This is a genomic window from Chryseobacterium sp. CS3K3.1, assembly GCF_059515165.1.
Genome location: NZ_JCAKRV010000026.1, coordinates 1 through 57,671, shown reverse-complemented (window position 1 = coordinate 57,671; position 57,671 = coordinate 1). Strand labels below are relative to the sequence as shown.

The window sequence follows — 57,671 nt, the reverse complement described above, 5'->3', positions numbered from 1 at the left end:
TCTTTGGTGGAATGTCCAGGATTATATGATTCTAACTTGGCATAAACGGTTGCTGGAATATCTTTTGTCACAGTATTTAGCTTCACCATCGGAGTGTGTCCTATCAGGCCAAGAATATTATCGTAAACATTACTCATTATTTGTTATTTTCAATAAAAATCTGACTGCAAAAATACAAAAAAATAAATAATTACTAAACTTTTGTTTGATTTCTGGGGCATAGTTTGTAAAAAAATATTTTCGTATTTTCAGTTTTGACACGAGTATAATCGCAAATACTACGCCAAAATTTTTAAATTTTGTTAAAACCCGCATAAAATAAGATAAAAGCCTTATTTTCGCATAATTGATTTAATACTATGAAAAATTGGACTTTTAGGCAATGGAACACCGTTTCAGGATGGGTGATTTTCGTTATTGCTTTCTTCACGTACTTGTCCACCATAGAACCCAATTTCAGTTTCTGGGATTGTGGCGAGTACATTTCTTCTGCAGTAAAACTTGAAGTAACGCACGCTCCCGGAGCTGCTTTATTCCAGATAGTGGGTGCCGTGGCAGCCATTTTTGCATTAGGGAAAGGCGAAAACTATTCTATCGTGATCAACGCGATGTCTGCATTGTTCAGTGCGCTGACTATTTTATTTTTGTTTTGGACGATTACCCACTTTGTGAGAAGACTTTTGAACAAAGATTTTGAAGAAATTACGAAACATCAGGAAATCTCTATTTTATTTGCCGGAGCTGTGGGAGCACTTTGCTTTACGTTCTCAGATACATTCTGGTTCTCAGCAGTAGAGGGAGAGGTTTATTCTATGGCTTCTATGTTTATTGCGCTTTTGGTCTGGTTGATCACCAAATGGGAGAATGAGTATAAAGCGGGAGACAGTGAAAGATGGATCATTCTTATTTTCTTCGTTTTAGGACTTTCTGTGGGAGTGCATATGATGTGTATGCTGGCGATCCCTGCAGTATGTCTGGTATATTATGCAAGAAATTATAAGTTTACCTGGAAAAACTTTATCTGGGCAAACCTTATCACATTGGGAATTTTGATTATTGTTTTCAAAATTATTTTCCCTCTGATTATGACGATGTTCGGAAGACTTGAGATTTTCTTCGTGAATGGTCTTGGACTTCCTTTCCACTCAGGAACCATTGCAGCGTTTATTTTAATGGTAGCGATCTGCTACTTCTTAATTAAATATGCAAGAAAGGCAAAAAGAAACATTTATCAGACGGCTGCATTATCTGTAGTTTTCATGATGATCGGATTCTCCTGCTGGATGGTTATTCCTATCAGAGCGAATGCTAATCCTCCGATGAACCTTAATGATCCGGATACAGCAATTGGTATGCTGGATTATTATAACAGAGAGCAGTATGGTGACTGGCCAACTATTTACGGACAAAACTACACGGCTTTCCTTGATGCTAACGGAATTGAGAAAAACGAAGACGGAAGCTTTAAGACACAGAAAACCGGAGAAATCTACGAAAAAGATGAAAAAACGGGAACCTACAGAAAAACCGGAGACCGTTTCAATTATGTATTCAACAAGTCTCAGGTGAGCTTAATGCCAAGAATGTTTAATGAGGATAAGGATGTAATGGCGAACTATATTTCTATGTATGGTGCTCCTGATTTTACATTCAACTATGCGAATGAAGATGTGGCAGACAATCCGCAGGCAAAACAGATCTTTGATGAACTGAGAGCTAAATATGAAGACAAATCCATTACTGCCTCAGATTATCTGAAAGTAAAACCTTATAACCTGATCAATGTTCAGAAGCCATCATTCCTTCAGAATATGGATTATTTTATCACTTTCCAGAACGGATATTACTTTGTAAGATACCTGATGTGGAACTTCGTAGGAAGACAAAATGATCTTGAAGGAAACATGGAAAGCACAAAAGGAAACTGGATTTCCGGAATTCCTTTCATTGATAATGCTACGGTAGGAAATCAGGATAAAATGCCTGCTAAATTCAAGAACGAAAGTACGGTAAAATTCTTCTTCCTTCCATTAATTTTAGGTTTGATCGGATTCTTCTTCCAATTGAACAGAGACTTCGGAAGATTCTATGCACTGTTATCTTTATTTATTTTAACAAGTGTAGGGATTGTTTTCTATACAGGAGTAAAACCTTTTGAACCGAGAGAAAGAGATTATGCGATGGTAGGTTCATTCTATGCATTTGCCATCTGGATCGGATTGGGGGCAGGAGCCATTCTTTGGTTCTTACAATCTAAAATAAAATCAAACGGGGCTAATGTTGCTCTGGGAGTGGTTTTATTAGGAGTACCATTCATGATGGGCTTCCAGAACTATAATGTTCATGACAGAAGCAACAGATATACTGCATACGACTATGCGTATTCAGTGTTAAAATCATTGCCGAAAAACGATATCCTTTTCGTTTACGGAGATAACGATACTTACCCGGTTTGGGCTATTCAGGAGACGGAACAGTTCAGGGATGATGTGAAGGTGGTTAACTTTACCCTTGCTTCAACTCCATGGAATCTGGATCAGATCAAAAGAAGAACATACAATGCGATGGGAATCCCTAGCCAATTGACGCATGATGATTACAGAGATGGTGTAAACGACCAGATCTATATGATGAAGAAGGAAGATTGGGAAGGTGTTTTCTCTATGTTGAAAGAACAGGGAGCTCCGGAAACAGAATTCCAGTCGTTCAGAAAATATCTTACTCAGGATTCTTTAACCTTGAAACAGGCAATTGAATTTATTAAATTCAAATCTCCTGAAAAAGACGAATTGTTGAAAATGTATTTCGGGGAAGAGAAATTTGAAAAATACAATATCCTTCCGGTAAACAAATTCATCCTTCCTGTTAACAAAGAAAATGCTTTAAAAGCAGGCATCATCAACAAAGAAGATCTTCCGAATGTTGCTAATCAGATCATGATTACTTACAAAGGAAATACATTGTATAAAAACAACCTGATCCTGATGGATCTTTTAGCGAACTTCGACTGGAAGCGTCCGATCAACTTCTCATCAGGAGGTATTTATGACAGTGAGAATATTTTCTATCTGAACGATTACCTTCAGTTTGACGGATTCAGTTACAGATTGATTCCTATCCAGACGCCTCCGAGCGCTGATGGAGATATGGGACGAGTAGATGCCAATTCTCTTTATAATGTAGTGAAAAACTTCAGATGGGGGAACTTTAAGAATTTAAATGCTCACTTTGATGAAACAGCTACTTCCAATATCATCAGCTACAGAATGTCAGCAAGCAGAGCGGCAGCAGCTTTAGCATTAAGCGGACAGAAAGCAAAAGCATTGGAAATTCTGGATCTTGCAGCCAAAGAAATTCCGGCAGAGAAATATAATGATCCCCGTTCATTAAGTTCAATTGTTTCAGGATACATTATTGCAGGACAGGAGCAGAAAGGTCTTCAGATTGCTGAAGTGCTTAAAAAAGGAATCTTTGAAGAGTATGATTATTATTTAAGTCTTTCCAAAGCAGATCAAAGCTATCTGAGAAGACAGATGAGAACAAAACCAATGGAATATTCTCTTGTGGTTTCTGCAGTAACAGATGCTTATACAAAGATCGGACAGAAAGAAAAAGCATATGCTTATCTGGTAAAATCCATAGAGCCGATTGACAAGAAGTTCAATGTATTTATCAAAGATCTTCAGGAAATGGGCAGAGATAAGGCGATGAAAGAGTCTGAAAATGTACAGGAAATTACACCTTTCTATCAGTACTTATTTGATGTGATGGAGCCTTATGATTCTACCTATTCAAAAGAAAAGGAAAATCAGATTACGACTGCAATTATCAAAGCAACAAAATAAAATACTTAAAACGGAACTTCGGTTCCGTTTTTTTTTATTATTGGGAATCCTGAATTTTAAGATTATATTTGTGAAAGTAAAAATACATAATGTCCGAAACACAAAATAGCAAATTCCCAATGTATGCCGTCATTGCTACGGTTCTTTTTAAACTTCTTTTTTTATTAACGCACTATATTCAGGAAGATGCGTTTATCACCTGGAGAGTTGCCCAGAATCTATTGGATTATGGGGTAATCGGCTTCAATGGAGATACTAAAATTTCTGCATCTACAACACATCTGTATGTTTTTGTATCCTATATTTTCAATCTTGTTTTTGGAAAGGAAAATTTTATTGAGCCTCTTTTGATTTTTAATTCCATACTGTTTACCATAGGAACTTTATGGCTGTCTCATTTGGTTTTAAAAAATCCATGGCATAAAGCAATCTTTATATTTCTGATCGGTATTTTACCGCCTGCCATTAAAATTTCAATCCTTGGTATGGAATATGGAATTCTGTTTTTTCTGGAAATGGCATTGCTGTACTATGGATTTAACAAAGGAAAAAAATGGGTTGTGACACTCTTTCCCGTTTTAATCATGTTTACCAGAATTGATACCGTCATATTCCTTGGAATTGTATTTCTTGTGGACCTGTTCTGGAACAGAAAAATACGATGGAATTATATTTTTGGAGGAGCTTTTGGAGTTTTATCAACAGTTGCTTTCAACTGGTTTTACTTTGGCGAACTGGTGAACAATACCATTACCGCAAAAAAATTACTTTACAGTGAAAATTTTACGATCCAGCAGCATATCGGGTATTTCTTTAAAAGCTTTGGGAATTTCTGGGGAATGTTGAAAGTTCCGGGAGATTTCAATCCTATGACAATTGTAGTGTTGATTTTTGAATTGCTTTGCTTTATTTATCTGATCAGACAAAGGGAAAAAAGAAACTACTTTTTGTGGATGATTTTCCTTTTCGGATGGGCAAAACAAATCATATTCATTTCTCAAAAAAGTTTATTCGACTGGTATTACTGGGTGCCGCAGCTTTTACTTTTTGTTCCTGTTCTTATTTTCGTACTGGAACAGAAAGAGAAGAAAAACCTATGGCTTTCATTATTAATTGTATTCTACATTTTCCCGATGTTTGTTTTCCAGACTGTTCACTGTATTGCCACCGGAAACGGAGAGTGGAACTACCGCAGAACGATTGGTACCTTTTTAAATCAATATGAAAAAGATAAAAACCAATGGATTTTATTGGAGCCGGCAGGTTATGTTCCTTATTTCTCAGGATTAAAAACGATTGATGAGGTTGGATTGGTTGATAAACAGATTCAGGAGGAAATTAAAAAAGATAAAACGAATTACTGGATCAACACGGTAAAAAACAGAAAACCGAAATATCTTCTTTCTTATCAGAATTTATATGAAGAAAAGAATGCCAATTCAGAATACTATAAAACTCATTATAAACTTTTGAAAGAATTCCGTGTGAAAGATCATCTGAATAGTGATCATAAGATTCTGGAAAAAATTTACCATCTGAAACCTTCCGGTACAGACTATAATTTGTACATTAGAATTGATTAAAAGATTAAAATATTTAAAAATTGAAAGTATTCAGAAAAAAAGTTTTATAATAACTCTTTCACTCTAATACTCTCAAACCCTCAAACTCAAAACAAACCTAATACCTGAAAAAAATGAAATACTGTGCTTTTCTCCGTGGCGTCAACGTAAAAGGAACCAATATGAAAATGGCGGAAGTCTGCCAGGTTTTTAAAGATACGGGGATGAAAGACGTAAGTTCAATATTGGCGTCCGGAAATATTGTGTTTTCTTCAGATAAAAATGTTGAGGAGTTAAAGACCATTCTTGAAAAAGCAATGTCAGACCATTTTTCTTACGAAGCTTTTTTGTTTGTGAAAACCCAGGAAGAGATAGAAGTGTTCTGGAACAGTATTCCTTTTGAAAAGAATGAGAGTCTCCATATTTATAGTTTTGTCGGTATTCCGGGCGTGGAAAAAGTTTTGATGGAGGAGTTTCAAAAAGCCGCTCAGGCAGAAAATGAAAAAGCGGAAATTATCAATGGTATATTTTACTGGCAGATTCCTAAGGGAAATACTTTAGATTCTACTTTCGGAAAAGTGCTGGGCAAAAAAAGCCTTAAAGATCAGTTTACCAGCAGGAATGTGAATACATTTGAAAAGATTCTGAAAAAGATGAATTAAAATACACGAATTATCCTTCGGATATAGCTTATCCAGTGATATTATAACATTTATTGGAAATTCAATAGGGAACGGGCTTTAGCCCGTTTATCCATAATAGTAGCAGCCATTGGCTTCAGCCAAAACCTATTTTATAAGTTATTGTAAAGTTTCCCACAGATTTCTCAGATCTACACAGATTCTACCTTTGGAAAGTACTGGGCAAAAAAAGTCTTAAAGATCAGTTTACCAGCAGGAAGGTGAACAGGCATGAGAAAATTTTAAAAAATTCTAAATAATTATCGCAATGCTTCGACAGGCTCAGCATGACACCGCTAAAAAATAACGTTAATATAATGTGGCTCGACGTAGGTGTTTGTACATTGATGGTTTATACTTTGTATTATAGTTTTCACATTAATAAAACAGCTAGTATTAGAGTTGTCATGCTGAGTCTGTCGAAGCATCCATCACTTATCACTTATCCAGTGCCGATTAACGGTTAGTATTAGAGCTGTCATGCTGAGCTTGTCGAAGCATCTATCACTTATCACTTATCACTTATCAAGTGCCCATTAACAGCTAGTATTAGAGCTGTCATGCTGAGCTTGTCGAAGCATCTATCAATAAATAATAAGAAATCCAAAAGCCAAAAACTATTGCAGCCATAGCCTGTTAAAGCAATCAAATAATTTCCATTTGTGAAACTTTCTCAGTATTTTTACTGAACTTTTTAATTACAACAAAATGATTCAGTATTTAGATAATATTTCGCACAAAGATTCAAAAAACTTTTTCCTTATTGCCGGACCTTGTATTATTGAAGGGGAAGATATGGCATTAAGAATTGCTGAAAAAGTAATCAGTATTACCGATAAATACAATATTCCTTATATTTTCAAAGGAAGTTTCAAAAAAGCAAACAGAAGCCGTGTAGATTCTTTCACGACGATTGGTGAAGAGAAATCTCTGGAAATTCTTAAAAAAGTAGGAGAGACGTTCAATATTCCTACCACAACAGATATTCATGAGAACGAACATGCAGCATTAGCAGCACAGTATGTGGATGTTTTACAGATTCCGGCATTCCTGGTGCGCCAGACAGATTTATTGGTGGCGGCAGCACAAACAGGAAAATGTGTGACTTTGAAAAAAGGACAGTTCCTTTCTCCGGAAGCGATGAAGTTTGCCGTTCAGAAAATTACAGATTCCAATAACGAGAAAGTAGCGATTATTGAAAGAGGAAATTCTTTCGGATATACAGATCTGATCGTAGATTACAGAGGAATTCCTACGATGAGAGAATACGCTCCAGTGATTTTGGATGTTACACACTCTCTGCAGCAGCCTAACCAAAGTTCAGGCGTTACAGGAGGAAGACCAGATCTTATTGAAACCGTTGCCAAAGCAGGAATTGCAGTGGGAGCAGACGGAATTTTCATCGAAACGCATCCTACACCGGAAACGGCATTATCTGATGGTGCCAACATGTTAAGATTAGATTTATTAGAAGATTTGTTACAAAAATTGACAAGAATTAGAGAATCGATTTTGTAATTGTTAAAAAAACATTAATTTTAGAAATTCTAAAACATTTCTTTTGAAAAAACTAGTTTTACCGCTAAGCCTTATGGTCCCTGTACTGTTTTTCTCCCAACAAAGGAAAAAAGATACAGCGACCACTAAAGTAACCGATATAGAGGAAGTTGTCTTCCAGAAAAAAGCAACAGGAAGAACCAATGACCTTACCAATGTAAGGATTTCAGCGAAAGAAGCGAAATCAGTAGCTTCAATTAATGGTGGGATTGAAGGATTGCTTAAAACACTTCCTTCCGTAAACTCCAATACCGAGCTGTCTTCACAATATATGGTTCGTGGTGGAAACTATGATGAAAACCTGATTTACATTAATGATATTGAGATCTACAGACCTTTCCTGATCAGAAACTCTCAACAGGAAGGGATGAGTATTATCAACCCGGATATGGTTTCTGCAGTGAATTTCTCTGCGGGAGGATTTGAAGCTAAGTATGGCGATAAAATGTCTTCTGCTTTGAATATCTATTACCGTGAGCCTGAAAAATTTGAAGTTTCAGGAGAGGCAAGCTTAATCGGAGGCAGGCTTACAACAGGTCTGGCTTCAAAAAATAAAAAATTTACTGCTTTATTTTCTGGCAGATACAGAAATACCAACCTTGTTCTTAATACCTTAAAAGAAGATACAGACTTTAATCCAACCTATTGGGATTTCCAGTCTTATCTCAATTATCATGTCAGTGACAAATTCTCCATGTCATTCATCGGATATTATTCCAAGAATGATTATGAGATGATCCCCAGAGCAAAAAGTGTTACTTTCGGAAGTCTTCAGCAGCCTATTACCGTAAATATCGGCTATGGAGGTCAGGAAAATGACCAATATAAAAATATGATGGGAACATTCTCCATGAACTATAAGCCGGCGGACAAGTGGAAGCTTACCCTGGATGCCTTTGCTTATCAGAACAGAGAAAGAGAATATTACACGATACAGTCAGCATACGAGCTGCAAACTTTTGATCCTGTGACGCAGCAGCCTGTAACGTCTTTTGATGTGGGAGGACAAATAGAACATGCCAGAAACGACTTGTTTGTAAGAACCTACGGAACACAATTCAGAGCTAAATTTTCACCCAATGTCAATACAGATTTTGAAGTAGGTTTCAAATATGAAAAAGAAAACCTGAAAGATCTTACCAATGAATGGAAATTGGTAGACTCTGCAGGATACAGCCTTCCAAGACCGGAAGTTATTGATCCGAGAACAGGAACCACAGGAGATCTTAAGCTTGCTTATTATATTGCTGGGCAAAATAATATTGAGCCTACAAGACTTTCAGCATATGCACAGTATTCACAGAAGTTCTACTGGGGAGCCAGTAAAGTGTTTGTGAATGCAGGAGTACGTGTTGCCAACTGGAGTTTCAATAAAGAAACGATATTCTCACCAAGAGCCCAGTTTGCGATCAAACCGGATTGGGACAGCGATATGTTGTTCAAAATTTCAGGGGGAATCTACTATCAGGCTCCTTTCTATAAAGAAATTAAAGATTTGGATGGTAATTTTAACTCTAATATAAAATCGCAGCGTTCTATCCAGGTTATTCTGGCCAATGATTATGAGTTCCAGATGTATGACAGACCATTCAAACTGACAACAGAACTTTATTACAAAAAAATGGATAACCTGATCCCATATTATATGGATAATGTAAGAATTCGTTATTCCGGGCAGAATAATTCAAAAGGATATGCGTATGGTATTGATACCAGGTTATTCGGAGAATTTGTTCCGGGTGTAGATTCCTGGTTGTCTGCAAGTTATGCCAGAGTGTATGAAAATATTGATGGAAGAGGAGATATTCCCAGACCTACAGATCAGAGGTTGAGGTTTGCGATGTTCTATCAGGACTATATGCCAAGCTTTCCGAGTATGCGTGTGAACCTTACCCTGGTGTACGCTATGGGATTACCGACAGGAGCTCCTGTAATGTTTAACAGTAACGGACAGCCGGATTTTGGCTCAGCTTATAATTATCAGCAGACCCTTCCTTCCTATAAAAGGGTAGACTTAGGGTTGACAAAGGTATTCATTGATCCAAAAGAAAAAAATAAGAGATCCGGTTTCTGGGGTAATTTTGAAGAGCTGACATTAGGCGTTCAGGTGTTCAATGCATTTAATATTAACAATACTGTTGCGAACCAATGGATCACAGATTATAACAGCAATTATATGTATCCTGTTCCGGTACGTCTTACAGGACGTTTCTTTAATGTAAAACTGGAATTCAAACTGTAAAATAATAGCTTTCAAATTTTTTTGGAAGCTTTTTTATTTACCCGAATTTTATAACAACATTACCAAATTTTATAACAACGGTATCACAGATATTTTTAACTTTGTCCTACCAATGAAAAAGATTCTTGCCATATTGTTTTCTATTTTCTACTTCGGATTCTCTTCCGGAGCGGCATTTAGCATTCATTATTGCATGAAAGAATTTGTTTCCGTAAGCCAGAAAGTAGATGACATCTGTGGAAAATGCGGCGTTAAAGATAAAAAGGGATGCTGCAAAACGGAGATCAAAATTGTAAAAGTAGACGATTCACAGAAATCAGATTATCTGAATGTGGATTTCTTAAGTGCAGTTTCAGAAATTCCGGTGAAACATCAGTTTCCAGTTGTTGACAAGTCTTTTTCAGCTACGAAATTTACACAGATCCAGATTAATGCGCCGCCTGAATACAGGCTGGTCCCTATCTACATTAATCATTGTAATTTTAGAATTTAGAATCCGTCAGTCGTTTCCGGTATAATGAATCATATACCGTTACAGACGACATGTTCTAACGCACTACCGATGCGTTATCCCTTATTCTTTATTAAAAAATTAATTCTAAAATTTAAAACAATGAAAAAATATATCATCACAGCAGCCTTATCTTTATTCTCAATCGTATCATTATCAGCACAATCTAAAAAGGATGCTCAGGTTACTAAGCTGTATCAGAACTATATCGCTATTAAATCAGCTTTAGCTTCAGATGATGCTGACACAACTTCAAAAGCAGCAACAGAATTCATTAAAACAGCTTCAGCCATCGACTATAAAGTTGTTTCTGAAGGAAACCTTAATATTCTCAGAAAAGATGCCTCTGCCATTTCTGAAGCAAGAACAGTTGCCGCACAAAGAGAAACGTTTTTCAATCTTTCCGACAATATGATTGCTTTGACCAAAGAGTTCAAACTTTCTGAAAAACCAATCTACGTTCAATATTGCCCAATGGCAGACGGAAGCTGGCTAAGCGATGAAAAACAGATCGCTAACCCATACTATGGGAAGTCTATGCTTTCTTGCGGAAGTGTAAAGTAAGAAATTAATTAATTGCTGTATTATTATTAAAAACAATGAGTTGCATGGCTTAAATTAGAATTAACTTTAATTCATGCAGCTTGTAAAAAGTTCGAAATATTATGAAAAAACTTATAATGTTTCTGATGCTTTTATTCTCTGTTTTTACTTTCGCACAAACTACAAAAACGTATTATACCTGTCCGATGCACCCTGAGGTGGTGTCATCAAAGCCTGGAGACTGCCCGAAATGCGGAATGACTCTCGTGAAAAAAACAGTGGTTATAAAACCCAAAGTAGCAGCAAAACCGGAAGTAAAACCTACCCCTAAAACAGAGACTAAAGCAAAACCTGCAGAAACAAAAATAAATAAGAGAAAGGTTGAGAAAAAAGCGGAGGCTAAAAAGATTAATGATGCTAAATCTGAAACAAAGACTGTATTGCCGGCTAAAACTCAGGATTTAAATCAATCGGAATCTAAAGCTCAGAAACAGGCTACGTATACCTGCCCGATGCATCCTGAAATAGTTTCAGACAAACCGGGAAAATGTCCGAAATGCGGCATGGAACTGGTAGAAAAAGAAGATCATTCCCATGCACAGACTGAAAATCCTAAAGAAGAAAAATCTGTTTTAAAACGTAATTCAGAAAATGGAAAGATTACTTTTGGAGGAAAAACAGTTCGTTACGATCTCTATGTAAAAGATACGATTGTCAATTTTACAGGAAAAAACAGAAGAGCCATTGCAATCAATGGTAAACTTCAGGCTCCAACCTTGTATTTTACTGAAGGAGATACTGCAGAGATCTACCTGCACAATATGCTTAAGGAAAATACAGGGCTGCACTGGCACGGCGTGATTCTTCCCAATGAACATGACGGTGTTCCATACCTTACCACAAAACCTGTAAAACCCGGGGAAACTCATTTATACAAATTCAGAATTTCTCAGAACGGAACCTATTGGTATCATTCGCACGAAGCCCTTCAGGAACAGATTGGGATGAACGGCATTCTGGTTTTCAAAAAAAGAGAGGGTGAGCCGAAAACAACATACAATGCTGAAATTCCGGTATTACTTGGAGATTGGAGTGATGATGATCCGATGCAGATTGCAAGAAGGCTTCATATGGCCAATACAGACTGGTATGCGGTAAAGAAAAATGCCGTACAGAGTTACTGGGAAGCCATCAAATCCGGAAATTTAGGGACAAAAGCCCTGAATGAATGGAAAAGAATGGAAGCCATGGATGTAAGTGATGTTTATTACGATAAATTCTTAATCAATGGCGCACCAAGTTCAGATTATTCTAATGTAAAAGCTGGTGATAAAGTAAGACTGAGAGTTGCCAATGGAGGTTCATCTACCTATTTCTGGCTGAACTATGGTGGAGGAAAGATAAAAGTAGTGGGAAATGACGGAAATGATGTGATGCCTGTAGAAGTTGACCGCCTGATTGTAGGAGTTTCTGAAACTTATGATATTGAAGTGACCATTCCTGAAAACAAAAGCTTTGAATTCAGAGCGACTTCTGAAGACAGAATAGGGCACGCATCTCTCTGGCTAGGTTCAGGAGAAAAGGTTGAAGCGCCCAACCTTCCAAGGCTGATGCTTTTTGAAGGCATGAAAATGATGAACGGTATGATGGAGATGAGCGGAAATATGAAACCGATGAATATGACGATGGGAAATCAGATGATGGATATGAACGAAGTGATGTACCCTGAATTATCCGAAAGCCAGAGAAAGACTACAGCGAAGCACATCAATGAAATGATGGGTGTGAAGACGAAGGAAGATCAGAAAGAGGATCATTCTCAACATGCCGGAATGGATATGAAGGAAGAGAAAACAATCAAAAGACTGTCTTACAATATTTTGAAATCTCCTGAGAAAACCATTCTTCCCACAGACAGTATTCGTGAAATGAAATTTACACTGGAAGGGAATATGAACCATTATCTGTGGACACTGGATAACAAAACGGTTACAGAAACAGATAAAATTCTGATCAAAAAAGGAGAGGTTCTGAGAATCAAGATGTATAATAATTCTATGATGCGTCACCCGATGCACCTTCACGGTCATGATTTCAGATTGATCAATTCAAAAGGAGAATATTCTCCATTGAAAAATGTTGTGGATATCATGCCAATGGAAACCGTAACGATAGAATTTGCTGCGAATCAGGATGGAGACTGGTTTTTCCACTGTCATATTCTATATCATATGATGGCAGGAATGGGAAGAATCTTCAGTTATGAAAACTCAAAGCCCAATCCGCAGCTTCCCAACAGGAAATTAGCCTGGAAAAATTTCATACAGGATAATAAAATGACAAGCTCTATGGCGATGCTGGATGTAGCAAGCAATAGAATCCATGCAGAAACGATGACGATGTTCGGGCCTAGATGGGCTAACCTGAATGAGTTTCATTCCAACTGGAACTTTGATCATTTCGAAGGAAGTGCGAAAGTGGGACGTTTTTTAGGTAAATTCCAGTGGGCGCTTCCTTATGCCGGAATCAGAGTTCAAAAGAATCATGAGATCATGGAAAGACAGATGGCAGAAGATATGGGAACGGATTTTCATGGTAAAAAGACCTGGTTCGGACAGCAGAAAGCCTCCAAAAATAAGTTTACATTCATGGTGGGTATGCAGTATGTGCTGCCAATGCTGATTACTGCTGATGCTAGTGTAGATCAGAACGGAAAAGTACTACTGGAATTGAGCCGCGAAGATATCCCACTTTCAAGAAGGCTGAGAGGAAATTTTTCTGTCAACTCAGACGGCGAGTTTTCAACCGGATTGAGATATATCGTTCAAAAATGGCTGTCTCTTTCAGGAAATTATGATAACGAACTGGGCTGGGGCGCAGGTGTCACTTTAACATATTAATTTTTTTAACCCTATTATTTAAGAAACAATGAAAAATATAATAACCGTATTGTTTGTGGGAGCTACATTATATTCTTGTAATAAACCCGATCATAAAATACCTGAAAGCAAAGCCGCTGAACCGGAGATTAAAACAATAGAAAGAACTGATGCTGGCGAAACTTCAAGTCAGGAGCTAAAAGAAAATCTGGAAAATAAAAAAGAAGCAGAGGAGCTTTCACCTTTTCCGATTCAGCAAGTTATCAAAGGTTACCTTCCCCTTAAAAATGCCCTGGCTCAGGATGATTCTAAAAAAGCTTCCGATGCGGCTAAAAACCTGTTTTCCATCTTAAAGAAAATAGACATCAGTACAACCGATGCAAAAAACAATTCTGAGTTGCGTGATATTATAGAAAGTGCAGCAGAGAACGCAGAACATATAGGCGAAAAACCTGATGATATAGCTCATCAGAGAGAACATCTGCTTTCCCTGAGTAATGATATCACCGATTTAATAAAAGAACAGGGAACAGGCGGTTTAAAATTATACCAGGATTTCTGTCCAATGTACAATAACGGAAAAGGTGGAACCTGGATCAGCGAATCAGAGGAGATTGTCAATCCATATGAGGGACAGAAAATGATTAACTGTGGCTCTGTAAAAAAAGTATTTTAAAATGTAAAAAGAAATGAACCGACACATTAAAAGCATATTTTTAGGGTTTGTTCTCATTTTTTTACTTATTCAGATCATTCAGCCTGCCCGTAATATTGATTACGGGCAGGTTCCTTCAACAGATATTTCAAAGGTTTATAAAGTTCCTGATAATGTACAGTTTGTTTTGAGGCAATCTTGTTATGACTGTCACAGCAATTCTACGCATTATCCGTTCTATTCTTATATACAGCCTTTAGGATATTATATTGAAAAGCATATAAAAAACGGAAAAGAAGAATTGAATTTTAATGAGTGGGGGAGCTACAGCCAACGTAAGCAGGCCAATAAATTAGAATCTGTTGCTAATCAGGTACAGCAGAAAAAAATGCCGCTTACGTCTTATACTTATCTACATCCGAAAGCTGTGCTTTCTGAAAGTCAGATAAAAGAAATGATTCGCTGGATAGAGCTGATGAAGGCTGAACATAATAAAGCCAATAAGAATTAAAAAAAATAAAAGCCATTCTGAATCGAATGGCTTTGTTTATGGATACAGAAACTTTATTCAGAAGCTCCTGCAGTTCAAATAGATGTTAGTTATTGGCAAACTGTATGTAAACGCAAAGAATAGATAATTGGTATGCTTAATTTTAGAGGGCAAAGAGTTGCGACTTTGTCGCTGATGAAGCTTTAAATAATACATTCGCTTAGAAAGAATCAATGAAATTGATTCCGGCTTTGCCCCCTTAAAATTTTGCTATTCAAAGTGAAGCCTTTGCGTTTAAATCTCTTCTGCAATGGGTCCTTATATCTTCTTAGCTATCACTTTTACATTTATCTATAAGTAATAATCAATAATTACTTTACAGGCTTTGGAAACCTCTTTGTCAAAATAAATTTTGCCATCTCCCAAATCACAATTTTGATATTGACATTTAGCTACAAACTCCTTTGCTAAAGTTACTTTCCTTAGGAAACTTACTGGATTCACCAATCTATTATTCTTTTTAGTAAGTCTTTTAAGAGTAATAAATTGAGCTAATTGCTTTTTAACTAGCTTTTCAATTTTTTCTTTTTCTTTTACATTCATAATAGTAATTTTATTATTAATATTCAAATGTAATGTGTTGGTTTTATGTAATTGATGAGTATAATTTTTTATAAGAAAAATGTTAATAATTTAGCTAAAAACAAAAACCACCTCATTTTCACGAGATGGCTTTATGTAATATATAAGATGCTTTTATTTAGAAGCTCCGACGGCTTTTTCAGTCTTTGCTGGCGTATAAGTAACTTTTGAAATATCAACCGTCATTTCCTTCAGACGCTTTGCCACATTTTCAGGCATTTCTTTCTGATATCTTCCTCCGATTACTTCTGCAAGGAATTTTTCGGTTTCAGCATACATCGCCATGCTGTTTACAGGTTTACGGAATCCGTGGCCTTCATCATCAGCAAGAATGTAGTTTACCTTTTTACCTTTATCACGAAGAGCGATGACAATCTGATCTGCTTCAGCCTGCTTTACTCTTGGATCATTAGCTCCCTGAACAATCAATAATGGTTTATTGATTTTATCTACACTGAATAGTGGGCTTGCATCATGCATGCGCTTTTTTCCTTCCTCCGTTTTTGGATCACCTACCATCCCATAAAGGAATGCACGGGCAGATTCCCAGTAAGCAGGAACAGAATCCAGCAAGGTAAATAGGTTACTTGGTCCTACGATATCTACTCCCGCAGCATATACATCCGGAGTGAAAGCCAGCCCGGCCAGCGTTGCATAGCCTCCATAGCTCCCTCCCATGATCACCACTTTGTTTTTATCTGCAATTCCCTGATCGATCAGATATTTTACGCCCCAGGTAATGTCATCCTGCATCAGTTTTCCCCACTGAAGATCTCCGCCATTCTGGAACTTTTTACCATAACCGCCACTTGCTCTGAAGTTAGGCTGAAGTACAGCATATCCTCTGTTGGCTAAAAACTGTACGGTTGAGTTATATCCCCAATAATCTCTCGGACCTTTCGGGCCTCCGTGTACTAAAACCACAACAGGAACATTCTTTCCAGAAGAACCTACAGGTAGAGTCAGGTAAGCCGGAATTTCAAGTCCGTCACTGCTTTTATAGCTGATAGGAGTCATGGCCGCCAGGTATTTTTCAACTTTTTTCAGTTCTGTTCTTGGGGTATACTGGAATATCAGCTGTTTTGTTTTTGCATCGAAGAAATAGGCTTCTGAAGCATATTTATCTCCTCCTACAGAAACCAGGAACTTAGAATAATCATTGGTAGAACTTGCAAAACCAACCTCTCTTCCAGGGAATTTACTTTGCAGGAATTTGTAGTTAGCTTCCCAGGCTTTATCTTTCCAGTAATATTCTGTTTTATCTCCGGTGTAAGAAGTGTAGATCATTTTTCTTGTATTTCTGTCCAGGAACAGTCCTCCGAAATCTACTTTATCTTTAGGATCACTTTCTATTTTTGTAATCTGTTTTGTTTTCGGATCCATCAGGAATAGTGCAGATTTATCAAGATCTCCTTTATTGGTTACCAGGTAAAACTTGGAGTTATCCTCGTTCCAGTTGGAAATATAAGCACTTTCCGTTACCAGGGTTTCGTAAATAGGAGTCAGTTTATCACCTTCTTTATAAAAAAACTGTGTCGTTCCTTTATCATCCGTTTTGGAAAGAACTCTCAATTTTTCATCCCAGTCAAATTCATAGCTGGTGATACGGTCTTTATTTTCGTAAATCTTTTTCAGTTCTCCTGTAGAAATTTTCACCGAATACAGATCATGCCATGCTTTATCGCGGTTATTCAGTCCAATCATCAGCAGATCGGGATCTTTTCTGCTTGCCATGTAGATGCTTGCAGTTACGTCTTTAAGCGGTGTAATATTCCTTGATTCCGGAACTCCTTTTGTTACTTTTGCCATAGGATCTACTGCAAAAATATTCATGTTTTCATCCCCGTTATTATCTTTTACATACAGAATATATTTTCCGTCTTCTGTCCAGAAATATCCATTCAACGGGCGTTTGCTGTTTGTTAAAGGACGTGCTTTTTCAAAAGGTTCATCAATTTTTTTTACCCAGATATTCATAATCCCTTCATATTCTTTTGTAAAGGAAATCCATTTCCCATCGGGACTTAGCTGTCCTCCGGCAATTTCCGGGTTACCAAAGAATAAAACTCTGTCCAGTACCGGGACTTCCTGTGCTCGTGCTGTATGTACTCCTATGAGCAGGAGCAATACATAAAAGATTTTTTTCATGTTTTTAAGTTTTAGTTGTTATTAATAAATTGTTGATGATTTTTAATTTTTATTGATTCTTACAATAATGGCCTACATTTCCAGTTCTATAATTCTTTTTGCCATTTTCTGATTTATACTTTCCGGAATTAAACCCAACAGAAAATTCCGGAGGGAATTTCCTTTTTTCCATTGAGAAACCTTTCCGATGGTACGGCTTGTACTGACAATATAATCTACCTTTTTCCTTCTGGTACTTTGAAACTTTTTGAAAATAGCATTGAAATCCTGATGATCTTCCAGCAATTTTCCAATGATGTAGGCATCTTCAATGGCCTGGCAGGCGCCTTGTCCCATATTAGGTGTTGTGGCATGGGCCGCATCACCAATCAGACAGAGGCTTTCAGAATACCACTGAGGAATAGGAGCGAGGTCGGAAATTGGGTTACAGATGATGTTCTCATGCCTGGTGGCTCCAATGATTTTTAACACCAACGGATCAAAATCATAGAAAATGTCTTCAATCTGCAAATATCTTCCGAAACTTTTCTCATTGATACAGGCATACCAGTAGACCTTTTTATCAGAAATTTTTACAAAACCGAAACGTTTTCCTTTTCCCCATAGCTCAACAGCTTCCTGATGATGTTTCTCCGGCAGATCAAAATCTACCAGGCCGCGCCAGCATTTCTGCCCTGAATCCCTTATTATGCCGGTTTTCATGATCTGATTTCTGACAGAAGACTTTATGCCATCAGCACCGAAAACAATCTGACTTTCAATCTCGGTTCCATTTTCAAAATTCAGAATATAGTTTTCTTCTTTCTTTATTTTTTGTAATGGATGGTTGAGCTGTATAGAATTTGGGTTTAAATTTTCTGCCAGAATTTTCTGAAGCTCTGCCCGGTGAATCGCAACGTTACAGGAATTGTACAGGGCTTCCAGTTTGTTAATCTCCGTTTTGGAAATAGTCTTTAAAGATTCATCAGTAATAACAATCCTGTGAATTTTATTACCTGCTTTTTCAATTTTTTCTTTTAAACCTAATTTATCGAATATCTGCATTGCATTGACGGCCATCATAATTCCTGCTCCTACAGGCTTTATTTCAGGCGCAGATTCATAGATCGTAAAATCATACTGATGCTGTTTCAGTACATTTCCGAGGGTAAGTCCTCCTATTCCGGCTCCGATAATTGAAATGGTGTTCATAAGTTAGAACCTGGATTTTAATTTATACACTTAAAATATAACTCTCCGACACTTTTTTGAAACCGTACTTACTGAAAAAGTTGTGAGCGCCATGATTATTGACTCCACTTTCCAGTAAAATAAAACTGATATTCCAGTTTTTAGATTCTTGAATAGCTTTCTCCAGCAGTTTGCTTCCAAGGGATTGCCCTCTCACAGATTGATCCAGGAGCATGTCCTCCAGAATGGCATATTTTTTAAATGGACTGTTGATGACGTTGAAAACCATCATACCGACAATTTCTCCGTTTTCATTTTCTGCAACCAGAATATTCAGTTTGGAACTGCCATCGGAATTAAAATCGGTGATCAGCTGTTCTGTCAGGATCAGTTCAAGATCAGGATTCCAGTGGTGAGAGTCTATCGCTCTGCCGGACATCATTTCGCCATGAGAAATATAAGCATCTGTTTTATGGGTAATAAAAAAGTCTACAAGTTCTTTCACGCGGCTTTTATCGGTAAGCCATTGGGTAGTATATTTCATGAGGTGTAATGGTTTCTATTTTAAATTTTTCAGCTCTTGCAGCAGCTTATTCTGCTTGTTGATAAATTGATTGAGACTATCTGTTTTCAGAGGATGGGCATTCTGGTATTTTTCAATTTCGGGAAGGGTTTTTCTGATTTTGAAGGCAGCGTATAAGCTATAAATACTTTGCTTGTTACGATTAATTTTATGCTTAAGATCTTTTATTTTTTGAACCTTTTGATAATACTTATCTGAACTTTCTTCGATGAGCTTAATCATTTCCTTTCGTAGAACCGAATCGTTAATAGATTTTGCTTCATTTTTTGCAATCAAATAATAATCTTCTGAATTAGAAATGAGGCTACTATATATACCTTGCATTTTATGAGCATCTTCTTGCATTAAAGATATTTTTTCATCTACTTTCTTAATTTCCTTATCATTTTTGATTTTTTCATCATAGATGCCATTAAATATATCCTGGGTTTTGCTTAGTCGTTTTATAGGAATACTGGATTCTGTATTCTCAGCGGCTTTTTCTACAATATCATTTTGTGATTTACTTTCACTGCAGGAAAGTAGAGATAAAGCCAGAATAGAAGCGAAGAGTATTTTTTTCATAGTATGTTTTGTTTTAGTTGAAAATCATCATCATATCCAAAGCAACTAAAATTAATCATTTCAATGCTACCACAAGGGATTAAAAGATATGATTTTAATTAGTTGAACAAACTTTGAAAAATGTTACATCCAAAAAAAACGGAGCCTGAAACCAGACTCCGCCTATAAAATTTTTACGCTAAAATTATTTACCCAGGTAAGATTTAAGGATCTTGCTTCTGGTATTGTGTTTTAGTCTCTTAATTGCTTTTTCTTTGATCTGACGAACTCTCTCTCTTGTAAGATCGAAAGTTTCACCAATTTCCTCTAAAGTCATTGGGTGTTTTCCGTTCAGTCCGAAGTACAATCTTACTAAATCAGCCTCTCTTGGCGTCAAAGTATTCAATGCTCTTTCAATCTCAATTTGCAGAGATTCCAGCATCAGATCTTTATCAGGGCTTGGAGATTCTCCTGAACGTAATACATCATAAAGATTAGAATCTTCACCTTCTACCAAAGGCGCATCCATAGACAGGTGTCTTCCGGAGTTTTTCATAGATTCTTTGATATCTTCCTCGCTCATGTCAAGAACTTCAGCCAATTCTTCCGGAGAAGGTGGTCTTTCATTTTCCTGTTCAAGGTGAGCGTATGCTTTATTGATTTTGTTGATAGATCCAATCTTGTTCAATGGTAATCTTACAATTCTTGACTGTTCAGCCAATGCCTGTAAAATTGATTGACGGATCCACCATACTGCATAAGAGATAAATTTGAAACCTCTAGTTTCATCGTACCTTTTTGCCGCTTTCATTAATCCTAAGTTACCTTCATTGATCAAATCGGGTAAAGAAAGACCCTGATTTTGGTATTGCTTAGATACAGATACTACGAAACGAAGGTTGGCTTTGATTAATTTCTCAAGTGCGGCTCTGTCGCCTGCACGTATTCTTTGTGCCAATTCTACTTCCTCGTCCGCAGTAATCAGTTCCACTTTACCAATTTCCTGCAAATACTTGTCTAATGAAGCAGTTTCCCTGTTGGTAACCTGCTTAGTGATTTTTAATTGTCTCATTTATTTTTTCCTCAAAAAAGAGTTACTATAATATATACGTATGAAAAGGTAAAAAGGTTACACAAGATTTAATATTTTTGTGCAAAGTATACTATAAAATGTATTAATGATTTTTTAATAATAGATTAAATAACTGATAACTAAATTGTTGTGTATTTTGGTTTATAGTTTAAAAAATAAATATAAATTCTAAAAGAGGTAAATTCATTTACAAATTTCATAATTTCCTTAAACCTTAAACAAAAAAAAACGAAACCAAAGTCCCGTTTTTATATTTAAGAGTTATATTTTAAATTATATTGGATTAAAAACCCGCAACTCGAAATCTACTTAGAAAAGCTCATTCAATACTTTTGCCAGTCTCAATCCACCGTATAGAAGCTGTCTTTCCATCGTTTCATTAAACTTGTACTGGTAGTCGTAAGCTAATTTAGAATCGTTTGGAGTCTGTGCATAGATTTTGTTGGCGATTTTATGAGAATCATACAACCAGTCTTCCAGGGTTCCGGACTGAATCTGTGCTACTTCTTCTTTAGATTTGATATCCAGAAGTTTAGAATATTCAGTGTAGCTGTATTTTTGAGAATCTACTAATTTTCCATCCCAAACAGAGTGTAAATTTGTTTTTTCCCCGAAATAGGTAACATTGATTTTGTTTCCACCTAAATCTTCAGCTCTTCCTACGTGTAGAGGCTGAGCAAGATCTCCCATAATGTGAATAAGAAAGATCAAAGCAATTTTTCTGTCTTTTTCAGAAGTGTTTTTATCTTTGATCTGGCTGGAAAGGGTATTTACCTGAGTATAAAGGCTTGGTCCCGCCTGTGCTTTTAAGTTTTGTTCGAAAGCTTTAAAATCAGTCATCGGATCAATGTTTACATAATGCCATGATGAAGCCTGCTTCCATGCGCCTGTTGTATCAGATTTGATAAAATCCGGCCAGTTTGCCCAGTAAGCGAGACGTTCTTTTCCCATGATCTTTTTAATCTCTCTTCTTGCTTTGCGGGAAAGGTGGTTTTGTGCAATGTCTGCAATCACTCTGTGTCCCGTCAATCCCCACGCATAAGAATAAAGTGAAGAGGCCATGAATGCTAAAATCAGAATTTTAGAATAAATACTTTTCATTTTAAATAACAATTTTCAGTCTGCAAAGATACGGCCCGCTTTCGGAATGAGCATGCTTTATCCTGAATTTATTCCATATGATGATGTTAATAAAATTTAATTTAAATAAAAGAAGCAATTACAGTAGGTTTGACGGCTTGAATTTTTCCGGTAATAAAGGTAACAGGAGAGAACAATAAGGATTACAATGTAAAATCTGAATCACAACCTTAAACTTTAAATTTTAAACCTTGAACTTTAAACGATAAATGAAAACCCTTTAATCGATTGATTCTGAATAGTTAATTTTAAATTTAAAAAAGCAAATAAATAGGCTGTTTACCGTATTTTCACGGAATTTGTAGAAAATTATTCCTATTAATGTCAATAAATTATTATTTTTAGGATAAAATTGTTGTAAAAATATTTTTTCAAACTTATGAGATATATTATCTTTACAAGTCATAATCAGAGGAAACACTATGTATGAGAATAATATTGTAGATATGCATTACAATAAGCTGCAGACAGACTTTAAGGCTGAAGCTGTGGCTGTAAACCTCTTGAAATACCATCGTGCAGTAAGCAATATCTTCATTGAGCGTGTGGGCGTAAACGACCGTGCTTACCTGAAAGATATTAAAAGTATTTCAAGCAGTTATTTAGGATTTGATGAGGAAGTTTTTACTATAGAGACTTACAGGGAAGGCATTTATGACTATCTTCCGGAAGGTTTATTCCATCCGCCGTCTCTCGGAGCTTCCAGAAAAAATGTAGATACTGTAGTAAGAGAAATCCGGAAGCAGAAAAGGGTAGAAGATGATGCCCGTAAGTTTTTCCGGCCTTTTGAGCTGGAAGTATTTTTTACAGAAATAAGTGCTTTGCTTAAAGAGTCAGAATTTGATATTACAAGCAATACAGATTCTTTGCTGGAAACAGTGAGTGAGCTTTGGCCTCTGATAAAAATGCTGGACAAGCAGAGTGCTTATATTTTCATGCATATTTTACCGTTTTTCCATCAGATCAGAGGAGACAAAAGATGGTTTGAAAGATGTATGACTGCTTTTCTGCAGGTACCGGTAAAAGTAAGTTTTTCACCTAATATTATTGACGGAATTGAGAAAAACGATGATTCCATGCTGCTGGGAAATTCAAGATTGGGCGTCACCTATATTCCAAGCGGACCTCATATGGACGGGCAGCGAAACTGGGTGGTGAATATTGGTCCTATTCCTTATGGGGATATGAAGAAGTATATTCCGGGAAGTCCGTTCAGAAATGTGCTTCATGCTCTGTATGATTATTTTCTTCCTGTAACAGTGGATGTAGAGGAGAATTTTGTCACGGAAAAGAAGGAATATTCATTCAGTCTTGAGGACGATGAAAGAAATGCCAGCCGCCTTGGATACTCTACATTCCTCTAAATTATTTTATTATATTTACAACTACCAACAAAGTATAAATTCGAAAAGAAACAAATGGAAATTTCTTCAGTAAAAGGTATTTTTCTAAGGTATATCTTAATGCCTTTAATCGCTATTATTATGATGGTTATACTCGGTGTAATCAGGAGAAATAAACCTGCGATAAAAATTAAAGTAATTATTATATACGTACTGCTCTGCAGCTTATGTCTGGCTATTCCGGGTGTTTTTGGGTTTGCAGGAAACCTTTTTAATCCGTACTGGTATCTTATTGCACAGGTGATCTATCTTATTTTTGGGATTATTCATGTGAATCTGCTGCATAAATATTTCAAAAAGCACATCGATTCTCTGGCAATGAGTATTCTGTTTGAATCTATCCTTTCTCTGACATGTATCGCTTTGGGCGGATATCTTTTTACACTGCTCTTCAACCTGATGAGTAAAGGTACAGGATATGCTGTAATGGCAGCGACAAGTATGGTGATCTTTGTGGTTCCGATGGTTTTTTATTACTGCTATATTCAGTTTATCAGCATTCCTTTTGATATTTATAAAACGTGGAGATATTCTCCGGAGCAGAAACTGCCTGATTTTGAAGGTGCCGATTTTGACAGATTAATGGTCCTGAATGTTGAACTGAGCAAAAAATTGGAAGATACCAACCGTTTCAGAATTAAAGCCAAAACACTTCCTACCGGAGTTACTTTCGGAGACTGGTTCTACAGGGTAGTAGATGATTACAATCATAAAAATCCGGGTTCCATTATTCATCTTTCAGACGAAGGAAATGAGCCTTACTACTGGATCTTTTACACCAAAAAATCGTTTTTCAGTTTTAGAAAATATATAGATTTCGACCACGACATTACGACAAACAACATTTCTGAAAATGAAGTGGTGATTTGTAAGAGAGTTATTCAGCATGAAGAGGAGGGAGTCACAAGAAAATCATAACACAAAAAATTAAAAAGTATTAAACATGATACAGCCTATTAAACATTTTGCCATCAATTGGGTGGATGGGATGAAAGTTTCCCAGAGACACCTTAATGATCAGGATAATTTCTTAATTGATACCATCAGAGATTCTAATTCCCTTGGAATTACTACATATAACTACGGGCTTCTGCCTATTTCCAATGAATTTACAGACCGTACCATTTTTGATGTTCACAATACGGCAACCAATGATGTACAGCTTGTAATCAAGCGTTGCAGCGCCGTTACCATGGCTGGATACCGTATTGAACTTACAGACCGAAGAATCAGTGTGAAGTCTTTGGCGAAATCAATGAATGAAGAGCAGGCAGACGGGGAATATTATATTCTGATCTCTGTAAATCCTTTTGATAAAGTACCTTTCGGCGATATTGATCCTGAAGAAATTCCACCACGCCACCCAAGTGCACAGCCTAATCATCATATTGAACTGCTTCCTGTAACATCCTTGAACAGCAGCTACTCAGGAGGAAATTATCTTATTATCGGTAAGGTAGATTTAAAAGGAAATATTGCACAGGTGGATTCCAACTTTATCCCGCCTTGTACTTCTGTGCAGAGTCATCCGGCTTTGGTAGATTATTACAGCAGTTATGCAAAATCTATCGGAAACCTTCAGCAGTATGCTTTTAAAATTATCCAGAAAGCTTCTCACAAGAATCAGAATACAGCTTTAGCACAAAACGTTAAGTTCTTGTGTACTACCATGATCAATACTTTTGGTGATATGTATTTCCAGTTCAGAAATATTACACCATGGCAGCCACCTGTATTTTTAATTGAGTCTTTTGCAAGACTGGCGCTTCATTTATACAATTCAACCCAGCTTCTTGTTCCGGCAGAACTGGAGGAAATGCTGAACTACAGTTTGGAATGGAGTGAAATTGCCCCTCATACCTTACTGAACCAGCTTTCTATCGTAGCAGAAACGAATTATGACCACCATAATTGTGGTGAACCATTGCTTTATATTCAACAGATGTTGAGAAGCCTTGAAATTATCTTCTCTAAACTGAGCGAGCTTGATTATATCGGTCAGAGAAAAGAAAATATTATCGTTAATGAGCAGGAAGTATCCACGAACACGAACCCAAAAAGAGGTTGGAGTGTTTTAGATTAAAATCATTAATTAAAAATAAAGTCCCGGATGAAAATTCGGGATTTTTTATGGTCGTATTTAGGAAAAATTAAAAGTACATTTGTTGTAAGGATTGATAAAATGAATTTAGAGGTTATAAGACAGGATACTCCGGGATGTTCGGATAAGATATTTTTAAACAGTGCAGGCGCATCATTAATGCCTAAATCTGTTGTGGACACTACCATTAAGTTTTTATATGAAGAACAGGAGTTTGGAGGCTATACAGCCGCAACTAAAAACACAGGTCTCATCAATCAGTTTTATGATGAAACCGCAGAACTGATTAATGCAAAACCTTCCAACATAGCATTTGTAAGCAGTTCTACGGATGGATATGCAAAAGCTTTATCCAGTATTGATTTTAAAGAAGGTGACTGTATCATTACCACCAATGATGATTATATCTCCAATCAGATTGCTTTTATTTCTTTGCAGAAAAGATACCGTATTGAAATCATCAGAGTGGCCAATCTTCCTGACCATGAATTGGATCTGGAAGACTTTGAAAGATTAATTAAAAAACATAATCCGAAATTAATTGCTGTCACTCATATTCCGACCAATTCCGGTTTAATTCAGAATGTGGAAGGAGTGGGGAAGTTATGTAAACAGTATGATGTTCTGTATCTTGTGGATGCCTGTCAGTCTGTAGGACAGATCGTGGTGGATGTAGAAAAAATCCATTGTGATTTTCTGACGGCAACCGCAAGGAAATTTATGCGAGGGCCCAGAGGGACAGGATTTTTATATGTTTCAGATAAAGTATTAAACCAGAAGATGTATCCTCTGTTTTTAGATAGTTTTGGAGCTCAATGGACATCATTTGATGATTTTCAGCTCAACGATACTGCTAAAAGATTTGAACTTTTTGAAAGACCTTATGCTGCTTTGGCTGGATTTGCAGAGGCTTTACGCTATGCCAATGCGATTGGAATGGATCAGATTGAAAGCTATAACCGCAAGTTGGCAGATACTTTAAGAATCAATCTGCAGAACTACGGTTTCAGAGTGTTGGATCAGGGAAACAGATTAAGCAGTATTGTTACTTTCTGCCAGGAAGATGGAAAGGTTGAAAAAATTCATAAGGCTTTGAGTGATAATAATGTATTTTTTAAGGAAAACCGCAGACAGGATGCCTTAATAGATTTTACCTCTAAAAATGTAGATCATGCGATCCGTTTATCACCTCATTACTTCAATACAATGGAAGAAATTGAAAGGGTTTCACAGCTTTTAAAAAACAGTAACCATTAACATGATGGTTTTAAACTAGAAGCGCCCTGGCATTCGCCAGGGCGCTTCTAATTATTTTTTGTTCAGAAGATCAAGCGTATGTTCTACGTGTCCGCCTCCTTTCCATTCATCGTGTCCGGGAATAATCAAAGTTGCCTGTGAATATTTGTTTTTAAGTTTTGTCATGGTTTTCGGCCATTCTGCAACATTGGCTTCTCCGGTGTAGCCAAGATCAACGGCTGCTTTGCTTTTTACAAGACAACCTCCGTCCAGTATTTTATATTTAGGGAACCATACTACTACATTGTCGGCTGTATGCCCTTCCCCAAGAAAGTCTACTACAAATTCTTCACCACCGATACGGTAAGGTTTTCCTGTTTTGATAAGTTCGGTAGAGGTAGCTTTTCCATCTTTCTTCAAAAGCTCATTGGTTTTCGCTGTAGCGTAGGTTTTGATCCCTTTCTTATTATAAAAGCTTAAATCTCCGGCTCTGTCTTCGTGCGAATGGGTGGCAAATACGGCAATAACTGGAAGGTTATGTCTTTTTTGAATGGTATCCAACAAACTTTGATACTGGGTTTTCTGCCATGGAACATCAAATAAAACAACTCCTTTTTTGGTTACCAGATACACCGCATTGGTAGAATATTCTTTTCCTCCGAATACTCCAAAAGTTTTGTAAATATAAAAATTGGGCTGAATCTGAGGTTCAATGACAAAATCTCTTACCTGAGTATCCTGAGCGTTTGCCAATGGGCTTAGCAACATCGAAATAATAAAAAACGGAATGCTTTTTTTCATAATTTTTTTGAGTAATAATTAATGTTTGTATTTGTCAGAAATGACAAAGTCTGTAGATTGTTTTGCAAACCTAACTAAAAATAAATCTCCGGTATTTATAGAAATAGAGTTTAACCCTTTTTTAACAGTTTGAGGAATAGGGTAAATACAGATTGGTATGAATATCAAACCTCACAGGTTTCAAAAACCTGTGAGGTTTGCTTTTTCAGTTGTAATGGTTTATTTCTTAACGAGTATTTTCTCAGTAGCTTTTTTGCTTAAAATTTCTGTTTTACCCTCAATTTCTATCGTCATTGATTTATCAAAACTTTCTATTTTTACAATTTTCACTTTGGTATTGAGCAGCAATTTCCTGTCGTTCAGATACGTAAGGAAAGCATCGTCGGAAAGAGTAACAGAAGCAAAAGTTACCGTTTCTCCTGGTTCACAAATGCTTAATTTTTGTAAATCCTGGGCGATAATATTACCATCTTTATCAGGAATAGGTTCACCATGAGGATCGAACTTAGGATGATCCAGAATTTCATCCATTTTATCAAAAAAGATTTGAGAATGTACATGCTCAAGCTGTTCTGCAATCTCATGAACGTTTTCCCAGCCGAAATTCATCTTTTTAACCAGAAACATTTCGGTAAGCCTGTGTTTACGAACCACCAGCGCAGCTTCACGTCTTCCGCTTTCTGTAACGATCAACGGTTTGTAAGTCTCATAGACCACCCATTTTTTCTCGGCAAATTTCTTCATCATGTTATTGACACTCGGCATTTTTACATTCAAAAATTTGCTGAGTTCATTAATCGTAACCTTTCCTTCATTGTCAACTAAATGAAACAAAGCTTTCAGGTAATTCTCTTCTGTTAGGGTTGTTCTCAAAATGTTAGATGATTTTCACTACAAATCTAACAAAATAAAATGAAAAGTTCGCTCTTGTTATTTTAACTTTTTTTACTTTTACTCTATGAAATTTTCATTCAAAAACGACTATTCTGAGGGTTGTCACCCTACTATCTTACAGGCACTTTTACAGCATAACCTTGTTCAGCAGGCCGGCTATGGCGAAGATGAATTTTCACTGAAGGCCAAAGCTTTGATTAAGGAGAAAATCAATAATCAGCATTCGGATATTTATTTTGTTTCCGGAGGAACACAGGCCAATTTAATTGTTATTTCTGCTGTTTTAAAACCTTATCAATGTGTTATTTCTGCCTCTTCAGGCCATATCCTGAATAACGAGACCGGAGCTATTGAAGCCACAGGTCATAAAGTACTGAGCATCGAAACGGCAGACGGTAAAATAAAACCATCAGATATTGTTCCAATTTTAGAGGGACACAGGAATGTACCGCATCAGGTGATGCCTAAACTGGTTTATATTTCCAATTCTACAGAGCTGGGAACAATCTATCAGGCAAAAGAACTGGAAGAGCTTTCCGCATTTTGTAAGGAAAATAAATTATACCTGTTTATGGATGGAGCAAGACTTGGACATGGGCTGACAGCAGAGATCAGTGATCTTACCCTGGAAAAAGTAGCTGCTCTTACCGATGTTTTTTATCTTGGAGGAACGAAAAACGGAGCTTTGATAGGAGAGGCAATAGTAATCAATAATCCTGCACTACAGGAAGATTTTGCTTTTAATATCAAACAAAAAGGAGCGTTACTTGCAAAAGGAAGACTGTTGGGAATCCAGTTTTCAGAGCTGATGAAGGATAACCTGTATTTTGAGCTGGCACAACATGCCAATCAGCAGGCCATGAAGATTAAGAAAGCTTTGCAAAAAAGAGGAACTGAATTTCTTTCAGACACTTATACCAACCAGATTTTTCCTGTTCTCAGTAACCAGCTTATAGAGGTATTATCTGAAAAATTTGAATTCTATGTCTGGAAAAAAGTAGATGAAAATTTTTCCGCCATTCGTCTTATTACTTCGTGGAGTACAGGAGATGACGCTGTGAACCGTTTTATTGAAATGATTGAACAGAACTAGCATAAAATGAAAAGGCTGTCTCAAAAATCCACTAGCGGACTTTCGAGACAGCCTTTTTTTATTTTATAATGAATTATTTTTTCAAAGCTTCATTGACGACTTTACAGTCTGCAGGGCTTAGCTTCTGTCCATCTTTATAGCTGATTTTTTTCTCGTCAGCATATTTGGTTTGTCCGTCTTCTTCCTTATGATCACCAATACCCTCTGTTAAAATATTATCTTTCTGCAGGAAATAAATATCTCTTTTGCTCTTTTTCCCTTCAGAACTGAATTCATAGGTTAGTTTCAGGGTGTCTCCCGATTTGAAACCTGTTACATCTCCTTTTGAGCTGTCTTTTTCACTGTTTTTATAAGATAATTTTCCGGTGATTGTTCCTAAATTGTCATCAATAGAAGCAAAAACACTGTCTTTTCCTGTAACCCCGATATAACAGAACGATTTTGGCCCAAGGGTATCAATTACCGGTTCTTCCACAGCAATGGTATCTGCTTCCACTTTGGGAGCCGGAGCTTCAGTTTTCTTATTACAGTTGATTAAAAAAGCTGATACAGCACCCAGTAAGATTAATTTTTTCATATCCTTCATTGTTAAAAATCAAATTTCTATTCTGCTAAAATAATAATAGTATTCATATATTAAAAGTCCTGAACTCTCAGAAAATGTAAAAACGGGTGAAATCTCACATAAATAAAGGATTTTAGGAGAATAGTAAAATTGGAATGGTGCAATGAAAAGCTACTTAAAGAAGTTCTAAATGAAAAAGCAGGTTACCAAATCATTACCATTTTTTTTAGGTTTTTTTTAAAAAAGTAAATGTAATTCAATGTTTTGCGTTATGTTTCATGCTGTCTCGTAACTCAATTAAATTTAATTTTAACTATAAAACATTGAGTTATGGAAAGTTCAAAAAGGTCAACTTTTTTCAGGACTAGTCAGTTGTGAATATTGTGGATTATTTATGAACTAATAAATCTGTAGTTGACTCTCATTTTTAGAGGTATATATTTAAGTGTTCGATTACTTCAATATCGGATGAGATGTATTCAACCTCCTAATGTCCCAGTAGGTTTTTTTATTTTATTACTTTTGGTGGATAACTTTTTAATACGTCAAGTTCTGTCGTATAAAGGGTTTTGATTTGTTGAACTAAAATTGATGTGGATATGTTCTAAATAATCAATAGATCCAAGTCAGTGAAAGGAATGAAGTACAAGTCATTTATAGTAACGGTTCCGTTTCCGAAGTCATGATTTATAATTTTTGTATCATCGCCAGGGACAACTTTTTGCTGGATAAATTAATTGTTACATTTCAGTTCTCTGAAGGATCAATACTAGAGTAGGTGTAAAATTGGGCCGGTTGTTACTATCTTTTGAAAATGGCTAAATTCTAGTGAATCTGTACGGTGGATATACTAGCTGACTTGTTCAATTCCAGAAAAAATTAATCCAATTAAAACAGAAAAGTATTACTGCTTTTATACTGAGATTATTATGATACAGATTTACAACTCAAATTGCTCAATTTCAGGCTAATTGTCAGTATTGTGTATTTCTCAAAATCAGTGAAAGCAACATTTAGTCATTCTGGCTGAATAGGACATTTTGCTTTCAGTTAATCATGTAAGAAACAAGTTTTAGATTAATTATTAGATATCAAATCGCTATCTTATTGGTTAATTGTGCTGAAAATCAAATATGTATAATTTGCAGTATAAATGCAGTAAGGATTGATGAAAGAAATTCTTATAATTTTATTACACATCTAAATCATAACTCCCGACTATTTTAAAAAAAATTGAACCCATTAGAAAGGTAAGAAATTACCTTCTTCTGATAATTCTTTTTTACGGATTGTATTTAGCCCAAGTTGGAATAAGTACAAAGCCATTTAAACAAGAACTGAATGCTTGATATAGACAGATATTTAAATTATCCCTTAACAAAAACATATTCAAAAATGAACACAAAAAATTTATTTTCAATTGGTTTGTCATTAGTAAGTCTATCTTTATTTGCACAAACTGGCAATGTAGGAATTAATACGACAACACCAGGTACCACACTTGATGTTAATGGAGCCATCACCAATCGTGAAACAGCAGTAAATGTTGCTGGCAATACGGCTGCCGTTCCGGCTAATATAAGTCAGGTGAAACTTACAGGGTCTGCTACAGCAACTGTTTCAATTTCAGCCCCAACAGCACCCAATGCTGGACAGAGACTTGTTATTTTTAACAACACGTCAGGTGGTTTTGGTGCCACACTTAATGGGGTTACAATCCCAAATTCAAAAGCTCTGGAATTTGTCTACAGCAATGGAGGATGGAGATCTACTGATGGAGGAACTGTAGGTGCAACTCCTGTCAATATTTATACTGCAGATGGTACACTTAGCAGTAACAGAATCGTAACACAGGGAGCCAATACTTTGGCATTTACTGCAACTCAGCCTAATGCATTCTCTGTAGCCGGAAATACTTTTTCAGTAGATGCCGCCAATAATAGAGTTGGAGTAGGTATTTCAGCACCGACTGAGAAGCTTGATGTAAGAGGAAATGGAAAGTTTGAATCCGCTCAAACTAACGTTATGATCAATTCCACAGGTACTAATGCAGCAAGTATTAGTTTGACTAGATATAATGGCAACACTAATATTCCGGTTGGGCAACTTGCAGGATTTCTTAATTTTAATGGTTATGTTAATACTGGCAGTTGGACATTAGGAGCTATTGCGGTATCAAAAGCAGATTCTCCAACGACTTTGGGTTCGCAAATGGATTTCTACACTAGCGGAAATGCGAGCGGCCCTAAAATGTCATTAGATGAGTTTGGAAAGCTTGGTATAGGAACCAATGCTCCAACCAACACATTGGATGTAAATGGCAATGCTAGGTTTCGCTCGTTACCGACACAAACTACGCTTGGAAGTTCTAATATGTTGCTTTCTGACGGAACTGGAGTTATTTCACAGATTACCAGTAATGACTTTATTAACACCTTAAAAACTCCAAATAATGTTTTTAATGCTGAGCAATTTGCCAGTAGTGCAACTCTGCCTGGAAATGGTGTTGCTAACAGAGTTATATTTGGGACGGTCAATATTAATTCTGCAGGCGCAGGTACTTGGAACTCTGCTAATAGCAGCTATACAGTAGCCAAAACAGGAATATATCATATTGTAGCTGGAGTAAGACTGGAAAATGCTTCTAGTCCACCAAATTATGGACTTTATATCCATGCAGGTAATGGTACTTGGACTTTCGGCGGGGCTCCTCAGGCAGGAAATATTTATATACTATCTGGAACGTATGTAAAGTTGCTTAATGCAGGAGATGTTATTTATTGTGAGAGTAAAGCAGGTATTGGCGCACCTAGCTATAATCATAACGATGCATTTATGCATATTATTTATACTGCACTATAAGTGAAATCCTATAAAAATAAATATATTAATTGTGTAACACTTATCAATTACTGTTTAGAAAGTCATATGAAAAAAGGTGAATTTTAGTTGCTATAGTACACTTTGTTTTTTATTCACCAAAACTTTAAGTGTACTATTCTTCTTTATGATGACAATAGCAAACAACTATCAAAAAAACATTTGTTTATATTTCCAAATGCTTTTTAGGGCAATAATTTATTTCAAAAATAGTTTAAAACATGAAACTCTGAATAAAAAATATTTAACCATTAATAGCTGAAAAAAAACGACATTCAAACTATATTTACTAGCTATTTACTTACAACTTATTTTAACCTATCTTCTAATATCTATGACTCATTTGCGAAACATTTTTTTTGTTCTGTCATTTTTTCTAATCAGTTATTTCCAATGTCAAATCACCATAGCTAAAATTGACAGTATGCAAACCCAATCGGTTAGTAAACTCCTTATGCGTGGTGAATTGTATAAAATCGTACAATTAGAAACTAAATTGCGGAAAGAATGTCAAAAATTGCATTATAAAAAAGGTGAAATAAGAGGTTATCTGAATATTGCCACTGTACTCAATGTGATGAAAAAAAACAAAGAGAGTCTTCAGATGCTTGAAAAAGCAGAAAAGGAATTAGGGGATGAGGATGATTATGGACTTAAGTCATATCTATATTTTGTTTATGGTACCAACTATAATTCTCTGGGATTACACGAGCAGGCAATCAAATATTTTGATGATGCTTTTGTGATAGCTCACAAGATTAAAGATAAAAAAGAAAAGGAATATAGGCTTTACAGCATTTATGACTGGAAAAGAAACAGTTTTGAATATCTGGGAATTATGGATTCTGTCTACAGTAATGAGCGGAAATGTATGAAATTACCTATGCCAATGTTATATATTACAATTGCTGAAAGGCATTTTAAGCGAAAAAACATTGATTCTGCAGAATTTTATATTAATAAAGCAAATGAACTGCTGATTACCAAACAGATTCCTATGGAAGGTAAAGCTAATGTAATTAGGGCTCTTGGAAAGTTGAGCATTAAAAAGAAGGATTATAATAAAGCTCTAGAATATTTAATCAGTTCAGTAAATATTACATCAGAAGCCCGCCTGGATAACGGAACTCTTGAATCTTACAAATTAATTGCTGAAGCCTATAATGGTTTAAAGCTTTCCAAACTAGAGAATGAATATTTAAAAAAATATTCAGTGCTTAATGACCGCTTGCAGGAAGAAGATAATGCTGCAGTGAATTTGCTTATTAACAGTAAAGATAATGAACAGGCAGAACAAGGAAAGGAAGAGAATCTTATTTTTTTATATATCATCTTGGGTTTGGTTTTGGTGGTGGTCATCAGATACTTTATTTTCAAATTTTCAAGACAATGGAAAAAGAGTAAGGATTCTTTGATGATAGAGGAAGTAAATAAATCAGAAAGTTCTTTAAAAAGATCATCATACACGTATGAAGAATTGATCGCGCTGGCTAAGCAGTCAGATCCGTCTTTTATGCTTAAGTTTAGAGATTCATTTCCAAATTTATATGACGCCCTCATCTTGAAGTATCCAGATCTGAACTTAAATGATATGAAGTTATGTGCATTTCTTAAACTGAACTTTTCCAATAAACAGATTGCAGATTATGATCACATATCAGTTAGAACAGCTGAATCAAAAAAATATAGACTCAGAAAGAAATTGAACCTTTCCAGGGATATTGATCTCTATAAATGGATTAATGATTTCTGACTTCAGTTCATTTTTTTTACCAACTAATTTGATAATCAGTTATTTGTGTTTTGAAGTATAAATGCAGTATGAATTTTTTGATTTTTACTAAATACATTTGTTCCACAGTCAACCACAATGAGCTGCTTCAGGAATTCAATTTAAATTTTATTAATCAAAAAACAAAGAAATAATGAAAAAAACAAAATCCAGTCTATTTTGAGACATTAAACTTAAGTTCAAAAATTAAAAGATTCTGAAAACACATCTAGCACATCGCAAAATTTGGATATTCCTGTCAATTTCCCTCAATTATTAGAGACAGTGATTTCTTAGCGAATTCCTGAATGTAAGATAGTAACTTACATTTTGGTATGTAAAATTTTCTAAAAAAATAACGAAATGAAAAAGACTTTTATTTACTTTAGCCTATTCCTTTTTAACGCAATATTATATGCGCAAGTTGGAATAAATACTACAATTCCAGGTAGTACTTTAACTATTAATGGTTCTTTAGCAGGGACTTATAAAGTTTTCTCTACTTCTGCTACTTTAGGAATCAATGATTTTTACATGGCATTCAGTGGCAGTACGGCTGGAACATTTACATTGCCGATCGCAACAGCTGCAGCTCCTGCACAGGGAAATATACTTGGCAGGGTGTATTATATTAAAAATACAGGTACAGCGCAGCTGACGGTAGCTGCCAGCGGCTCGGAACTGATAGATAACCAAAGTGGTACCGGAGTGGCGAGCTTTAAATTGAATCCTGGCGGCTATGCAATGCTTATCAGTAAAGGTACTACGTCAGGAACAACATGGGAGCTATCTACTTTCATCGATAAAACAACTTCTACAATTGCGGCACTTGGGGCTACAGATATTGTTACTTATACGGGAACAGCACTTACTAATTTTAACAATAGTATTCCTCAAATTATTCCGTTTACTTCTGGAAACCTTATTGTGAACCAAGGGGGGTCTGCCTCTTGGAATGATGCTGGTGATTATTGGCAGATAATTGAATCCGGTGTTTACAAAATAGAGGGCGCTGCCTATTTTTCTAGTGGAGGAGCTCCTTCGGGTATATATGTATGGACAGGTATTAACCTTAATATTACAAAAAATGGGACATCACTGACAAACATTATAGGTGGAAACAGAAATAATATTATGAATGAAATTGCCCAGGTTGCCAATACTCCAATAAATGTAAATTGCATTGTGCATTTGAATGCAGGGGATCGTATTTACTTAACTATGAATTATGGGGCAGGTAATCAGCCTACAACAAGTGTCCAGATTGCTCATCCTAATTCATTAGTGGAATCCAGAAATTTCTCATTACAACAATTGTCTGTGCCTTGATAAAAATATTTGCAGGGGCAAGAATTATTTCTTCCTACTCTTAAATTAAAAAACACAATAACCTCTATAAATGATAAAAACATTATTTCAAACAGGAGCGGTTCTGTATGGAACGCTTCTGTATTCTCAGATTGGGATCAACATCTCAAAGCCCAAAGCAAGCCTCGATATTCATGGTTTTGAAACTGATATAAAAAGGCAGATGGTTTAATAGCCCCAAGACTTACCGGTAATCAGTTAAAAGCAAAAGATCAATTATATACGGGTGAGCTTAAAGGGGCGATAGTGTATGTAACTGAAGCAGCAAGCCCAGTAACGGTCAAAACAGGTAATGTAACTACCACAGGATGTAATATTTCCATAGAATCGAGATGTCTCCGTAGTGGAAATCAACAGTATAAGACAGCTTCAGACTCAACACTTTTTATTACATATGTGCCTATTTAATTTTTGTTATGAATTTCAAAACCATCCAGATTGGACCAATGATAGAACAGAAAATTGCAGAGAACGGGATAGAAGTATCCCGTATCTGCAGTTTTTTGAATATTATGGAAGCCGATTTAAAACAAATATATAGGTCGACTAGTATTGACACTGATTTATTACTTAGGATTTCCAAATTAACTGACTATGACTTTTTTCGTATATATTCGCAACATTTGATTTTGTATTCACCATCTAAAAGATCACAGATTTCAAAGAATAAAACAGAGTTGCCAGTTTTTAGAAAAAGTATTTATTCAAAGGAAGTCATTTATTTTATTTTAGAACTGATTGCATCTGGTAGCAAAACAAAGTCTCAAATTATTGAGGAATATTGTATACCTAAGACAACTTTGTATAAATGGATAAAAAAATATCAGAAATGAACAGATATCCCAATTATAATAGAATCTACAAAGATCTTATTGAACTAAAATATCCAGAAAAAAAAGTTATATGTGAAGTATACCTGCAAAAGAAAGTTTTATCTGCATTAGATGTGATTAAATTGAATTATTTACTTTTCAGTGATGAGTCGGATAGTTTTAATCAAAAACTTAGATCTTATGATGAAAAAGCTATTTTAGAGATACTATTGTTTCAAAAAATTAATGAGCTTAATAATACGCAAGTAGCATCTTATTTTAAGCTCAGTCGTAATACGATCACTAAATGGAAAAAGGTATTTAAGAATAAAATGTAAAACCTAGGTTTATCAATTTTTTTCAAATCTTTTAGATTTACTATTTGAACAACTATAATTATGAATGCAGAATTAAAAGTTAATCCAGTGGATCAATTTCCTACCCAGGTAGAAGGAGAGCAATTTTCCAGAACTGTTTTATTGTACGATAAAGATTTAGATAATTTTGATCTGGGTTATTATGACTTTGAGCTTCAGAAATGGCAGGCTGTGGAAGGTTTTAAAATGGATATAATTTGTTGGTCCTACATTCCTATACCTAATGAATTACAAGTTTCCGGATTTGATTCTGTTACTATTGATTAATTACTGAACTCATTAATTAAAGCCAGATATTTAAGTATTATTTTACATACTTATTAAAGTAAACGAGGTTGTCTGTATACAGGCAACCTCGCTTATTTAATAGAAATCAATTATAATCTATTAATATTAAAATTTAGAAAATTTATAAACAAAATTTTTTCAACGTTGAAACAATGTTTTTTGCAGAAATAACGGCTCCTTCCATATAACCTGAAAACTCCGCAGATGTTTCCGTGTTGGAAAAGAACAGTTTATCATTAAGGTATCCGAACTGTAAAAGCGGATGCCCGTTGTTTTGATGAGGTCTGCTGATCATCTGAGGACCTCCTGAAATATATTCATCCGTCCAAACTTTGTCATAGTAGCTGATTGGTTCCAATGCTTTCTCACCCAGAAGTTCGGCTAATTGCTTTAATGCAAATTCTTTACGGACCTTTGCTGAGTAGCCGGAAGCACTGATATGAAGAAAGATAAGACAGGTTTCAGCTGTGACCGTTATTTTCAGGCCGAATTGGACAATCTAAAGTTTGCAAGAAATGCTTTCCACCATTCTTACGTTCTGCAGTATGTTAATTTCTTTCCCTGTGAATGGGAAAATGACCATCAATACATGTCCAGACTTTTCGATTTTGCTTACCAAAATAATATAGGACTGGGCGGACCGGATATTGTTCCGGATAAGAAAGCCCAAATGAAAAATTCTTATCCCTTTTTTAATCAATACAAAGGAAAGCTTTCTCTGGTAGCAATGGCTGTTCAGGAGCCGACCTTGACGTATACAAATCCGAAAACTAAAAAGCCTTTCACCAAAGAAGAATTTACAGAATATGCTGAAAACTATCTTGGCGTAAAAATTATATTCTGGAGTGTGGAATCTCCCTGGCTGAGAGATCCCATTTGATTGTTCTCCTTTATACTTTTAATATTCCTCTGAAACCTCTTGCTGCATAATAAGAATCTGCACCATTGTGATACGTAAATACGGTATTGTAGCGTCTGTCGCAGAAAACCGCACCTCCAAGTTCACGGATCTGTGGTGGTGTTTTGATCCAGCTTGAAGTCTTTTGGTCAAATTTTCCCAATTCCTGAAGATGACGGTATTGTTCTTCTGTCAAAAGTTCAATTCCCATTTCCTTAGCGGTGTCGATGACATTGCTTTCAGGTTTGTTGGCCTTTCTGGCTTCCCAGGCTTGATAATCATAACATAAGCTTCGGCGTTTTGGGCTTTCGGGAGAGCAGTCAACGAAAGAATATTCATCTGTTTTTTTATTATAATCTACCACGTCGGGTTCGCCTTCTGTGGTTTCCATTTCATATAAAGAGCGGATTTTTTCGGGATGGGCTTCCAGTTTTTGCTGGATTTTTTCCCATTTCAGGTCTTTATGACGGTTCATGTTTTTTTCGAAACGGGTTTTTAATGTTTTTAAAAGCTCGTTGGTTTGTTCCGGGGTTAGTTTATTTTTCATGTCAAATTTTGTTGTGTTGTGTTGTGTTGTGTTGTGTTGTGTTGTTGGAAATCGCAAAGGCGCAAGTTTTGTTATTGAAGAGTGTTTAAAGCGCAAAGATTTTATCTTCGATAAAATTTATTTATTTCAATTTTAAAACGATTAATCAGCGATAGTAATTTTTCTTTCTGCAGGTCTGAAATACCAGGAAATAATAACCAGTACCCATAATAATACTGCCGGAAAAGTTCTGCCGGCTGTATCGCCAACGATAAGGTGGGAAATGACGGCGCCTGACATCACGAAGAAAAATCCTGCGTAAGCCCATTCTTTCAGTATTAGTCGTTTAGGGATTAATATGGCAATAACGCCAAGAATTTTACATACTCCAATGATCGTCATCAGATAAGAAGGGTAGCCGAGATGGGTAAAATTGGCCAGTTCATCTTTGTTTTTCATCAGTTGGACAATAGCTGTTGAAACCATGCCCAGAGCCATCCATAGGGTGAATATCCAATAGATGATTTTTGTTCTTTTTTGTGAAGGTTGTGGTGTGTTCATGATCTGTTTTTTTATGGTTAGTCGTTTAATCCTATTCCGTCCATGATTTGTGGAATGCATTTTTCAATGCGCGCTTCACGGGTTTTAGACTGTTTGGCAGAAGAAAAATGGAGCAGATAAGCTCTTTGTCTTCCGGGGGCTAATGCTTTGAAAGCTTCCTGTAATGCAGGATTTTGATCCAGCTTCTCCTGAAACTCTTCAGCAATTTCAAACTCTTTTGTCTTCTTCATTTCCACTTTTGCGCCCGATTCTTCAATTTCAACGGCTTCAAACATATAAGCACGAAGAACATCTTCCAGATCATTGATTTGCGCTACCTCTGTAAAGCGGATCTGTCTGGCCGCCTGTACATTTTTAGACTGCTGAATCAGCATATGGTCCGGGTCTTTCATTAAAGCTCCTTTAAAAAAGAGAAGCGCACAATATTCCTTAAAACCGTGGATCAGGAAAATATTTTTCCCTTCATAAGTATAACAGGGACAGCCCCATTTTAAATCTTCTGTAAGTTCTGTACTAAGAGCAATGGTTCTTAATTTCTCAAATTCTTCCTGCCATTGTCCGGCATTTTCGAAGAAAAAATTAACTTTTGGATTCATAGTTCTGGGTTTTTGGGTTACGGGATGCGGGATTCGGGGTGTTTAGGTTTGAGGGTTTGAGAGTATTAGAGTGGGAGAGTATAAGGGTTTAAAGTTTAAAGTTTGATGTTTAAAGTTGTTATCCTTCACTGATCATTGACGATTCACTTGCAAAGCAAAATTCACTATTGACATTGATGTTCACAATTTGAGCCTTGTTGCCCATTGTCTATCATCTCTTCGTCTATTATCTATAATCTGCTACCTTCCACCCAACAATTCCTGCAAACGGTTATGCGCCATATTAATGCCCTGTGCAAATGGCATTTTCAGGTGCTGGTCTCTGAAGTCTACAGATTTATAAATGGTCTGAATGGTTATTTTACTGGTGATATCCGTTAATTTTTCAAATGTTAAAAACTCGATCTGAGCAGGAAAAGGTGTATTTTCCATCTGGAAAGTTCTTATAATTTTCTCATTCTGAACAATGTCATGAATGGTTCCGTTGGCACTGAAAACCACATCGCCTTGAGGATTTAAAGTTTCGAAGCGATAACTTCCGTGCGGTTTGTTTTCGAATTTGGTTACTTTCGTTCCCATCCATTGCTCGAAAAGTTCAGCTTCTGTATATGCCTTGAAAAGCAGTTCTACAGGAAGGTCAAATTCTCTGATGATGAAGATTTCCTGTTTGTCGTCTTCTGCGTGGATTTTTGTTTTAAGTTCCATATGTTGAGTTTGGTGTTTAAGTTTGAGGGTTTGAGAGTGTTAGAGTGGGAGAGTTTGATGCGGGTTACGCGTTTCGGGGTTCGGGGGTTCGGGGTTTGTTTTTTGCGGATCCGGGGTTTTGTGTTTGCGAGGTTCGAGGTAAGAAATTCGAGGTATTTTAGATTTTAAATTGTAATTCATTATCCAATCTATCTCGGAACTTTGCACCCCGAAACACGTATCTCGCACCTCGCATCACATCTCTCTATTCTGATACGCTTTCATCACACTTTCCAGCTTGTTGAACTTTTCGTCCCACATTTTGCGGAAAGGTTCTATAAAATCGGCTATTTCTTTCATTTTATTGGGATTAAGGTGATAGATAATTTCTCTGCCGTTTTGTTCAGATCTCAGCAGTTCGCATTCTGTAAGGATCTGGAGATGTTTTGAAACGGTAGGCCTTGCCGTATCAAAATTGGAAGCGATAGCTCCCGCCGTCATCGACTGTGCCGCCACCAACATCAATATAGACCGTCTCGTAGGATCTGCAATTGCCTGAAATACATCTCTTCTTAAATTCATCGTGTAGTTATTTGACTACAAATATATGTGTAGTTATTTAGCTACGCAAGTTTTTTTGATTTTTTTTTGATATTGAATAAAAAACCTTTTACAAATCAATTGCAAAAGGTTTTTAATAGAATATTTTATGCTTATTTAGCTCTCTCGTGAATTCTTTTAAAATTACCATCTATTTCTAATATCTGAAAATTCTTCATTACTTTCGGATATAGCTTTCCAATCATATACTATTTGTGGGATGTTTAAATTATATTCAAGATTTTTCTCATATATACTACTTGCTAATTTTATTGATTTTTGTTTTAATAATAAAAAATCATCAATACTTATTTTATCATCAATTGAAAGATGTAAAACATACTGTAAAGAATCATATAGCTCTTCCTTAACTGAATCTGAAACTATCTTGCTATGATTTATAAAATCATCAAAAACATCAAAAATATCTCCTAATAAATCCAACATTTTCCATTGTAAAGGTATTAATAAAATATCTATTAGTCGATTGATAAAAATAATATCATTTGCATATGAACTGCAATGTACTGCTAGTATTACTGAATTTAATGCATCTAATAATATTCTTCTATTATTTGATCTTAAACCTTTTATAAGATCTGATAGATAATTTTCGTAGTCATTGTAAAAATTAAATACAACTTTTATTCTTAAAACAGGGATATTGTTAGACTCCAGTTCCTCAGATATGGTTTTTATTCTATGAACAATATTATTATTGAGAATATCTTTATCAAAGCCTAAAACTCTAGAAATTATATCAGGTAGTTTATTAAATCTACTCACAAACTCTTCATAAATACTAGCACCAAATCCCTCATCTTTATATTTTTCATCGAGAAGATAAAACTTATCTAATCTCCACCATGCTTCACATTTAGTTAAAATATTTTCTAATTCTTCAGTACTCCAAATAATACCATTATCATTATTTATTGTTTTTGAACCATAATATAATTCTATAAAGTATTTATCAGTTCCTCTTGAAATTCCACTTCCTTTTTCTGTTCTTTGTTGTTGAATATTAAAGTTGGCTGCATGGATATATTTTTTAAATAATCCTTCTGCATCTACGATCTTTGGGTGAGGCCAATTAATAAAATCAAAATAATAAAAAACTGTGTTTTTAGGAAACCCAAACGTATCATCTGTTTGGCTCCAAATTGTATTAAATAATTTTTGAGATTGGTTTTTATTTAATTGCTTACAATTGTATAGAAATATCAATCGTTTTATGGCATTTTCTCTAATGCCTTTATCTCCTTTAGCTTTCTCAATTAAATAATCAAAAACCTCTTTTTTAAATTTTATTGCCCCCTTTATTTTATATTCTTTAACGAAATCAAATGGTTCTTGCAGCATATAGGAAATAGCAAAATCTGAGTTTATTATAGGAAATTCCAACAAAATCTCTAATGTTTTATTCAATAAATTATTACTACTTGAATTAATTAAATTGCTTAATAATTTATCTGTTTTTGGTAGTGCTAATTCTTTATTGTATAATTCTAAACATAATTTATATATTTCTAATTTTAATGAATCATTACATTTTGTACATAGCCTTGAAAGTAAATAAGGAACTTTTTGAGTAAATGCACGAGCTATTGGGTTTGACTGTCTTTCTGGTAAAATTTCATAAAAACTTTTTATGCATTCTTCTGTATATTTATCTATGAGTGAAGAAGAAAACTTAAGCATTTGCACGCGATCAAAAACAGTATCCACAACTTTTTCACTTCTACTTCTATTTAATATCGAAATTCCCCATTGTGGGGATACAAGTTTGATTCTTTCCAATACTCCATTAATTGTTTTATCACTAAAATTTAAACGTGATAAGCTCAGTGGTATAGCTAATTCTTCAATAAAACGAAGAAAAGTATACGCAATTATAAAATCTTCTGATCCTTTTCCAAGGATATATGTACGAGTTGTTTTACCTATTTCAAAATCACTATTACTAGATGTATTAGTATTTTGGTAATAAGGTCTTTGCAACATTAAATCAAAATATTTCTGCTCTCCCCATGGGTCACATTTGTATTGTAATAAATCATTCCAACGTTCACTATAATCATCGCTTTTTATCTTTGGATTAACTTCATTTTCTTCAAGTCGAATATTTTCTTGAACAAATTTAAGTTGGTACATTACATAAGACTCCAAAGAAACCCATGTATAGTCATCTTCTATTGGTGATAAGTTGAGTTTTCTTCTTATTTCGAGAAGGTTTACCTCTAAGAGCTTTACAGCTTCTTTAGATTGGCCAAATTCCGATAGTAGCATAGCTCGTTTTACATTCCAAAATACAGAAATATTGTCTTGAGGCCATTCATCTAATATTTTTTTTGCCTCATTGAGTTTTAATTTAAAAACAGCCTCAAGAATTTGTTCATAATAAAATAATGATAATTGATCAGATGTTAATTGCTGTTTAATTGAATTAAGTATGGTATAAGTGGCATTCCATTCTTTATCAAAATTTTCCTCCCTGTAAAATCTTAATAATGATAAAGATAATTGTATCCAAAAATTCTGATATTTATGTTGATCAATACGAATTAGTTTTTTGTCTTGAATATTGATTTCTCTATTTTCAAATATGTATTCAGGAAATAAGTTGTATCTGTCTAAAATTTTTTGAAAATAAGGCGCGATATCATTCCAGATAGGGAATAAACATTTTTCTAATCTCCAATTTAATTCATAGATATAATCCAAATCTTCTAAATCCTTTAATTTCTTGAAAACAAAGGTGTTTCTACTATGGAATTCTGTCAACAGCCATAATTTTTCCCTTTGTATTTGAGGTAAAATTATCCAATTTGGATACTTTTTTCTACAATTTTGCCATTCTTTAATTAATGGACTAAAATCTTCTTCATCAACTGAGATATGAATTTTCTTTAAATCATTTTGCAGCGGCCAATTTAAATTTTCACGTTTGAATCTTTGGCAAGCTAAATAATTAATAAATACTTCTAAACCTTTTTGATGATTTCCGTTTATATCTTTGTATGTTGATAAATCAACTGGAATTATATTTTTATTATTTAAAAGCTTTTTTTGGGATTCAGATAAATTTAAAACTCCTACTAAATAAATTTTGGAAGCATTATTTTTCCCAATATTGTCATTTATCCATCCTATCCATTGTAAAAAATTTGGATCATCACCAGAGAAGCCAAGCAAGCATAACGTATTTTCCAATAATGATTGTTGTACAGTATTAACAAAAGGGGCAAATTTTTTTGGATAGCTCCGATAATCTTCTTCAGTTATTATAAAAGGTCTTTCTGAGGGTAAGCTACCATGTAATTTGATTATTCTTGGTTTATTCGAATAGACTAAATCATTTTTATTAACTACAATGTCGTACCTTCTTGAAATCACATCCCTACAGCTTCGTTCAAGAAGCGTATCATAATTAGTGGTAAGTACATCAGTCCATGGTAATTCCATTAGTGTTTTGTGTAAGTCTGATGGTTCATATTCGTTATCAGCAATATTTTTCGCTATAAAATGCTCCAATGCAGATCTACCAAATGCTGCCTCATATTCTTCAGCAAGTTTTAATAAACTTGCATATTTTATTTCATTTGAAGGTTTTTTTCCGTGAAGTTTTTCATAAAAAGTATCTCCCAATTCCCACCAATTAGGAGGTTGCTTTGTAGAGTTTATAGTATTAATTGCATTTTTACTAAAACCAGCACCAACCATAATAGATGCATGTCCTGTCCATAAACGTTCAGCTATTTCAGCAAAATATGACTGAATATCAGATGGTAAATTATCTATCATAAGTTTTAAAGTATCTTGTATTACATTTTCCAGAAAAGAAAAATGAGTGGGTGTAAAAGAAGTAAGGTATTTTTGTATAAAATATATTTAACTATTTATTAAATTTTTCATTTTGATTTCCCTTCTATCAACCTTTCCAACTTCTCAATCATCTCCCTCTGCTGCTGAAGCATACGCTCATAAAGTTCCACCATTTTATCAAGAGGATTAAAATTGAAGTTAGGATAATAGTTATAACCATTCGATTGATCGTTGAAAGTATTAGAAATAATATTCACCGCCTGTTCCTCATCAAAATTCTCAATCGCTTCCGCGGGAACTTTCAAAATCTGGGCTACCTGCGCCAGAATATCAGATTCTACGGTTTCTTTTTGTTCCAGAAGGGAGATTTTCTTTTGGTTCCAGTCGTCGCCCAGCTCAAAAGCCAGAGCTTCTTGTTTGATGCCCAGCATTTCGCGGAAACGCTTTATATTTCTACCCTGATGTATTTTTTTATTTTGCATATCTGTGTAAGTCATAATAACAAATATAAAGCTTTAGAACAAAAAAATAATGCTCTGTTTTAAAATAAATACTATTCTAAAATATCCGTCTTTAAGAATAAAATATCCTTTATCCGGATGGTTTATCCTTCTTATTATCCCTTCATTTGTTGAAAAATAACAAAGATGAAAAGAAAAAGAAGAATGAACAGCAGCAAATATAATGAACTGCACAATCGTAACCTTACGGTTTTCCTCAAATCGTTTTCAAGGGCGTATGGCAGAATCGTGTACTTTCCCGAAATAAGAATTACAGGAAAATGGGTACAGCAATGTGGCTTTCAGGCAGGAGATAAGATATTGGTAACCGTAAGCAGAAACCAGATTATTTTGGAAAGGGAAGTGAGCTATGAGTGAAAATATTAGTTTTAAACCATCAGGAGGTTTAAATTTCTTAAATTAAAGTTTTTTTATTTTGAACCATTAAGATTGTAGGAAGAGGTTAAGAGGATTAAGATTCGTTTCGGTCCCTGGTGAGAGTGCTTTTTAAATAGAGCGGTAAGGCTTCATGAATGTCTTGTGTTCTCTTCATATTCTTAACAGCTTACCGCTTTCTTAATGGTTTTTAAATTAAGTATAGTTTTATCTCATCAATTGTGTTATTTAGCTCTAATGAGTGGAATATATTCTTTTACAAAAATGCCGATATATTTTCCATTATATTCTACAACACAAGTGCTGATATTCATTCGGTTGCAAAAATCCTGATACGCGGAATTGTCTCCGATATCATCACTGATAAACACTCCGCCAGGTCGTAGTTTTTTATAGATCTGATGATACGCCCACATTCTTCCGTGGTAACTTTTATCGGAATCATAGTGGAAAACATCAAATGAGGAAGCCTGCTTGAAAATTTTAGGCAGAGATTCTCTATCGGCAAAACGGAATAACTTCCAGTATTTTTGAAGATGATCAGGAACAACACATCCTGCATACTGATCTCCATTCTGAGCAAGTAAAGGCATATCTGAACTATAGAGTGTGCCGTTTCTTTTTTGAAGCGAAAGCAATATCGCAAGTGAAGACCATCCATAAGCCACTCCGGTTTCAAGAACGTTTTGTGCTTTGGTGAATTCACATGCATAATAAATAAGCTCCAATGCACCATGTTCACCCATTTTGACAGGGCATTCTTTTTCTTTTACACTGGCTTTTTGCAGGGTATCGGCATAATCAGATCTGAAATGATCAGCATCGCGGGAGAAAAGTCTGGAGATCACCTCTTCCTGAGAAACGGCTATGGATGCAGCCCAGAAATTTGCTCTGGCTTTTCCTTTGGACGGACTTCTTCTGTTGAATGTGTTTTTGATGATTTTTCTGCCCAGTTCAGGATAAAGAGGGGGCCTTTTAAGATAAGCTACAAATGTTTTGAGGACTGTTGACATTTCACAGATGTTGTATTATAGTTTTCAGCAAATGTACTTTTTTTAAAAGCCATATTGCATTGAGACAACATTAATTTTAACAGTAAATCTGTTAAGGTTTTGTAATAAATACAGTCCGGAAATTATCAGTGAGATCTCTTGTTTTTGATTTAAAAACAGATCAGGTTGGCTTTCAGTTTTTTAAAGTAGAAATCGTTTTTTTATACGTGAAGAAGAATTTTTGTTTTTTCCTTTACAAAAATGCCTTTCCAAAAATATATGGAGTACGGTCATCAAAACGGTGATACTTTTCTGCTTTTTCACTGGGGTAGGTATTTTATTTAACACACTAAAAAGTGTGTTGTATGCAAATGTATAAAATAAATGGAAAAAATCAAAAGAAAATAAGACGAAATCATCCTGAATATATAGAATGGTCTGCTGCTGTAGAAAGTTATACTCAGAAAATTGCTTTATCTTTGGGCTTTTAATGTTTGCAGGTATTAAATAATATTATTTGAAGATGAAGTTTTTATTAGACCTTTTGTTTCGTACGATTCAGCTTTTTACAGAGCCTTATTTCTTAGTATTTCTCGCAGTGGTTATCATTGCACTTTTAAGAAGAAAAAACAAACGTAAAAACCTACGGATAGGAATTGGCATTGTTGCCGTTTTAATGATCATTTTTATAGGAAATGGTTTTCTCGGAAAGTTCACCGCAGAATATCTGCAGAAAAGTTATGTGAATACTATTGCGAATAAAAACGGGGCTTCTCAGAATCCTGTTATCGTTGTATTGGGTGGCGGCGTTGTAGATTTTAACCAAACAGAAAAGCTGCATACATTGTCTTATTCCAGACTGGTAACCGCCTATCAGCTGTATCATGAATACAGGAAAAATAATCTGCCTTGTAAAATAGTCATTTCAGGAAAGGGGAGAGGACATACAAGTGAAGCAGAACTCTTCAGCGAAAATTTTAAAAACATGGGGGTTTCGGATGCTGATATCATCAAAGAAGACAAAAGCATGAATACCTATGAAAATGCAAAATATTCCAGCAAGATCCTTAAACAGATGGCTCCTTCTGATGTCTGTCTGGTGACTTCCGGTTTTCATATGAAAAGGTCTGTGGCTTTGTTTCAGACATTTGGGGTAAATCCCGTTCCGCAAGCTTCAGATTTTATAGATACGGAAATTACCTGGTTTCCTAACAGCTATAACGCAGCATTTACTTTTGTGATGCTTAAAGAAGTACTGGGAATATGGCAGGTGCAGCTGTATAACAGTTTGGGATTGAATGGCTAGTACATACACTTATGATAAAAACCGGACATTTAAAATTACTTAAGTGTCCGGTTTTGTTTTTATAGTAAACGTATGTAAGCTGTACAAAAACCATAAAGTCATAAAACCTATCATTTTTAACCACTTGAGTTCAGAAGTTTAAAATAAAACTTAAACCTTTAAATCATACAAAGTGTTAAATATTAGTCAATTATACAAAAAACGATACAGCTGCCCAAATAAGCCGTGTTTATCAAGTCAGTAACTATGCTATCTGACTGAAAATAGAGGAGATATATGGGCAAATTGTATTTCAGCCTGATTATTTGGTTTTTGTAAAGGGTTACATAAAAAATACATTAAATTTATGTCCATCCGGATCTGCAAATACAAAACCGTAGTAATTGTCTCCAAAAGTCTCAGGCTCTGACACTATGGTTCCGCCAGCTTTTCTAACTTCTTCAGCCCAATTGTCTACCTGAGTTTTATTTTCTGCAGAAAGGGTAAATATGATTTCGTTGGAGTGGTGGGGATCTCCAAACTTCATACTTTTCAGGTTGTTTTCAATAACAGTTTGTAAAAAAAAGTGAATAATGAATTGATTTCCAGCCATAAAAAAACTTACCAGTTCATTGGACGTGTGTGGATTATTGGGCCTGAAACCCAGTTCAGTATAGAATTTCTGTGTGCGTTCAAGGTCGGTTACGGCCAGATTGGCCCAGATCATTTTAGGTTTCATATCGGTGATATTTTGGTTAGGATAAAGGTATTTTGTTTTTACAGAATAAAAACTGTCATGTGGCAAGATTTCGTATTTTTAAGGGGTAAATGAACATGATGGAAACTATATTTCAGGAGATGGTTTTCCTTCTAAATTTCCTGTTGGGTAATTTAACATAATATAAAAGAAGTTAAGTTATAATTAATGATCGAAGACCCTTTAAAGACCCTTGTCAAGGAAAAGCTATTGGGTAGGAAAAGTTTGAGAATAACGGATTCTCAGACAATAAATGCTCTATTTCACTTCTATTATAAAAATCCTATAATTTATATTATGTTAAATTGTATATTGTTCTGGTTTCAAAAATTCACAGAACATCTTAGGTTTCATTACTTTGCTCTCCTGATTATTGTATCGGGGTTTTCAAGTCATACTCAACTCTATTCAAGGTTGTGCTAATGAGAAATGGCGGATTAAAGAATTTTAACACCCTTAATCCGCCATCTTGTAAACTGCTGTGATCAGAAGTTTTCTATTGATTTAATTCTTATTTAATTTTTCTAATTCAGGTAAATCTTTTTTGTACTTTTCAACGTCCCAAGCTAAATTCCAGTTTTTAACGTAGTCAGAGATTGGACCCAAGCCAACTTCTGTTCTTCTTTTATCTACATTATCAGGATCTAGTAAAGGTAAAACATAGTAAGTATTATTACTTTGATTGACTCCTATCTGGCTTCCGTATATTTGTTTTCTGCCTTCCCGGATTTCTATTCTGTCAATTAACAACGCTAAAGAACCTGCACTGGCATTTCCTTTTGTGACAGCTTCTTTCATCATGGGTAGATATTTTTTCTGCGTTTCCAGATCTGAATGCTGAATCACAAGAAATAAGGCACTATTGGCTTGTGCACCTACTTTGTCTTTACCCACCCAGCCTTTTTCATCTAATATTTTTTTTACTTTTAACAGGTTAAGAGAGTCTTTCTGCATTGTTTTTTTCCAAAGATCATTCATTTCCTTAGATTGCGGACCAAATTTTTTTTGCGTTTCATCCATTTGCATTCTATATTTTTGGTCTTCCTCAAGAATTGCCAGTAATTCAGCCTGCAATGGTTTGTCATAATGGGCTTCTATGACCGCTATTTTCTTTTCTAACTTTTCAATTGTTTTTCCCCATTCTTTTTTTGAATGTAGATTATCCAAATCAGAATCAGATTTTAAGTGCTTCAGATTGGTCCAGCCTTTATCTATGGATAGGTTCAGCCATTTGAATGCTTGTTTTGTATTTCCTGCCAAGGAAGATGAACATGCGCCATTATATAAGTGACTTGGATTTTCGCTTTCGATTTTAAAAGCTTTACCATATACATCCGTAGACATTTTATAATCTTTTGCCCTATATAATTGATCGGCTTCAATGATTAATTTTGAGTATTCCTGAGCGTTAGCGCCTGTGAATAAAAATAATAACAACAAAGCATAAAGAGTGTTTCTCATTTTTTCTGTATTTAATTCTTAGATTTTAGATGGTTACGTTTTGTTTTCAGACTCAATTTAATTGATATAATTTTTACAAAGCCATTTATGCTACGAATATAAAATTTATTTTGATGATGGGATTGTTAAGAAATCACAAAAAAATCATCCTAAGTTTTGGATGATTTGATGAATCTTTTGTTTTTAGATAAAATTTCAGTATGTTTTTAATTGAAACATCATCTTAAAAAATGTTTATAAAAACTAAAAATTATTTTAGCTTGCTTCTCTCCTCTTCCCAGAATTTGTCCATAATTGCCTTAGATTCTCCCGCGCTTTTCAGCATTTTGATGTCCCCGTTGTCATCAATTGTATAATGTCCTTTAAAAGCATCAGGCATAGCCTCGTATTGTCTGTTTACTTGTTCTAATGTTTCTTTAAAACAAGGATAACCATATTTTTCAACTAAGTACGGCAAAGCATTTCCTCCTTTTAAAAGTTCGTACTCCTGAAAGTTATAAGGTGTCGTTTGCTGTCTTTTAGCCAATGATTGGTTAAATTTTTTTAAAAGCTGAGTGATTTCCTTTTCCTCAATAAAATTTGAAAGTCCGCGTAAGGCATATATTTTCATATCCAGATAACGTTCTTTCTTATAGGCATTCAGGAAAAAATCCTTCAGTAACGGATAAGTAAAGTCATAAAGCAATTTTAATATTTTATTTCGAATATCTAATTGTTTTGCTGAGTTGTAAATAGTCATCAGATGTTCCACATTGTCATTGCTGATAATGCTTTTGTCTAAATTAAACAGTACATTTCGAAATTCTGGCTTCTTTTCATTATCCTTTTTGTTCGTTAAAATATCCGGAAAGTTGCTGGCCATACTATCAATACAAGTGTAATTCTTAGTTATTATTGTTAATAATCGGAGCAAGTTCTTTTTTCAGTTCTTCAAACTTCTCCTTGCTCATCATATCAATTTCCACGAGTTCTTTTGCTTCTTTTAATTTTGCAATCGCTTCTTCTCTGGTCATTTTTCTATTTTTTAAAAGAATTTCACCAGATTCAATCCCTAGCTCCGTATCCATCACGCTTAAATATTTATTGATACCAAAAGCTCTGTCATTTATTTCTCCCAAAACCATAACTACGTACAAAGGCTTATTTTTGCTGCCTCTATGATAAGTTTTTATTTCTCTGACAATCACTTTAGTATTTTTTAAGCTGATATCTGCCATATTTTGTGCTTCTCCACCCATAGCAGACATAATACTTCCAAATCCAGCCGGTCTTCCCATTTGTACAAAGTCATAAGTCTTTTTGGAAGTACTTCTTGATTGTGAAATTCCCCCTCTTGCTTTATTTCCGTAACTTCCTGAATAAGTCCTTGTATTCAGCTCTTCAGAGGTTGGAGATCCTAATATTAAAGTATCACCTACCTTTACACTATTTTTACTCGTTGTTATATATTCCTTAACCTGAGCACCGTTTTTAATAGTGTTGAAGAAATTAATATCCTGTGTGTTTTCGTAGGTCAATAAATCAATATTTTCCTGAGCTTGAATATTTACTATCGATAAGAGAATAGTAAAAAGAGTAATTGTTTTTTTCATAATTGTTATTTTGTATATTGGAATTCAATTTTTAGTTTGCAGTTGATTATTCCAGTGTACACAAATATAACACAGTTATTTATATATAAAATGAGGAAAACCATAAAGCTCCAAAATCCGCAGATTTTGGAGCAGGGTTTAAATAGCTAACCTTTCGGCTGTTCTACTATTGCTTGGTGATTTTATGGAAAAAAGTATCACCTTTAAAGATATAGTCTCCTGAAGGATATTCAGTCAGATCGATGGTATTTTTCCCTTTTCTGAACAATATATTTTTAATGAGGTTACCGTTATTATCATATAAATACACATTTTCGTCTACTGAGGATTCCACGTTGATCACTCCTGTCGTTGGATTAGGATAAGCGGAAGTTTTTGTTTTTGGAGAAGCTTCTCTTGTTGACAGAAAACAACCTGAAATATAGGTATCTCCGATAATATTAAAACCTTTGTTGATCAGCTGCGCTCTGGCCAGCATCGCTTGCGGTGTAGAATAAACCAATCCTGCTGCATCTATAGTTCCGGACGTTATTGTGGAGTTTGCCCAGGTAGGATTATTATTCAGAGCGATGAGAAAATTGCTGTAATTCGTACAAGATAAGCCGGCATTTTTAAATCCGAAATAGATTGTATTCCAGTTGAAGTTCTGCAGCTTGATATTCCATGAAGAAATATCCTGGTCAAAATGCGAAGTACCTGCAAACATATTTAATCCGGCGAAATAATCAGCCTTACTTACATCCCAGTTTCCGATGGGCTGATTGAATGATACTGCATTTTCAAACATATGCTCAAAATCTGTCACTTTACCTGTATTCCAGTTGTCAAGTGGCTGATTAAATGCTGCCGCATTATAGAATGTATAGCGGAAATTAGTCGCATTTTCTGTATTCCATGAATTTAATGGCTGATTGAAAGCTGTGGCATCTGCAAACATGGAGGAGAAATCAGTTCCGGATACCGTATTCCAGCCAGAAATATCCTGATTGAAAGAAGATGCAGAAGAAAACATACTGCTGAAATTCGTTACTTTTGCCGTATCCCAGTTTCCGATATTCTGATTAAACAGCGTTGCTCCGCTGAACATACCGCTCATGTCCGTAATACGGAATGGATTCCAGTAAGAAAATGAAGTATGGCCTGTCAAAGATGAACAGTTTAGGAACATTTGTGATAAACTGGTTATCTGTGTCAAATCAGGAGTATCTGCAGCCGTTACGTTAAGATTGGGACAGTTGGCAAATGCTCTGTCGAATTGCTGAAGCCATGTCGTATTTCCCCACTGGCTGAGTTCTATGAGTTCCTGATTTCCACCTGGAGGAATGATGTCGGTATTGGCCCTGAACCCATAAAATAATCCGTTACCGCTGAATACTTTTAATTCATAAGTGGCCTGCAGAGGATCTGGATGGAATGATGGCCCAAAATATATAAGTAAAGGCTCACTGCTGCTAGAGTTTACATTATCAAACATCCCGTTATGCTCAGGATATCCTACTTCGTGCCAGTAAATGGTGTAATCGGTTCCTGTGCCGCCGAATCTTATTGAATGATCAATAATGCCGTTTGCATTGGGTTTCCAGATGGTAGTAAATTCATTCTGCGCATAGGAAATGCAAAATAAAAGGAGAAAAATGATTATTAGTTGTTTTTTACACATAATTTAAAAAAGTCGTTTTAAGGTTAAAATTGGTTTGGGTAAGACAATTAATTTCCCGGGATTCTTTATCTTATCTCTGATACAAAGGTACTGGCGCACAGCGACAAAACTCGTCGTATTAAAAGTTTTTCCCTCTTTTTTTTCTTTTTTTTTGATTAATTTTTGTATAAAAAACAGCGTACAAACTAGCAGAAATAGTCTGTATTCTAAAAGGTGGTTTTACATGGATACCTAAAAAAAATCTGCAGCTATTAAGTAATAATAACTGCAGAAAACAGATTGATTTATATGGTGATTTTCACACCGGCGGAAATAGTAATTCCGGGAAGCGGACTGAGAAATTTTAACTGAGAGTTCTGAAGTCTTGCCTCAGCATTCAGCAGGTTATTTCCTATGATATAATATTCCAGATTATCTAAACCCAGACTGCTGTCCTTATAAGAAAAACGGGCATTCAACAGTGAAAATGCGGGCATTGGAAGTTCAGGATTAATATTTTTACCTAAATATTTTTGCTGTAAGTAATGGTCTAAGCTGATATTCACGCTGAAGTTCTCTAGAGTTCCTTCCAGATTGAACCCGAAACGGCTGGTAGGCATATTGGGCATATAATCGCCATCACTCCACTTTCTTATGGAGCTGTCGGCAACGCTTATATTTCTTACCAGATCATAATATCCGCCTATCTCCCACTTTCCTGCTTTTCCGAGATCTGCTTTATAAGCAGCTTCCGCTTCAATTCCATTTATCTCCGTATCATCGGAACGCCATTCTTTTACCAGAAAAACTTCTCTGGAAATACCGGTGTGGGCAAGATAAATATAGTTTTTATAAGAGGTATGATACCAGCTGGCAGATATCCGGAGGTTTTTCAGATTAACTCCAGTCCCGATTTCAACGGTATTGGCTGTTTCCTTATCCAGCTTGTCATCACCATTTTCTTCTGTCAGGATCGCAAAATGATTGTTTCCTGAATAAAGCTCATTCACTTCCGGAGCTCTTTCTGAATGGTTGTACTGTACTTTCAGATACCCTTTTTTAAAGAGAGTCCATTGTGCGGAACTATGAAATTGGTGAAGAGTGAAATCTCTGTCACTGAGTTTTCCTCCGGAAAGTCCGCGGCTTCTGACATACTTACTATCTGCTTCTGCCCTGCGTTGTACATGATCGTTTCTATACCCAAGATCCAGTTGAAGAAAATTAAAATCAAGGTGCTGCATGGTAAAGATTCCGATTTCGCAGCTTATATTATTGGGTAAGTATCTCTGGCCTCCAGTTCCTTCCATATCTCTGTATTGTATTTCAAGGCCTGTGGTTCCGGTAAGAAATTGTAATTTCTGCTGGGTGATTTCCAGGCGTCCGTTATGCTGGTTCACAGCAAACTGATTGGCACGGTAACGATCCAGAAGTTCTGCATTTTTTGAAAATACTCCCATATAGTTCAGTTTGATGCTTGAAATCGGAAAACGGGTAAACTTGTAACCGGATTCAAACATCGCTTTGTGAGATAAGCTTCTGATATTAATGGGACTATATTCTATTTTGGGTTGTGGTTTTCCATGGCTATGTTGGGGTATTTTAGGTATTGCATACCCGGGAACTCCAAAATAGGAGTAAGAATTCTGATACGCGCCTCCAGCATACAATGATTTTCCTATATAACTGGTGCCAACATAAAATGAATTGCTTTCTGAATGACTGTTGGGAATCTCGCCGTCTCTTGTTTCCACATAATCTTTGATTCCGTTTACTTCACTTTTGTACCGGTCTTTCACTGCATCCTGGCCAGGAATGTACAGATCGTTCTTCGGGTTGGGATAATATTTACCGTCAGCAGGATTGTAATACGTGGAACTGAATGTATACAGATCATCTTCCGAAAGCTCATATTCTATCATATGATCTTTGGCAAACTGACTGATATAAGGAAAAAGGCTCTTATTCAGGACACGTCTGGAATCTACATTGATCTGGCAAAGTGACTGTAAAATACTGTTGAAACCTACAAGCTCAGGATCATAGCATCTGTCGTCTTTTGATTTTCCCGGAATTCTGACTATTTCCTGCTTCTGATTGGATGCTCCAACAGTCCAAACCCAGTTTTTAGCAATAATTCCTCTGGCTGAAAAAGCCTGTTTCTGACCACTGTTACTGCCTCCTTCAAGGAGTCCTTTGAAATTTATCTTTTTTTCCGGAAGCTGTCTGGCAATATAATCTGTTTCAATATCTACGGCTCCTCCAATAGCTTTTCCACCATACAAAACCGATGCAGAATTTTTGTAAACAGTGATATTCTGAACACTGTTCATTTCGATATCCGTATTAAAATCCGGGCTTATTCCCGAAAGGTCATTCACGGCCATTCCGTTTTCCAGTATTTTTACCCGGTTTCCGCTTAAGCTTCTGATAACGGGAGCGCCGGAATTCGGTCCATATCCCGAATTTTGAATTCCTGGAATTTTACTCAATGTTTCTCCCAGGGTATTGGATTGAATGAAATCCAGTTTTTTTCTTGAAATATTGGCAGCGTTGTAATTTGTTTTTCCCTGTACCTGAATGGACTCTATGTCCTTTACCGTTCTTTTTTCGGGGATAATTTTCTGCGCTTTCAGAAGTGATGAAGAATAAATAAGTGAGCTGCCTGCCAAAAAATAAAAGGTCCTTTTCATGTGCATATACTTTAATGATCCGGCAAAGCTAGAAAATTAAATTTATTAATGCAACTTTGTTGCTTTATTGATTGTCTCCGAAATTTCATGTTTAAATCTAAATAATTGAAAAATAGTTCTCTGCCAGTTATTTTTTACTACTCTCAGATTTTCTTGTAGTACATAAAAAAGCCGCCCTGGAAAGAGCGGCTGAAACTATTACATTAATATTATGAATATGTTTAATCTCAATCTACATTAGTTCGGATATTTTATAGCATCCGACAGCTCTATCGGATTATTGTACTTCTTCAGACGGGACTGGATTGTTTTGGTCATTTCTCTGAAATTTGGCTTCACCTCTTTTCCTCTTTCATCTATAAATTTTGCCTGAACATTGCTTGATTTCATTTCTCTTAATGGGTCATTATAATAATCTAAAGATACTTTCTGTAACTGCTTTTGCGGAACAGTGAGGGCTCCTTTGTATATATTCTCAAAATCTAATGTATCAGATTTTTTCTTTAGAGAATAAAGGTTAAACGTATAAGAGCTGGTAGAATCTGCCATCTCGATGATGAATCCGGGTAAATTTCGAAAAATATACGGTCCGGCCTGAATGGGTACATCTTGAGTATACCATGCTTCCCCAAGCTTAAATCTTAAAAGTTATAAATAGAAAGGTTTCTTTAAGATCTAGCTCAAATTTCCCTGATGGAATAATGTAATGCAGGAAAATTTAATTTTTAAGAATACAAAAGAGGCTGTCTCAAAAGTGAGACAGTCTTTTTTTTGAGCATAAAAAAAGGAAAGCTTTT

At 35.4% G+C, this 57,671-nt stretch carries 50 protein-coding genes and 1 pseudogene (1 of these 51 running past the window's edge); 24 read left to right on the top strand and 27 right to left on the bottom strand.

The window, feature by feature from the left end; translation table 11 throughout:
* Window positions 1-137, bottom strand: partial view of a PLP-dependent cysteine synthase family protein gene (locus AC5YGI_RS20145; protein ID WP_330746519.1) — the start only. It extends 901 nt beyond the left edge of the window; 137 of the gene's 1,038 nt are visible here — the first part of the coding sequence; it begins with the start codon at window positions 135-137; its stop codon lies off the left edge, out of view.
* Between the two features lie 222 nt (window positions 138-359).
* Here AC5YGI_RS20145 and AC5YGI_RS20140 point away from each other — a divergent pair, with 222 nt between their 5' ends.
* From AC5YGI_RS20140 to AC5YGI_RS20095, 10 genes are all read left to right on the top strand, one after another.
* Window positions 360-3,845, top strand: coding sequence for a glycosyltransferase family 117 protein (locus AC5YGI_RS20140; protein WP_496169459.1), 3,486 nt, complete (start codon window positions 360-362; stop codon window positions 3,843-3,845).
* A gap of 89 nt (window positions 3,846-3,934) precedes the next feature.
* Window positions 3,935-5,428 (top strand): DUF8728 domain-containing protein, encoded by a 1,494-nt coding sequence (locus tag AC5YGI_RS20135; RefSeq protein WP_496169456.1) that lies wholly within the window; start codon window positions 3,935-3,937, stop codon window positions 5,426-5,428.
* 113 nt (window positions 5,429-5,541) lie between these two features.
* On the top strand, window positions 5,542-6,069 hold the full coding sequence (locus AC5YGI_RS20130; protein ID WP_330746516.1) for a DUF1697 domain-containing protein: 528 nt from the start codon (window positions 5,542-5,544) through the stop codon (window positions 6,067-6,069).
* A gap of 726 nt (window positions 6,070-6,795) precedes the next feature.
* Window positions 6,796-7,605, top strand: coding sequence for a 3-deoxy-8-phosphooctulonate synthase (kdsA, locus tag AC5YGI_RS20125; protein ID WP_047374570.1), 810 nt, complete (start codon window positions 6,796-6,798; stop codon window positions 7,603-7,605).
* A 43-nt stretch (window positions 7,606-7,648) separates the two neighbouring features.
* Window positions 7,649-9,886 (top strand): TonB-dependent receptor plug domain-containing protein, encoded by a 2,238-nt coding sequence (locus tag AC5YGI_RS20120; RefSeq protein ID WP_330746514.1) that lies wholly within the window; start codon window positions 7,649-7,651, stop codon window positions 9,884-9,886.
* Between the two features lie 112 nt (window positions 9,887-9,998).
* A complete protein-coding gene (locus tag AC5YGI_RS20115) occupies window positions 9,999-10,379 on the top strand; it encodes an HYC_CC_PP family protein (RefSeq protein ID WP_330746513.1) in 381 nt (126 codons plus the stop codon).
* Between the two features lie 120 nt (window positions 10,380-10,499).
* Window positions 10,500-10,961, top strand: a complete 462-nt coding sequence (locus AC5YGI_RS20110) for a DUF3347 domain-containing protein (protein WP_496169446.1) — start codon at window positions 10,500-10,502, stop codon at window positions 10,959-10,961.
* A 116-nt stretch (window positions 10,962-11,077) separates the two neighbouring features.
* Entirely contained in the window at window positions 11,078-13,840 is a 2,763-nt protein-coding gene (locus AC5YGI_RS20105) for a multicopper oxidase domain-containing protein (RefSeq protein WP_496169519.1), read from the top strand.
* A 28-nt stretch (window positions 13,841-13,868) separates the two neighbouring features.
* A complete protein-coding gene (locus AC5YGI_RS20100) occupies window positions 13,869-14,495 on the top strand; it encodes a DUF3347 domain-containing protein (RefSeq protein WP_330746510.1) in 627 nt (208 codons plus the stop codon).
* Window positions 14,496-14,508: 13 nt separating this feature from the next.
* Window positions 14,509-14,985 (top strand): heme-binding domain-containing protein, encoded by a 477-nt coding sequence (locus AC5YGI_RS20095; RefSeq protein WP_330746509.1) that lies wholly within the window; start codon window positions 14,509-14,511, stop codon window positions 14,983-14,985.
* Between the two features lie 330 nt (window positions 14,986-15,315).
* Here AC5YGI_RS20095 and AC5YGI_RS20090 read toward each other — a convergent pair whose 3' ends face one another.
* From AC5YGI_RS20090 to AC5YGI_RS20060, 7 genes are all read right to left on the bottom strand, one after another.
* Window positions 15,316-15,567, bottom strand: a complete 252-nt coding sequence (locus AC5YGI_RS20090) for a hypothetical protein (RefSeq protein WP_330746508.1) — start codon at window positions 15,565-15,567, stop codon at window positions 15,316-15,318.
* Between the two features lie 153 nt (window positions 15,568-15,720).
* Window positions 15,721-17,754 carry a S9 family peptidase gene (locus tag AC5YGI_RS20085; RefSeq protein WP_496169443.1) on the bottom strand — a complete coding sequence of 678 codons (2,034 nt, stop codon included), beginning with the start codon at window positions 17,752-17,754 and terminating at the stop codon, window positions 15,721-15,723.
* Between the two features lie 72 nt (window positions 17,755-17,826).
* Window positions 17,827-18,945: an FAD-dependent monooxygenase gene (locus AC5YGI_RS20080; protein ID WP_496169439.1), complete on the bottom strand. Its 1,119-nt coding sequence runs from the start codon at window positions 18,943-18,945 to the stop codon at window positions 17,827-17,829.
* A 22-nt stretch (window positions 18,946-18,967) separates the two neighbouring features.
* Window positions 18,968-19,468 carry a GNAT family N-acetyltransferase gene (locus tag AC5YGI_RS20075; protein WP_330746505.1) on the bottom strand — a complete coding sequence of 167 codons (501 nt, stop codon included), beginning with the start codon at window positions 19,466-19,468 and terminating at the stop codon, window positions 18,968-18,970.
* A gap of 15 nt (window positions 19,469-19,483) precedes the next feature.
* On the bottom strand, window positions 19,484-20,071 hold the full coding sequence (locus AC5YGI_RS20070) for a hypothetical protein (RefSeq protein ID WP_330746504.1): 588 nt from the start codon (window positions 20,069-20,071) through the stop codon (window positions 19,484-19,486).
* Window positions 20,072-20,255: 184 nt separating this feature from the next.
* Window positions 20,256-21,122 (bottom strand): sigma-70 family RNA polymerase sigma factor, encoded by an 867-nt coding sequence (locus tag AC5YGI_RS20065; RefSeq protein WP_002979276.1) that lies wholly within the window; start codon window positions 21,120-21,122, stop codon window positions 20,256-20,258.
* 330 nt (window positions 21,123-21,452) lie between these two features.
* Window positions 21,453-22,244 (bottom strand): S1/P1 nuclease, encoded by a 792-nt coding sequence (locus tag AC5YGI_RS20060; protein ID WP_110011560.1) that lies wholly within the window; start codon window positions 22,242-22,244, stop codon window positions 21,453-21,455.
* A 461-nt stretch (window positions 22,245-22,705) separates the two neighbouring features.
* Here AC5YGI_RS20060 and AC5YGI_RS20055 point away from each other — a divergent pair, with 461 nt between their 5' ends.
* From AC5YGI_RS20055 to AC5YGI_RS20040, 4 genes are read left to right on the top strand one after another with little or no spacing between them, the layout of a single operon-like run.
* Complete coding sequence (locus tag AC5YGI_RS20055) at window positions 22,706-23,647, top strand: type VI secretion system baseplate subunit TssG (protein ID WP_330746502.1); 942 nt, start codon at window positions 22,706-22,708, stop codon at window positions 23,645-23,647.
* 54 nt (window positions 23,648-23,701) lie between these two features.
* Window positions 23,702-24,604, top strand: coding sequence for a TssN family type VI secretion system protein (locus AC5YGI_RS20050; RefSeq protein WP_110011562.1), 903 nt, complete (start codon window positions 23,702-23,704; stop codon window positions 24,602-24,604).
* A 25-nt stretch (window positions 24,605-24,629) separates the two neighbouring features.
* Window positions 24,630-25,769, top strand: a complete 1,140-nt coding sequence (locus tag AC5YGI_RS20045; protein ID WP_202840598.1) for a hypothetical protein — start codon at window positions 24,630-24,632, stop codon at window positions 25,767-25,769.
* Between the two features lie 27 nt (window positions 25,770-25,796).
* Window positions 25,797-27,044: an aminotransferase class V-fold PLP-dependent enzyme gene (locus tag AC5YGI_RS20040; protein WP_496169434.1), complete on the top strand. Its 1,248-nt coding sequence runs from the start codon at window positions 25,797-25,799 to the stop codon at window positions 27,042-27,044.
* Window positions 27,045-27,095: 51 nt separating this feature from the next.
* On the opposite strand, the gene blaIND is transcribed toward AC5YGI_RS20040, so the two are convergent.
* Window positions 27,096-27,824 carry an IND family subclass B1 metallo-beta-lactamase gene (gene blaIND / locus AC5YGI_RS20035; protein ID WP_496169432.1) on the bottom strand — a complete coding sequence of 243 codons (729 nt, stop codon included), beginning with the start codon at window positions 27,822-27,824 and terminating at the stop codon, window positions 27,096-27,098.
* A gap of 219 nt (window positions 27,825-28,043) precedes the next feature.
* Window positions 28,044-28,697 (bottom strand): metal-dependent transcriptional regulator, encoded by a 654-nt coding sequence (locus AC5YGI_RS20030; RefSeq protein ID WP_330746499.1) that lies wholly within the window; start codon window positions 28,695-28,697, stop codon window positions 28,044-28,046.
* 85 nt (window positions 28,698-28,782) lie between these two features.
* Here AC5YGI_RS20030 and AC5YGI_RS20025 point away from each other — a divergent pair, with 85 nt between their 5' ends.
* Window positions 28,783-29,811 (top strand): threonine aldolase family protein, encoded by a 1,029-nt coding sequence (locus tag AC5YGI_RS20025; protein WP_454510483.1) that lies wholly within the window; start codon window positions 28,783-28,785, stop codon window positions 29,809-29,811.
* Window positions 29,812-29,884: 73 nt separating this feature from the next.
* On the opposite strand, the gene AC5YGI_RS20020 is transcribed toward AC5YGI_RS20025, so the two are convergent.
* The gene (locus AC5YGI_RS20020) at window positions 29,885-30,388 is read right to left on the bottom strand and encodes a hypothetical protein (RefSeq protein ID WP_330746497.1); all 504 of its coding nucleotides are present in this window, start codon (window positions 30,386-30,388) and stop codon (window positions 29,885-29,887) included.
* Between the two features lie 1,329 nt (window positions 30,389-31,717).
* On the opposite strand from AC5YGI_RS20020, the gene AC5YGI_RS20015 reads away from it, so the two are divergent.
* The 6 genes from AC5YGI_RS20015 (at window position 31,718) to AC5YGI_RS19990 (ending at window position 37,851) form a co-directional block, all read left to right on the top strand.
* On the top strand, window positions 31,718-33,238 hold the full coding sequence (locus tag AC5YGI_RS20015) for a hypothetical protein (RefSeq protein ID WP_330746496.1): 1,521 nt from the start codon (window positions 31,718-31,720) through the stop codon (window positions 33,236-33,238).
* A gap of 352 nt (window positions 33,239-33,590) precedes the next feature.
* Complete coding sequence (locus AC5YGI_RS20010; protein WP_496169429.1) at window positions 33,591-35,009, top strand: hypothetical protein; 1,419 nt, start codon at window positions 33,591-33,593, stop codon at window positions 35,007-35,009.
* 381 nt (window positions 35,010-35,390) lie between these two features.
* On the top strand, window positions 35,391-36,356 hold the full coding sequence (locus AC5YGI_RS20005; protein ID WP_330746494.1) for a hypothetical protein: 966 nt from the start codon (window positions 35,391-35,393) through the stop codon (window positions 36,354-36,356).
* A gap of 70 nt (window positions 36,357-36,426) precedes the next feature.
* Entirely contained in the window at window positions 36,427-36,567 is a 141-nt protein-coding gene (locus tag AC5YGI_RS20000) for a hypothetical protein (RefSeq protein ID WP_496169426.1), read from the top strand.
* A 636-nt stretch (window positions 36,568-37,203) separates the two neighbouring features.
* A complete protein-coding gene (locus tag AC5YGI_RS19995; RefSeq protein WP_446105766.1) occupies window positions 37,204-37,545 on the top strand; it encodes a helix-turn-helix domain-containing protein in 342 nt (113 codons plus the stop codon).
* 60 nt (window positions 37,546-37,605) lie between these two features.
* Entirely contained in the window at window positions 37,606-37,851 is a 246-nt protein-coding gene (locus AC5YGI_RS19990) for a hypothetical protein (protein WP_330746491.1), read from the top strand.
* 142 nt (window positions 37,852-37,993) lie between these two features.
* Here the strand turns inward: AC5YGI_RS19990 and AC5YGI_RS19985 are convergent, their stop codons facing one another.
* The gene (locus AC5YGI_RS19985) at window positions 37,994-38,311 is read right to left on the bottom strand and encodes an FAD-dependent oxidoreductase (protein WP_496169516.1); all 318 of its coding nucleotides are present in this window, start codon (window positions 38,309-38,311) and stop codon (window positions 37,994-37,996) included.
* On the opposite strand from AC5YGI_RS19985, the gene AC5YGI_RS19980 reads away from it, so the two are divergent.
* Window positions 38,312-38,752: a hypothetical protein gene (locus AC5YGI_RS19980; RefSeq protein ID WP_446105767.1), complete on the top strand. Its 441-nt coding sequence runs from the start codon at window positions 38,312-38,314 to the stop codon at window positions 38,750-38,752. It abuts the gene before it with no gap.
* A gap of 10 nt (window positions 38,753-38,762) precedes the next feature.
* Here the strand turns inward: AC5YGI_RS19980 and AC5YGI_RS19975 are convergent, their stop codons facing one another.
* The 7 genes from AC5YGI_RS19975 to AC5YGI_RS19945 form a co-directional block, all read right to left on the bottom strand.
* On the bottom strand, window positions 38,763-39,317 hold the full coding sequence (locus tag AC5YGI_RS19975) for a DUF4256 domain-containing protein (RefSeq protein ID WP_496169423.1): 555 nt from the start codon (window positions 39,315-39,317) through the stop codon (window positions 38,763-38,765).
* Between the two features lie 141 nt (window positions 39,318-39,458).
* Window positions 39,459-39,857 carry a DoxX family protein gene (locus AC5YGI_RS19970; RefSeq protein WP_496169421.1) on the bottom strand — a complete coding sequence of 133 codons (399 nt, stop codon included), beginning with the start codon at window positions 39,855-39,857 and terminating at the stop codon, window positions 39,459-39,461.
* 17 nt (window positions 39,858-39,874) lie between these two features.
* Window positions 39,875-40,453, bottom strand: a complete 579-nt coding sequence (locus AC5YGI_RS19965) for a YdeI/OmpD-associated family protein (RefSeq protein ID WP_496169419.1) — start codon at window positions 40,451-40,453, stop codon at window positions 39,875-39,877.
* Between the two features lie 240 nt (window positions 40,454-40,693).
* Window positions 40,694-41,158 carry an SRPBCC domain-containing protein gene (locus tag AC5YGI_RS19960; protein WP_496169417.1) on the bottom strand — a complete coding sequence of 155 codons (465 nt, stop codon included), beginning with the start codon at window positions 41,156-41,158 and terminating at the stop codon, window positions 40,694-40,696.
* Window positions 41,159-41,392: 234 nt separating this feature from the next.
* Window positions 41,393-41,719 carry an ArsR/SmtB family transcription factor gene (locus tag AC5YGI_RS19955; RefSeq protein ID WP_496169414.1) on the bottom strand — a complete coding sequence of 109 codons (327 nt, stop codon included), beginning with the start codon at window positions 41,717-41,719 and terminating at the stop codon, window positions 41,393-41,395.
* A 162-nt stretch (window positions 41,720-41,881) separates the two neighbouring features.
* Window positions 41,882-45,541, bottom strand: a complete 3,660-nt coding sequence (locus AC5YGI_RS19950; RefSeq protein WP_496169412.1) for an SIR2 family NAD-dependent protein deacylase — start codon at window positions 45,539-45,541, stop codon at window positions 41,882-41,884.
* Between the two features lie 107 nt (window positions 45,542-45,648).
* A complete protein-coding gene (locus tag AC5YGI_RS19945) occupies window positions 45,649-46,059 on the bottom strand; it encodes a helix-turn-helix transcriptional regulator (RefSeq protein ID WP_496169409.1) in 411 nt (136 codons plus the stop codon).
* A gap of 150 nt (window positions 46,060-46,209) precedes the next feature.
* Between AC5YGI_RS19945 and AC5YGI_RS19940 the strand changes: the two genes are divergently transcribed.
* Window positions 46,210-46,440, top strand: coding sequence for a SymE family type I addiction module toxin (locus AC5YGI_RS19940; protein WP_228406585.1), 231 nt, complete (start codon window positions 46,210-46,212; stop codon window positions 46,438-46,440).
* A gap of 242 nt (window positions 46,441-46,682) precedes the next feature.
* Here the strand turns inward: AC5YGI_RS19940 and AC5YGI_RS19935 are convergent, their stop codons facing one another.
* A complete protein-coding gene (locus tag AC5YGI_RS19935; protein ID WP_496169406.1) occupies window positions 46,683-47,471 on the bottom strand; it encodes an O-methyltransferase in 789 nt (262 codons plus the stop codon).
* Between the two features lie 502 nt (window positions 47,472-47,973).
* Here AC5YGI_RS19935 and AC5YGI_RS19930 point away from each other — a divergent pair.
* On the top strand, window positions 47,974-48,756 hold the full coding sequence (locus AC5YGI_RS19930) for a YdcF family protein (RefSeq protein WP_496169404.1): 783 nt from the start codon (window positions 47,974-47,976) through the stop codon (window positions 48,754-48,756).
* Window positions 48,757-49,078: 322 nt separating this feature from the next.
* Here AC5YGI_RS19930 and AC5YGI_RS19925 read toward each other — a convergent pair whose 3' ends face one another.
* The 7 genes and pseudogenes from AC5YGI_RS19925 to AC5YGI_RS19895 form a co-directional block, all read right to left on the bottom strand.
* Complete coding sequence (locus tag AC5YGI_RS19925; RefSeq protein WP_496169399.1) at window positions 49,079-49,540, bottom strand: VOC family protein; 462 nt, start codon at window positions 49,538-49,540, stop codon at window positions 49,079-49,081.
* A 456-nt stretch (window positions 49,541-49,996) separates the two neighbouring features.
* A complete protein-coding gene (locus AC5YGI_RS19920) occupies window positions 49,997-50,932 on the bottom strand; it encodes a DUF6624 domain-containing protein (protein WP_496169397.1) in 936 nt (311 codons plus the stop codon).
* A 271-nt stretch (window positions 50,933-51,203) separates the two neighbouring features.
* Window positions 51,204-51,815, bottom strand: coding sequence for a hypothetical protein (locus tag AC5YGI_RS19915; protein ID WP_496169395.1), 612 nt, complete (start codon window positions 51,813-51,815; stop codon window positions 51,204-51,206).
* A 22-nt stretch (window positions 51,816-51,837) separates the two neighbouring features.
* Window positions 51,838-52,545 carry a hypothetical protein gene (locus tag AC5YGI_RS19910; protein WP_446105784.1) on the bottom strand — a complete coding sequence of 236 codons (708 nt, stop codon included), beginning with the start codon at window positions 52,543-52,545 and terminating at the stop codon, window positions 51,838-51,840.
* A gap of 166 nt (window positions 52,546-52,711) precedes the next feature.
* Window positions 52,712-54,205, bottom strand: coding sequence for a BspA family leucine-rich repeat surface protein (locus tag AC5YGI_RS19905; RefSeq protein WP_496169392.1), 1,494 nt, complete (start codon window positions 54,203-54,205; stop codon window positions 52,712-52,714).
* Window positions 54,206-54,489: 284 nt separating this feature from the next.
* On the bottom strand, window positions 54,490-56,874 hold the full coding sequence (locus tag AC5YGI_RS19900; RefSeq protein ID WP_496169390.1) for a TonB-dependent receptor: 2,385 nt from the start codon (window positions 56,872-56,874) through the stop codon (window positions 54,490-54,492).
* Window positions 56,875-57,111: 237 nt separating this feature from the next.
* Window positions 57,112-57,489, bottom strand: a pseudogene (locus AC5YGI_RS19895) (GLPGLI family protein); the annotation flags it as partial.
* Window positions 57,490-57,671: the final 182 nt, after the last annotated feature.

Bases quoted from the DNA above. Each gene is read 5' to 3' on its own strand.
- AC5YGI_RS20140 (WP_496169459.1), top strand. From the start codon at position 360: ATGAAAAATTGGACTTTTAGGCAATGGAACACCGTTTCAGGATGGGTG.
- AC5YGI_RS20135 (WP_496169456.1), top strand. From the start codon at position 3,935: ATGTCCGAAACACAAAATAGCAAATTCCCAATGTATGCCGTCATTGCT.
- AC5YGI_RS20130 (WP_330746516.1), top strand. From the start codon at position 5,542: ATGAAATACTGTGCTTTTCTCCGTGGCGTCAACGTAAAAGGAACCAAT.
- kdsA (WP_047374570.1), top strand. From the start codon at position 6,796: ATGATTCAGTATTTAGATAATATTTCGCACAAAGATTCAAAAAACTTT.
- AC5YGI_RS20115 (WP_330746513.1), top strand. From the start codon at position 9,999: ATGAAAAAGATTCTTGCCATATTGTTTTCTATTTTCTACTTCGGATTC.
- AC5YGI_RS20110 (WP_496169446.1), top strand. From the start codon at position 10,500: ATGAAAAAATATATCATCACAGCAGCCTTATCTTTATTCTCAATCGTA.
- AC5YGI_RS20105 (WP_496169519.1), top strand. From the start codon at position 11,078: ATGTTTCTGATGCTTTTATTCTCTGTTTTTACTTTCGCACAAACTACA.
- AC5YGI_RS20100 (WP_330746510.1), top strand. From the start codon at position 13,869: ATGAAAAATATAATAACCGTATTGTTTGTGGGAGCTACATTATATTCT.
- AC5YGI_RS20095 (WP_330746509.1), top strand. From the start codon at position 14,509: ATGAACCGACACATTAAAAGCATATTTTTAGGGTTTGTTCTCATTTTT.
- AC5YGI_RS20090 (WP_330746508.1), bottom strand. From the start codon at position 15,567: ATGAATGTAAAAGAAAAAGAAAAAATTGAAAAGCTAGTTAAAAAGCAA.
- AC5YGI_RS20085 (WP_496169443.1), bottom strand. From the start codon at position 17,754: ATGAAAAAAATCTTTTATGTATTGCTCCTGCTCATAGGAGTACATACA.
- AC5YGI_RS20080 (WP_496169439.1), bottom strand. From the start codon at position 18,945: ATGAACACCATTTCAATTATCGGAGCCGGAATAGGAGGACTTACCCTC.
- AC5YGI_RS20075 (WP_330746505.1), bottom strand. From the start codon at position 19,468: ATGAAATATACTACCCAATGGCTTACCGATAAAAGCCGCGTGAAAGAA.
- AC5YGI_RS20070 (WP_330746504.1), bottom strand. From the start codon at position 20,071: ATGAAAAAAATACTCTTCGCTTCTATTCTGGCTTTATCTCTACTTTCC.
- AC5YGI_RS20065 (WP_002979276.1), bottom strand. From the start codon at position 21,122: ATGAGACAATTAAAAATCACTAAGCAGGTTACCAACAGGGAAACTGCT.
- AC5YGI_RS20060 (WP_110011560.1), bottom strand. From the start codon at position 22,244: ATGAAAAGTATTTATTCTAAAATTCTGATTTTAGCATTCATGGCCTCT.
- AC5YGI_RS20055 (WP_330746502.1), top strand. From the start codon at position 22,706: ATGTATGAGAATAATATTGTAGATATGCATTACAATAAGCTGCAGACA.
- AC5YGI_RS20050 (WP_110011562.1), top strand. From the start codon at position 23,702: ATGGAAATTTCTTCAGTAAAAGGTATTTTTCTAAGGTATATCTTAATG.
- AC5YGI_RS20045 (WP_202840598.1), top strand. From the start codon at position 24,630: ATGATACAGCCTATTAAACATTTTGCCATCAATTGGGTGGATGGGATG.
- AC5YGI_RS20040 (WP_496169434.1), top strand. From the start codon at position 25,797: ATGAAAATTCGGGATTTTTTATGGTCGTATTTAGGAAAAATTAAAAGT.
- blaIND (WP_496169432.1), bottom strand. From the start codon at position 27,824: ATGAAAAAAAGCATTCCGTTTTTTATTATTTCGATGTTGCTAAGCCCA.
- AC5YGI_RS20025 (WP_454510483.1), top strand. From the start codon at position 28,783: ATGAAATTTTCATTCAAAAACGACTATTCTGAGGGTTGTCACCCTACT.
- AC5YGI_RS20020 (WP_330746497.1), bottom strand. From the start codon at position 30,388: ATGAAAAAATTAATCTTACTGGGTGCTGTATCAGCTTTTTTAATCAAC.
- AC5YGI_RS20015 (WP_330746496.1), top strand. From the start codon at position 31,718: ATGCTTGATATAGACAGATATTTAAATTATCCCTTAACAAAAACATAT.
- AC5YGI_RS20010 (WP_496169429.1), top strand. From the start codon at position 33,591: ATGACTCATTTGCGAAACATTTTTTTTGTTCTGTCATTTTTTCTAATC.
- AC5YGI_RS20005 (WP_330746494.1), top strand. From the start codon at position 35,391: ATGAAAAAGACTTTTATTTACTTTAGCCTATTCCTTTTTAACGCAATA.
- AC5YGI_RS20000 (WP_496169426.1), top strand. From the start codon at position 36,427: ATGATAAAAACATTATTTCAAACAGGAGCGGTTCTGTATGGAACGCTT.
- AC5YGI_RS19995 (WP_446105766.1), top strand. From the start codon at position 37,204: ATGGATAAAAAAATATCAGAAATGAACAGATATCCCAATTATAATAGA.
- AC5YGI_RS19990 (WP_330746491.1), top strand. From the start codon at position 37,606: ATGAATGCAGAATTAAAAGTTAATCCAGTGGATCAATTTCCTACCCAG.
- AC5YGI_RS19980 (WP_446105767.1), top strand. From the start codon at position 38,312: ATGAAGAAAGATAAGACAGGTTTCAGCTGTGACCGTTATTTTCAGGCC.
- AC5YGI_RS19975 (WP_496169423.1), bottom strand. From the start codon at position 39,317: ATGAAAAATAAACTAACCCCGGAACAAACCAACGAGCTTTTAAAAACA.
- AC5YGI_RS19970 (WP_496169421.1), bottom strand. From the start codon at position 39,857: ATGAACACACCACAACCTTCACAAAAAAGAACAAAAATCATCTATTGG.
- AC5YGI_RS19965 (WP_496169419.1), bottom strand. From the start codon at position 40,453: ATGAATCCAAAAGTTAATTTTTTCTTCGAAAATGCCGGACAATGGCAG.
- AC5YGI_RS19960 (WP_496169417.1), bottom strand. From the start codon at position 41,158: ATGGAACTTAAAACAAAAATCCACGCAGAAGACGACAAACAGGAAATC.
- AC5YGI_RS19955 (WP_496169414.1), bottom strand. From the start codon at position 41,719: ATGAATTTAAGAAGAGATGTATTTCAGGCAATTGCAGATCCTACGAGA.
- AC5YGI_RS19950 (WP_496169412.1), bottom strand. From the start codon at position 45,541: ATGATAGATAATTTACCATCTGATATTCAGTCATATTTTGCTGAAATA.
- AC5YGI_RS19945 (WP_496169409.1), bottom strand. From the start codon at position 46,059: ATGACTTACACAGATATGCAAAATAAAAAAATACATCAGGGTAGAAAT.
- AC5YGI_RS19940 (WP_228406585.1), top strand. From the start codon at position 46,210: ATGAAAAGAAAAAGAAGAATGAACAGCAGCAAATATAATGAACTGCAC.
- AC5YGI_RS19935 (WP_496169406.1), bottom strand. From the start codon at position 47,471: ATGTCAACAGTCCTCAAAACATTTGTAGCTTATCTTAAAAGGCCCCCT.
- AC5YGI_RS19930 (WP_496169404.1), top strand. From the start codon at position 47,974: ATGAAGTTTTTATTAGACCTTTTGTTTCGTACGATTCAGCTTTTTACA.
- AC5YGI_RS19915 (WP_496169395.1), bottom strand. From the start codon at position 51,815: ATGGCCAGCAACTTTCCGGATATTTTAACGAACAAAAAGGATAATGAA.
- AC5YGI_RS19910 (WP_446105784.1), bottom strand. From the start codon at position 52,545: ATGAAAAAAACAATTACTCTTTTTACTATTCTCTTATCGATAGTAAAT.
- AC5YGI_RS19905 (WP_496169392.1), bottom strand. From the start codon at position 54,205: ATGTGTAAAAAACAACTAATAATCATTTTTCTCCTTTTATTTTGCATT.
- AC5YGI_RS19900 (WP_496169390.1), bottom strand. From the start codon at position 56,874: ATGAAAAGGACCTTTTATTTTTTGGCAGGCAGCTCACTTATTTATTCT.